Annotated in this window: 53 protein-coding genes and 1 tRNA gene (1 of these 54 cut by a window edge); 25 read left to right on the top strand and 29 right to left on the bottom strand. The window is 64.3% G+C overall.

Features of this window, described 5'->3' with window-relative positions:
• The 4 genes from AC3WOS_RS18760 to AC3WOS_RS18745 form a co-directional block, all read left to right on the top strand.
• A protein-coding gene (locus AC3WOS_RS18760) for an RsmB/NOP family class I SAM-dependent RNA methyltransferase (protein WP_492717538.1) crosses the window boundary here: on the top strand, nt 1-950 show its 3' portion. It extends 367 nt beyond the left edge of the window; 950 of the gene's 1,317 nt are visible here — the last part of the coding sequence; the start codon falls outside the window, past its left edge; its stop codon occupies nt 948-950.
• Nucleotides 951-1,236: 286 nt separating this feature from the next.
• Nucleotides 1,237-2,553, top strand: a complete 1,317-nt coding sequence (locus tag AC3WOS_RS18755; RefSeq protein ID WP_492717537.1) for a mechanosensitive ion channel family protein — start codon at nt 1,237-1,239, stop codon at nt 2,551-2,553.
• A gap of 124 nt (nt 2,554-2,677) precedes the next feature.
• On the top strand, nt 2,678-3,880 hold the full coding sequence (locus AC3WOS_RS18750) for a DesA family fatty acid desaturase (RefSeq protein ID WP_492717536.1): 1,203 nt from the start codon (nt 2,678-2,680) through the stop codon (nt 3,878-3,880).
• Nucleotides 3,881-3,948: 68 nt separating this feature from the next.
• On the top strand, nt 3,949-4,479 hold the full coding sequence (locus AC3WOS_RS18745) for a hypothetical protein (RefSeq protein ID WP_492717535.1): 531 nt from the start codon (nt 3,949-3,951) through the stop codon (nt 4,477-4,479).
• Nucleotides 4,480-4,543: 64 nt separating this feature from the next.
• On the opposite strand, the gene rpmG is transcribed toward AC3WOS_RS18745, so the two are convergent.
• The 3 genes from rpmG to radC form a co-directional block, all read right to left on the bottom strand.
• Nucleotides 4,544-4,714 (bottom strand): 50S ribosomal protein L33, encoded by a 171-nt coding sequence (rpmG, locus tag AC3WOS_RS18740; protein ID WP_182152555.1) that lies wholly within the window; start codon nt 4,712-4,714, stop codon nt 4,544-4,546.
• Nucleotides 4,715-4,724: 10 nt separating this feature from the next.
• Nucleotides 4,725-4,961, bottom strand: a complete 237-nt coding sequence (gene rpmB, locus AC3WOS_RS18735; RefSeq protein ID WP_008451488.1) for a 50S ribosomal protein L28 — start codon at nt 4,959-4,961, stop codon at nt 4,725-4,727.
• Between the two features lie 191 nt (nt 4,962-5,152).
• Nucleotides 5,153-5,827, bottom strand: coding sequence for a RadC family protein (radC, locus tag AC3WOS_RS18730; protein ID WP_492717534.1), 675 nt, complete (start codon nt 5,825-5,827; stop codon nt 5,153-5,155).
• 111 nt (nt 5,828-5,938) lie between these two features.
• On the opposite strand from radC, the gene AC3WOS_RS18725 reads away from it, so the two are divergent.
• The 6 genes from AC3WOS_RS18725 (at nt 5,939) to AC3WOS_RS18700 (ending at nt 11,398) form a co-directional block, all read left to right on the top strand.
• Nucleotides 5,939-6,394 (top strand): FKBP-type peptidyl-prolyl cis-trans isomerase, encoded by a 456-nt coding sequence (locus AC3WOS_RS18725; protein WP_492717533.1) that lies wholly within the window; start codon nt 5,939-5,941, stop codon nt 6,392-6,394.
• A gap of 25 nt (nt 6,395-6,419) precedes the next feature.
• On the top strand, nt 6,420-7,367 hold the full coding sequence (ispH, locus tag AC3WOS_RS18720) for a 4-hydroxy-3-methylbut-2-enyl diphosphate reductase (RefSeq protein ID WP_492717532.1): 948 nt from the start codon (nt 6,420-6,422) through the stop codon (nt 7,365-7,367).
• A 364-nt stretch (nt 7,368-7,731) separates the two neighbouring features.
• Nucleotides 7,732-8,661 (top strand): branched-chain amino acid ABC transporter permease, encoded by a 930-nt coding sequence (locus AC3WOS_RS18715; protein WP_492717531.1) that lies wholly within the window; start codon nt 7,732-7,734, stop codon nt 8,659-8,661.
• Between the two features lie 18 nt (nt 8,662-8,679).
• Nucleotides 8,680-9,897: an ABC transporter permease subunit gene (locus tag AC3WOS_RS18710; RefSeq protein WP_492717530.1), complete on the top strand. Its 1,218-nt coding sequence runs from the start codon at nt 8,680-8,682 to the stop codon at nt 9,895-9,897.
• A gap of 8 nt (nt 9,898-9,905) precedes the next feature.
• Nucleotides 9,906-10,676 (top strand): ABC transporter ATP-binding protein, encoded by a 771-nt coding sequence (locus AC3WOS_RS18705; RefSeq protein WP_182163458.1) that lies wholly within the window; start codon nt 9,906-9,908, stop codon nt 10,674-10,676.
• Entirely contained in the window at nt 10,676-11,398 is a 723-nt protein-coding gene (locus tag AC3WOS_RS18700) for an ABC transporter ATP-binding protein (RefSeq protein ID WP_492717529.1), read from the top strand. The genes AC3WOS_RS18705 and AC3WOS_RS18700 overlap by 1 nt, the downstream gene beginning before the upstream one ends.
• A 191-nt stretch (nt 11,399-11,589) precedes the next feature.
• Here the strand turns inward: AC3WOS_RS18700 and phaP are convergent, their stop codons facing one another.
• Complete coding sequence (gene phaP, locus AC3WOS_RS18695) at nt 11,590-12,153, bottom strand: TIGR01841 family phasin (protein WP_492717528.1); 564 nt, start codon at nt 12,151-12,153, stop codon at nt 11,590-11,592.
• A gap of 339 nt (nt 12,154-12,492) precedes the next feature.
• Between phaP and AC3WOS_RS18690 the strand changes: the two genes are divergently transcribed.
• Together AC3WOS_RS18690 and pbpG are read left to right on the top strand one after the other, a co-directional pair.
• Nucleotides 12,493-13,188: a nitroreductase gene (locus tag AC3WOS_RS18690; RefSeq protein ID WP_492717527.1), complete on the top strand. Its 696-nt coding sequence runs from the start codon at nt 12,493-12,495 to the stop codon at nt 13,186-13,188.
• 165 nt (nt 13,189-13,353) lie between these two features.
• On the top strand, nt 13,354-14,418 hold the full coding sequence (gene pbpG / locus AC3WOS_RS18685; protein ID WP_492717526.1) for a D-alanyl-D-alanine endopeptidase: 1,065 nt from the start codon (nt 13,354-13,356) through the stop codon (nt 14,416-14,418).
• On the opposite strand, the gene AC3WOS_RS18680 is transcribed toward pbpG, so the two are convergent.
• Entirely contained in the window at nt 14,400-15,179 is a 780-nt protein-coding gene (locus tag AC3WOS_RS18680) for an IclR family transcriptional regulator (RefSeq protein ID WP_492717525.1), read from the bottom strand. The genes pbpG and AC3WOS_RS18680 overlap by 19 nt on opposite strands.
• 150 nt (nt 15,180-15,329) lie before the next feature.
• Here AC3WOS_RS18680 and AC3WOS_RS18675 point away from each other — a divergent pair, with 150 nt between their 5' ends.
• The 8 genes from AC3WOS_RS18675 (at nt 15,330) to AC3WOS_RS18640 (ending at nt 22,652) form a co-directional block, all read left to right on the top strand.
• Nucleotides 15,330-15,713: a diacylglycerol kinase gene (locus AC3WOS_RS18675; protein ID WP_492717542.1), complete on the top strand. Its 384-nt coding sequence runs from the start codon at nt 15,330-15,332 to the stop codon at nt 15,711-15,713.
• A gap of 108 nt (nt 15,714-15,821) precedes the next feature.
• A complete protein-coding gene (locus AC3WOS_RS18670) occupies nt 15,822-16,835 on the top strand; it encodes a sulfate ABC transporter substrate-binding protein (RefSeq protein ID WP_492717524.1) in 1,014 nt (337 codons plus the stop codon).
• Between the two features lie 233 nt (nt 16,836-17,068).
• Entirely contained in the window at nt 17,069-17,707 is a 639-nt protein-coding gene (locus AC3WOS_RS18665) for a peroxiredoxin (RefSeq protein WP_492717523.1), read from the top strand.
• A gap of 126 nt (nt 17,708-17,833) precedes the next feature.
• Nucleotides 17,834-18,607, top strand: coding sequence for a sulfite exporter TauE/SafE family protein (locus AC3WOS_RS18660; protein WP_492717522.1), 774 nt, complete (start codon nt 17,834-17,836; stop codon nt 18,605-18,607).
• A gap of 194 nt (nt 18,608-18,801) precedes the next feature.
• Nucleotides 18,802-19,713 (top strand): sulfate ABC transporter permease subunit CysT, encoded by a 912-nt coding sequence (gene cysT / locus AC3WOS_RS18655; RefSeq protein WP_492717521.1) that lies wholly within the window; start codon nt 18,802-18,804, stop codon nt 19,711-19,713.
• Nucleotides 19,710-20,654, top strand: a complete 945-nt coding sequence (gene cysW / locus AC3WOS_RS18650; protein WP_492717520.1) for a sulfate ABC transporter permease subunit CysW — start codon at nt 19,710-19,712, stop codon at nt 20,652-20,654. Before cysT ends, cysW begins: the two co-directional genes overlap by 4 nt.
• 2 nt (nt 20,655-20,656) lie before the next feature.
• Nucleotides 20,657-21,721 (top strand): sulfate/molybdate ABC transporter ATP-binding protein, encoded by a 1,065-nt coding sequence (locus tag AC3WOS_RS18645; protein WP_492717519.1) that lies wholly within the window; start codon nt 20,657-20,659, stop codon nt 21,719-21,721.
• Between the two features lies 1 nt (nt 21,722).
• On the top strand, nt 21,723-22,652 hold the full coding sequence (locus AC3WOS_RS18640) for a CysB family HTH-type transcriptional regulator (protein WP_492717518.1): 930 nt from the start codon (nt 21,723-21,725) through the stop codon (nt 22,650-22,652).
• A 6-nt stretch (nt 22,653-22,658) separates the two neighbouring features.
• Here AC3WOS_RS18640 and AC3WOS_RS18635 read toward each other — a convergent pair whose 3' ends face one another.
• From AC3WOS_RS18635 to AC3WOS_RS18615, 5 genes are all read right to left on the bottom strand, one after another.
• Nucleotides 22,659-25,088: a TonB-dependent receptor plug domain-containing protein gene (locus AC3WOS_RS18635; protein WP_492717517.1), complete on the bottom strand. Its 2,430-nt coding sequence runs from the start codon at nt 25,086-25,088 to the stop codon at nt 22,659-22,661.
• 255 nt (nt 25,089-25,343) lie between these two features.
• Nucleotides 25,344-26,384 carry a quinone-dependent dihydroorotate dehydrogenase gene (locus tag AC3WOS_RS18630; protein WP_492717516.1) on the bottom strand — a complete coding sequence of 347 codons (1,041 nt, stop codon included), beginning with the start codon at nt 26,382-26,384 and terminating at the stop codon, nt 25,344-25,346.
• Nucleotides 26,385-26,436: 52 nt separating this feature from the next.
• Nucleotides 26,437-27,177 (bottom strand): arginyltransferase, encoded by a 741-nt coding sequence (locus AC3WOS_RS18625; RefSeq protein WP_492717515.1) that lies wholly within the window; start codon nt 27,175-27,177, stop codon nt 26,437-26,439.
• 99 nt (nt 27,178-27,276) lie between these two features.
• The gene (aat, locus tag AC3WOS_RS18620) at nt 27,277-28,005 is read right to left on the bottom strand and encodes a leucyl/phenylalanyl-tRNA--protein transferase (protein ID WP_492717514.1); all 729 of its coding nucleotides are present in this window, start codon (nt 28,003-28,005) and stop codon (nt 27,277-27,279) included.
• A 7-nt stretch (nt 28,006-28,012) separates the two neighbouring features.
• Entirely contained in the window at nt 28,013-28,585 is a 573-nt protein-coding gene (locus AC3WOS_RS18615) for an NUDIX hydrolase (protein ID WP_492717513.1), read from the bottom strand.
• A gap of 201 nt (nt 28,586-28,786) precedes the next feature.
• On the opposite strand from AC3WOS_RS18615, the gene AC3WOS_RS18610 reads away from it, so the two are divergent.
• Together AC3WOS_RS18610 and AC3WOS_RS18605 are read left to right on the top strand one after the other, a co-directional pair.
• Nucleotides 28,787-28,863: transfer RNA gene (locus AC3WOS_RS18610), tRNA-Met, on the top strand.
• Between the two features lie 351 nt (nt 28,864-29,214).
• Complete coding sequence (locus AC3WOS_RS18605; RefSeq protein ID WP_492717512.1) at nt 29,215-31,488, top strand: putative bifunctional diguanylate cyclase/phosphodiesterase; 2,274 nt, start codon at nt 29,215-29,217, stop codon at nt 31,486-31,488.
• Between the two features lie 66 nt (nt 31,489-31,554).
• Here AC3WOS_RS18605 and AC3WOS_RS18600 read toward each other — a convergent pair whose 3' ends face one another.
• From AC3WOS_RS18600 to AC3WOS_RS18585, 4 genes are all read right to left on the bottom strand, one after another.
• Entirely contained in the window at nt 31,555-32,583 is a 1,029-nt protein-coding gene (locus tag AC3WOS_RS18600) for a MerR family transcriptional regulator (RefSeq protein WP_492717511.1), read from the bottom strand.
• Between the two features lie 55 nt (nt 32,584-32,638).
• Nucleotides 32,639-33,664: a DNA-3-methyladenine glycosylase 2 gene (locus tag AC3WOS_RS18595; RefSeq protein ID WP_492717510.1), complete on the bottom strand. Its 1,026-nt coding sequence runs from the start codon at nt 33,662-33,664 to the stop codon at nt 32,639-32,641.
• Nucleotides 33,661-34,560, bottom strand: coding sequence for a DMT family transporter (locus AC3WOS_RS18590; protein WP_492717509.1), 900 nt, complete (start codon nt 34,558-34,560; stop codon nt 33,661-33,663). The genes AC3WOS_RS18595 and AC3WOS_RS18590 overlap by 4 nt, the downstream gene beginning before the upstream one ends.
• 78 nt (nt 34,561-34,638) lie before the next feature.
• Nucleotides 34,639-35,670: an XdhC family protein gene (locus AC3WOS_RS18585; protein ID WP_492717508.1), complete on the bottom strand. Its 1,032-nt coding sequence runs from the start codon at nt 35,668-35,670 to the stop codon at nt 34,639-34,641.
• Nucleotides 35,671-35,740: 70 nt separating this feature from the next.
• Between AC3WOS_RS18585 and AC3WOS_RS18580 the strand changes: the two genes are divergently transcribed.
• The gene (locus AC3WOS_RS18580; RefSeq protein ID WP_492717507.1) at nt 35,741-35,881 is read left to right on the top strand and encodes a hypothetical protein; all 141 of its coding nucleotides are present in this window, start codon (nt 35,741-35,743) and stop codon (nt 35,879-35,881) included.
• On the opposite strand, the gene AC3WOS_RS18575 is transcribed toward AC3WOS_RS18580, so the two are convergent.
• From AC3WOS_RS18575 to AC3WOS_RS18505, 15 genes are all read right to left on the bottom strand, one after another.
• The gene (locus AC3WOS_RS18575) at nt 35,882-36,307 is read right to left on the bottom strand and encodes a surface-adhesin E family protein (RefSeq protein WP_492717506.1); all 426 of its coding nucleotides are present in this window, start codon (nt 36,305-36,307) and stop codon (nt 35,882-35,884) included.
• A gap of 15 nt (nt 36,308-36,322) precedes the next feature.
• Nucleotides 36,323-37,441 carry a M48 family metalloprotease gene (locus tag AC3WOS_RS18570; protein WP_492717505.1) on the bottom strand — a complete coding sequence of 373 codons (1,119 nt, stop codon included), beginning with the start codon at nt 37,439-37,441 and terminating at the stop codon, nt 36,323-36,325.
• Between the two features lie 30 nt (nt 37,442-37,471).
• Nucleotides 37,472-37,921, bottom strand: coding sequence for a dUTP diphosphatase (gene dut / locus AC3WOS_RS18565; RefSeq protein ID WP_492717504.1), 450 nt, complete (start codon nt 37,919-37,921; stop codon nt 37,472-37,474).
• A 43-nt stretch (nt 37,922-37,964) separates the two neighbouring features.
• On the bottom strand, nt 37,965-39,185 hold the full coding sequence (coaBC, locus tag AC3WOS_RS18560) for a bifunctional phosphopantothenoylcysteine decarboxylase/phosphopantothenate--cysteine ligase CoaBC (RefSeq protein ID WP_492717503.1): 1,221 nt from the start codon (nt 39,183-39,185) through the stop codon (nt 37,965-37,967).
• 16 nt (nt 39,186-39,201) lie between these two features.
• The gene (gene lspA, locus AC3WOS_RS18555) at nt 39,202-39,708 is read right to left on the bottom strand and encodes a signal peptidase II (RefSeq protein ID WP_492717502.1); all 507 of its coding nucleotides are present in this window, start codon (nt 39,706-39,708) and stop codon (nt 39,202-39,204) included.
• A gap of 108 nt (nt 39,709-39,816) precedes the next feature.
• Complete coding sequence (gene ileS, locus AC3WOS_RS18550) at nt 39,817-42,708, bottom strand: isoleucine--tRNA ligase (RefSeq protein WP_492717501.1); 2,892 nt, start codon at nt 42,706-42,708, stop codon at nt 39,817-39,819.
• A 70-nt stretch (nt 42,709-42,778) separates the two neighbouring features.
• The gene (locus AC3WOS_RS18545) at nt 42,779-43,756 is read right to left on the bottom strand and encodes a bifunctional riboflavin kinase/FAD synthetase (RefSeq protein WP_492717500.1); all 978 of its coding nucleotides are present in this window, start codon (nt 43,754-43,756) and stop codon (nt 42,779-42,781) included.
• Between the two features lie 168 nt (nt 43,757-43,924).
• A complete protein-coding gene (locus tag AC3WOS_RS18540; RefSeq protein WP_492717499.1) occupies nt 43,925-45,145 on the bottom strand; it encodes a tetratricopeptide repeat protein in 1,221 nt (406 codons plus the stop codon).
• Between the two features lie 177 nt (nt 45,146-45,322).
• Complete coding sequence (locus tag AC3WOS_RS18535; protein WP_182163516.1) at nt 45,323-45,754, bottom strand: ExbD/TolR family protein; 432 nt, start codon at nt 45,752-45,754, stop codon at nt 45,323-45,325.
• Between the two features lie 69 nt (nt 45,755-45,823).
• The gene (locus tag AC3WOS_RS18530) at nt 45,824-46,252 is read right to left on the bottom strand and encodes an ExbD/TolR family protein (protein WP_492717498.1); all 429 of its coding nucleotides are present in this window, start codon (nt 46,250-46,252) and stop codon (nt 45,824-45,826) included.
• Nucleotides 46,253-46,257: 5 nt separating this feature from the next.
• On the bottom strand, nt 46,258-47,166 hold the full coding sequence (locus AC3WOS_RS18525) for a MotA/TolQ/ExbB proton channel family protein (RefSeq protein WP_492717497.1): 909 nt from the start codon (nt 47,164-47,166) through the stop codon (nt 46,258-46,260).
• Nucleotides 47,167-47,246: 80 nt separating this feature from the next.
• On the bottom strand, nt 47,247-47,906 hold the full coding sequence (locus AC3WOS_RS18520) for an energy transducer TonB (RefSeq protein WP_492717496.1): 660 nt from the start codon (nt 47,904-47,906) through the stop codon (nt 47,247-47,249).
• 480 nt (nt 47,907-48,386) lie between these two features.
• Complete coding sequence (locus AC3WOS_RS18515; RefSeq protein ID WP_492717495.1) at nt 48,387-49,925, bottom strand: SpoVR family protein; 1,539 nt, start codon at nt 49,923-49,925, stop codon at nt 48,387-48,389.
• Nucleotides 49,925-51,193 carry a YeaH/YhbH family protein gene (locus tag AC3WOS_RS18510; protein ID WP_492717494.1) on the bottom strand — a complete coding sequence of 423 codons (1,269 nt, stop codon included), beginning with the start codon at nt 51,191-51,193 and terminating at the stop codon, nt 49,925-49,927. Before AC3WOS_RS18510 ends, AC3WOS_RS18515 begins: the two co-directional genes overlap by 1 nt.
• An 80-nt stretch (nt 51,194-51,273) precedes the next feature.
• Complete coding sequence (locus AC3WOS_RS18505) at nt 51,274-53,196, bottom strand: PrkA family serine protein kinase (RefSeq protein WP_492717493.1); 1,923 nt, start codon at nt 53,194-53,196, stop codon at nt 51,274-51,276.
• Between the two features lie 531 nt (nt 53,197-53,727).
• On the opposite strand from AC3WOS_RS18505, the gene AC3WOS_RS18500 reads away from it, so the two are divergent.
• Together AC3WOS_RS18500 and AC3WOS_RS18495 are read left to right on the top strand one after the other, a co-directional pair.
• A complete protein-coding gene (locus AC3WOS_RS18500) occupies nt 53,728-54,735 on the top strand; it encodes an adenosine deaminase (RefSeq protein WP_492717492.1) in 1,008 nt (335 codons plus the stop codon).
• Between the two features lie 15 nt (nt 54,736-54,750).
• The coding region (locus AC3WOS_RS18495) for an ABC transporter permease (RefSeq protein ID WP_492717491.1) at nt 54,751-55,847 on the top strand (1,097 nt) is incomplete at its 3' end.

The raw sequence follows: 55,847 nt of genomic DNA, 5'->3' as shown, positions 1-55,847 counted from the left end.
GGCTGTTCGACAAGCTGGTCGCCCAGTGCGGCGAGGAAGAGACGCTGCTGCTGGCCGACGCCATGAACAGCCCGGCCCCGCTGGACTTGCGCGTCAACTCGCTCAAGGCCACCCGCGAGGACGTGGCGGCCGAACTGGCGCAGGCGCCAATCCGCAGCACGCCCACCCCGTTCGCACCGCTGGGCCTGCGCATCCTGCAAAAGCCGGCCCTGCAGAACCTGCCGCTGTTCAAGAGCGGCGCCATCGAAGTGCAGGACGAGGGTAGCCAGATCCTGTCCCAGATCGTGGGCGCCAAGCGCGGCGAGATGGTGGTGGACTTCTGCGCCGGCGCCGGCGGCAAGACGCTGGCGCTGGGCGCCATCATGCGCAACACGGGCCGTTTGTATGCGTTCGACGTGTCGGAAAAGCGCCTGGCCAAGCTCAAGCCGCGCATGGCCCGCAGCGGCCTGTCGAACGTGCATCCGGTGCAGATCGCGCACGAGCGCGACGCCAAGATCAAGCGCCTGGCCGGCAAGATCGACCGCGTGCTGGTGGACGCGCCATGCTCGGGCCTGGGCACGTTGCGCCGCAATCCGGACGTCAAGTGGCGCCAGCAGCCGGGCGCCATCGCCGAACTGCAGGTCAAGCAAGCGGCCATCCTGGACGGCGCCGCGCGCCTGGTCAAGGGCGGCGGCCGCCTGGTGTACGCCACCTGCAGCTTCCTCAATGAAGAGAACGACTTCATCGCGGAACAATTCCTGGCCGCCCATCCGGACTTCGAACTGGTGCCGATGAGCAAAGTGCTGGCCGAGCAGAAGATTGTCCTGGAAATGGGCGACTACCTGAAGCTGCTGCCGCACAAGCACCAGACGGACGGCTTCTTCGCCGCCGTGTTCGAGCGCAAGCCGATGGCCAAGCCCGTCAAACCGGCCGCCGAGCCGGCCGCCGACGGCGACGCTGCCGACGCGTAAGCGCAACGGGCCGGGATCTTCCCGGCCTTCCTTCTGGTGCGCCCCGGCCTGGGCGCATTCCTGCAGGTGCCGGACCTGGGCCGGGCGTGCAGGCAGCCGGGCCGGTCGCGGGAGCGCGCGTAAAAGGGGTACGCGTAAAAGGGGTACGTCCCCGCGTAAAAGGGGTACGTCCCCATTTTTTTCCCTTTTTTTGCCTCGCGTTGGACTCGGTTCGGCCGGCGGCATGTGGCGGAAAGCTTGCCGTTTACGCTAATCTGTCTCCCATCTTTTTCTATTTCGATCCACGATGAACCAACTACCGCTCGCTAACCTGATTGCCGGCCTGGCCGACGACCTCACCGATCCCGGTCTGCTGTGGCAGTTAAGCGCCATCGTCCTGTCCGTGCTGCTGGGCTGGGGGCTGGCCACGCTGTTGCGGCGCCGCTTCGGCCGCGCGGGCCAGGCCGGGGTGATGCAGTTCGGGGTGGAAAGCTTTGGCCGCGTGGTGGGGCCGCTGCTGATCGTCTGCCTGCTGGGCCTGTCGCGCGCCGTGCTGGCCAGGTCGCATCACGTCAACCTGCTCAAGGTGGCCATGCCCATCTTCGGCGCGCTGGTGGTGATACGGTTCACCTTCTTCGTGCTGCGGCGTGTGTTCGCCCGCCGCGGCGAGGTGGGCGCGGCCATGCTGATGTTCGAAAAAGTGTTCCAGCTGCTTGTGTGGCTGGCTTTCGTGGTCTACATCACGGGCCTGTGGGTCGACATCTTCGATTTCCTCGACGATACAGTGCTGCCGCTGGGAAAGCACAAGGTGTCCATCCTGGCCATCCTGCAGGGCGCCGTGTCCGTGCTGTTGCTGCAGATGCTGGCGTTGTGGGCCGGTACCGCGCTGGAAGAGCGCCTGATGCTGGTGCCCGGCCTGCATACCAATTTGCGCGTGGTGCTGTCGCGCACGGGGCGCGCCCTCCTGATCGTGATGGCCATCCTGGTCAGCCTGTCGCTGGTGGGCATCGACCTGACGGTGCTGTCCGTGTTCAGCGGCGCGCTGGGCGTGGGCCTGGGCCTGGGCTTGCAGAAGATCGCCAGCAACTACGTGTCCGGCTTCGTCATCCTGCTCGACCGCAGCCTGACCATCGGCGACATGATCACGGTCGACAAGTACAGCGGCAAGGTGACCCAGATTAACACCCGCTACACGGTGCTGCAGGGGCTGGACGGGGTGGAATCCATCGTGCCGAACGAGATGCTGGTGTCGGGCGCCGTGCAGAATTCTTCGCTGACCAACAACATGCTGTGGCTGTCGACCAAGGTGTCGGTCGCCTACGACACGGAGCTCGATCCCGTGCTGCTGTTGCTGGAGCAGGCCGCCGCCACCGTGGCCCGGGTGTCGAAAGAGAAACTGCCATCGGCCCAGTTGCTCAGCTTCGGCGCCGATGGCCTCGACCTGCAACTGGGATTCTGGATCCACGATCCGGAAAACGGCCGCGGCGGCGTGATCTCGGATGTCAATCGGGCAATCTGGAAAGCCTTGAAAGAGAACAATATCTCCGTTCCCTTCCCGCAACGGGAAATGCGCATTCTGGGCAATACGCCGCTGCCGGAAGCCTTCGATCTGCCTAAAAAATAATCACTTAGGGTGGGTAATCGTTCCGCAAATCACCATCGTTTCAGCGTACAATGACCAAAATCAAGAATATCGGACCTCCCCTGCGCGGGAGCGACCGGATAGTGATACCCACTTTGGAGCAGTAATGACTTTGACTTTACCCGCAATACTGGACTTTTTGTCGAACGGCGTCACCCGACTCACCGCATGGCAAGTATTTTTCTACACCCTGGCCGTGACCCATATCACCATCGCCAGCGTCACCATCTACCTGCATCGCCACCAGGCGCACCGCGCGCTGGAACTGCACGCCATTCCCAGCCATTTCTTCCGTTTCTGGCTGTGGCTGACGACGGGCCAGGTGACCAAGGAATGGGCCGCCATCCACCGCAAGCACCACGCCAAATGCGACACCGAGGAAGATCCGCACAGCCCCGTGACGCGCGGCATCAAGAAAGTGTTCTGGCAAGGCGCCGAGCTGTACCGCGCTGAATCGAAGAACCTGGAAACCATGGAAAAATACGGCCATGGCACCCCGACCGACTGGATCGAGCGTAATCTGTACACCAAGTACAGCTGGCAAGGCGTGGCCGCGCTGCTGGTGCTGAACGTGCTGCTGTTCGGCGTGATCGGCGTTACCGTGTGGGCCGTGCAGATGATGTGGATACCGGTGATGGCCGCCGGCATCATCAACGGCATCGGCCACTACTGGGGCTACCGCAACTACGATTGCTCGGACGCGGCCACCAACATCATTCCGTTCGGCATCCTGATCGGCGGTGAAGAGCTGCACAACAACCACCACACCTTCGCCACGTCGGCCAAGCTGTCGTCCAAGTGGTACGAGCTCGACATCGGCTGGCTGTACATCCGCACGCTGGAAAAAATGGGCCTGGCCAAGGTCAAGAAGCTGGCGCCGGAGCCGAAGTTTGCGCCGGGCAAGCTGGAAGCGGACTTCGACACGCTGCAATCGGTGATCGCCAACCGCTACGACGTCATGGCCAAGTACGCCAAGTCCGTCAAGCACGCGTGGAAGGAAGAGCTGGAGCACCTGAAGGACAAGGCCCAGCTGGAATCGCGCTTCCTGAAATCGTCGCGCAAGCTGTTGCAGCGCGAGCCGGGCAAGCTGGCCGAGACGCAACAGCAGCAGCTGAGCGAACTGTTCCAGCATAGCAAGGCGCTGGAAACCATGCACAATATGCGGGTGGAACTGGGCATGATCTGGGAGCGTTCCCACTTCACCCGCGACCAGCTGCTGCACAAGCTGCAGGACTGGTGCGCGCGGGCCGAGAGCTCCGGCATCAAGTCGCTGCAAGACTTCTCGCTGCGCCTGCGCAGCTACGCATGACGGTCTTTAGCTGATCGTACCGAACGGCTCCGGAAACGGGGCCGTTTTTCATTTGGGAGGACAGATTGATGAAACGGCATGGCAATTGGCATCGCGCCAAGTCCTGGTGGGCGGCGCTGGCCCTGTGTGCGCTGCTGCCGGCGGCGCAGGCGTACGACTGGACCTTGCGGGTGGACGGCGCCGGACCGCTCAAGGTGGGCATGCGTTTCGATACCGTCAACAAGATCCTGGGCGAGCACATGGAGCGCGTGCCGCCGTGGCAGCGCAGCGTGCCATCCTGCTTCCAGGTGGCGCCTGCCGGGCAGGAGGGCATCGTGCTGATGTTTGTCAACGACGTGCTCAAGCGGGTCGATGTCACCCAGCCCGGCATCGAATCGGAGCGCGGCATCGCGCTGGACGATCCGGAGGGCAAGGTGGCGCGTCACTACGGTGAAGCAGTGCGGACGGCAGCCCATCCGCGCCGTCCCGGCGAACATTATTTAACGATCAGGGCAGGAGAGGGCCAGTACGCCATCCGCTTCGAGACGGAGCAGGGCCGCGTTGCCGCCATGCATGCAGGCGCGTGGGCGGAGGTGCAGCTGGAGGAGGGTTGCCGGTAGCAAAACCAGGCACATAAAAAAAGCCGCTCTGATGAGCGGCTTTTCTTCGAGAAACGAGATCCAATTACTTGATCTTGGTTTCTTTGTACGTAACGTGCTTGCGTGCCTTAGGATCGAACTTGATGATTTCCATCTTAGCAGGCATGGTGCGCTTGTTCTTGGTAGTGGTGTAGAAGTGACCCGTACCTGCGGTCGATTCCAGCTTGATTTTGTCGCGGCCAGTTTTTGCCATGATAGCTCCCTATTTAGACTTTTTCGCCACGCGCGCGCATGTCGGCCAGAACGGCGTCGATGCCGACTTTATCGATCACGCGCAGACCGGCGTTGGACAGACGCAGGGAGACCCAGCGATTTTCAGATTCAACAAAAATACGACGATTCTGCAGGTTAGGCAGGAAACGACGTTTGGTTTTGTTGTTTGCATGGGAAACATTGTTGCCGACCATCGGCTTCTTCCCAGTGACTTGGCAAACACGTGCCATGGCGCACTCCTTAAAGACATTCCACAATTGGAAAAACGAGAGTATATCCAAAAAACCCAGCTTTTTCAATGACTTGTGAAAAACAATTGTGTCATCAATTTTCAAAAAAATTTAACAATTGTAAAATCCTTCGCGAAATGGCAATTTTCCCTTGGTAAACAAGGGTAAACGGACGATGGGCCGCTTGCCGTTTACAGCTGGCCGTGCTCGGCAAACGAGTGCACCTGATGCCCGGCCACCACAAAATGGTCGAGGATGCGCACGTCCACCAGGGCCAGCGCCTGCATCAGGGCGCGCGTGAGCAGCAGGTCCGATTCGCTCGGCTCCGGCGTGCCGGACGGGTGATTGTGGGCCAGCATCACGCTGGCGGCGTTGCGGGCCAGCGCTTCCTTGACCACTTCGCGCGGGTAGACGCTGGTATGGGTGAGGGTGCCGCGAAACAATTCCTTGGCGTCGATCAAACGGTTCTTCACATCCAGGAACAGCACATGGAACGATTCGTGGGTCTTGCCGCCCAGGATAACGCGCAGGTATTCCTTGACGGCCTTGGGCGAGCTCAAGGTCAGGCCCGTCTTCAGTTCTTCCTCGATGGCGCGGCGGGCCAGCTCCATCACGGCCTGCAGCTGGGCGAACTTGGCCGCGCCCATGCCGTGGATGGCGCAGAATTCGTCCAGGCTGGCGCTGAACAGGGCGTGCAGCGAGCCGAAACGGTGCACCAGCTCCCGCCCCAGCGTCACGGCATCCTTGCCGGCCACGCCCACGCGCAGGAACACGGCCAGCAATTCCTCGTCCGACAGGGCCGGCGCCCCTTCCAGTATCAAGCGTTCGCGTGGACGGCGGTGGGCCGGCCAGTCGCTGATTGCCATAATTCCTCCCGAAAACAGCGCAAACGGCGCGCGATTTCTTCCCGAACGGCGGGCGCGGCGGGCAAGGTGGCTTACAATATCGGTTCCTGCAAGCTTACCGAATTCCAAGTCATGTCTAACGCGCAACCTAACGTCGTCACCAAGTCGGCTTATCTCACCCTGCATTATCGTCTGGCCACCCTGGACGGTACTGATATAGTCACAACCTTCAACGGAAACCCGGCCACGCTGATGCTGGGCCAGGGCCAGCTGGCCCCGTTCCTGGAAGATTGCCTGCTGGGCCTGCCGGAAGGCACCCACAAGACGTTCGAGCTGTCGCCGGCCCAGGGCTTCGGCGAGCGCAATCCGGAACTGATACGCTCCGTCTCGCGCGCCACCCTGGACGAGAACTCCGACCCCGAAGCTGAATACAAGATTGGCGACCTGATCGACTTCGCCGCTCCCGGCGGCGGCCGGTTCGCCGGCATCCTGCGCGAAATCGGCGACGAGTCGGCCCTGTTCGACTTCAACCACCCGCTGGCCGGCCAGCCGCTGCGCTTTGAAGTGAACCTGATTTCGGTGCTGTAAGCGTCCCCCGCATTACGAGGAACTGATGGATAAAGAAATTCTGTTGGCCCAGCCGCGCGGTTTTTGCGCCGGCGTGGACCGTGCGATCGAGATCGTGGAGCGCGCCCTGCAGCAGTTTGGTGCGCCCATCTACGTGCGCCACGAAATCGTGCACAACGCCTACGTGGTGGAAGACTTGCGCAACAAGGGCGCCATCTTCATCGAGGAACTGGACGATGTGCCGGCCGGCAACACGCTGGTGTTCTCGGCCCACGGCGTCTCGAAGGCGGTGCGGGCCGAGGCGGAAGCGCGCGGCCTGACCATCTACGACGCCACTTGCCCATTGGTGACCAAGGTCCACGTGGAAGTGGCCAAGATGCGCCGCCAGGGCTGCGAGATCGTCATGATCGGCCACGACGGCCACCCGGAAGTGGAAGGCACCATGGGCCAGACCGAAGAGGGCATGTACCTGGTCGAGACGGTGGCCGATGTGGATAAACTGGTGGTCGCCAAGCCCGACATGCTGGCCTATGTGTCGCAGACAACGTTGTCGGTAGACGACACTGCCGACATCATCGCCGCCCTCAAGGCCAAGTTCCCCAGCATTATCGAACCAAAGAAGGGCGACATCTGCTACGCCACCACCAACCGCCAGGAAGCCGTGAAATTCATGGCGCCCCAGGTCGATGTGGTGATCGTGGTGGGCAGCCCCAACAGCTCCAATTCCAACCGCCTGCGCGAAGTGGCCGAAAAGAAGGGCACGCCGGCCTACATGGTCGACAATGCCTCGCAAATCGACCCGCAATGGCTGGAAGGCAAGCTGCGCGTGGGTGTCACGGCCGGCGCGTCGGCGCCGGAAGTGCTGGTGCAAGCCGTCATCGACCGCCTGAAAGCGTGCGGCGCGCGCAGCGTGCGCACCCTGGACGGGGTGCAGGAAGCGGTCACCTTCCCCTTGCCCAAGGGACTGGACGGCGCCAGGACGGCGCAAGCCTGACGGCCACGCGCCGGCGCCACGAGCGTGGCGCGTCGAATTTTATTTGGCCCATTCTCGCATTTTTCGCCATTAGTTTTCCCTGATAGCCGCTATCATTGCCTCGCCCGAAAAAAGTTGTCGAATGTACTTGGTTCGGGCCGATGCGGACCCGGCGGCAGGCCAGGGTTCTGGCATAAGGTTTGCTTAATTGAATGCGCAGTAGAGCGATGCGTGGTTGCGCGGTGTTATCCCATCGGCGGCCTACATTGGACGGCGGCCTCACCTCAACGGCGGCACTGCGGGGACTTCCCCGGGTGCCGTTTTTGTTAGGCGGACCCGGCCACGCGCATCCCGGTAACACACAGAAAAAGAGGCAATCGAACCCATGGATACCTTTATCCAACAAATTATCAATGGCCTGGTGCTGGGCAGCATGTATGCGCTGGTCGCCCTCGGCTACACGATGGTGTATGGCGTGTTGAATCTGATTAACTTCGCCCACGGCGATGTGCTGATGATAGGCGCCATGGCCGGTTTGACCATCCTCAAGCTGCTGCAGACGGTGGCGCCGGGCTTGCCCGGCTTTGTGCAGCTGGGCATCGCCATCGTCGGCGCCATCCCCGTCTGCGTGCTGGTCAACATCATCATCGAGCGCGTGGCCTACCGCCGCCTGCGCAACGCGCCCCGGCTGGCGCCACTGATCACGGCCATCGGTGTGTCCATCCTGCTGCAAACCTTCGCCATGATGATCTGGGGCCGCAATCCGCTGGCCTTCCCGCAGTTGCTGTCGTCCGATCCCATCCTGGTGGGCGGCGCCGTCATTTCGCAAACCCAGGTGCTGCTGCTGGTGCTGGCGGCCGCGTCCATGTTCGGCCTCGTGATGCTGGTGGAAAAGACCCGCATGGGCCGCGCCATGCGCGCCACGGCGGAAAACCCCCGGGTGGCCGGCCTGATGGGCGTGGACTCGAACAAGGTCATCGTGGCCACCTTCGCCATCGGCGCCGCGCTGGCCGCCGTGGCCGGCGTCATGTGGGGCGCCAACTACGCCTCCATCCAGTTTGCGATGGGCTTCGTGCCCGGCCTCAAGGCGTTCTCGGCCGCCGTGCTGGGCGGCATCGGCAACATCTACGGCGCCATGATAGGCGGCATCCTGCTGGGCATTATCGAAAGCCTGGGCGCCGGTTACATCGGCGACTTCACGGGCGGCTTCCTGGGCAGTAACTACCAGGACATCTTCGCCTTCGTCGTCCTCATCCTCGTGCTGACGGTGCGTCCGTCCGGCATCATGGGCGAGCGCGTGGCCGACCGCGCCTGATAACGAGAAAGGAATACCATGGCTCTCCTCAATTTCGACACGGTCCGCAATCCCGCCAAGGCCTACGCCAGCATGGCGGCGGTGCTGATCGGCCTGCTGATCTTCCCGTTCGTGGCCGCCCAGTTCGGCAACTCGTGGGTGCGCATCATCGACATGGCGCTGCTCTACATCATGCTGGCCCTGGGCCTGAATATCGTGGTCGGCTTCGCCGGCTTGCTGGACCTCGGCTACATCGCGTTCTACGCCGTGGGCGCCTACATGACGGGCCTGCTGGCCTCGCCCCAGTTCGCCACGCTGCTCGAATCGATCATCAACCAGTATCCGGCCCTGGGCGACACGCTGGTGGCCCTGCTGGGAGCGGACATCCGCGAACACGGCATCCACCTGTCCGTGTGGCTGATCGTGCCCATGGCGGCCGCGCTGGCCGGCCTGTTCGGCGCCATCCTGGGCGCGCCCACGCTCAAGCTGCGGGGCGACTACCTGGCCATCGTCACGCTGGGCTTCGGCGAGATCATCCGCATCTTCATGAACAACCTCAACGAGCCGATCAACTTCACCAACGGGCCGCAGGGCATCAACCTGATCGACCCGATCCGGGTGTTCGGCGTCAACCTGTCGGGCGAGGCCGGCTCGCGCGCCAATGTGGTGATCGGCGGCTTCTCCATGCCGTCCGTGAACGCCTATTACTTCCTGTTCCTGTTCCTGTGCATCGCCGTCGTGTTCGTCACCACGCGGCTGCAGCACTCGCGCCTGGGCCGGGCCTGGGTCGCCATCCGCGAGGATGAAATCGCGGCCAAGGCCATGGGCATCAACACCCGCAACGTCAAGCTGCTGGCGTTCTCGATGGGCGCCTCGTTCGGCGGCGTGGCCGGCGCCATGTTCGCCTCGTTCCAGGGCTTTGTGTCGCCCGAATCGTTCTCGCTGACGGAATCGATCGCCGTGCTGGCCATGGTGGTGCTGGGCGGCATAGGCCACGTGCCCGGTGTGATCATGGGCGGCGCCCTGCTGGCCGCGCTGCCGGAAGTGCTGCGCCACGTGGTCGAGCCGCTGCAGGAAAAGCTGTTCGGCCACGTCATCATCGAAGCGGAAGTGCTGCGCCAGCTGCTGTACGGCCTGGCCATGGTGCTCATCATGCTGAACCGCCCGGCCGGCCTGTGGCCCGCGCCCAAGCATGAAGACCGGCCCGACAACGACACCGACAAACCAGAGCCGGCGTCCGGCGTGCTGCCAGCCTGAGGGAATCCATGAGCGAACAAGTCATACTCAATATCGCCGGCGTCAACAAGCGCTTTGGCGGCTTGCAGGCGCTGACGGACGTCAGCATCAAGATCCTGAAGGGCCAGATCTACGGCCTGATCGGCCCCAACGGCGCCGGCAAGACCACCTTCTTCAACGTCATCACGGGGCTGTACCAGCCCGACACGGGCACCTTCGAGCTGGCCGGCAAGCCTTATTCGCCGTCCGCCCCGCATGAGGTGGCCAAGGCCGGCATCGCCCGCACGTTCCAGAACATCCGCCTGTTCGGCGACATGACGGCACTGGAAAACGTCATGGTGGGGCGCCACGTGCGCACCCATCAGGGCGTGTTCGGCGCCGTGTTCCGCCACAAGGCGGCGCGCGAGGAAGAGGCGGCCATCCGCCGCCGCGCGCAAGAGCTGCTGGACTTCGTCGGCATCGGCCAGTTCGCCAGCCGCACCTCGCGCTTCCTGTCCTACGGCGACCAGCGCCGGCTCGAGATCGCCCGCGCCCTGGCCACCGACCCGCAGCTGCTGGCGCTGGACGAACCGGCCGCCGGCATGAACGCGACGGAAAAACTGGCCCTGCGCGAACTGCTGGTCAAGATCAAGAACGAAGGCAAGACCGTGCTGCTGATCGAGCACGACGTCAAGATGATGATGGGCATGTGCGACCGCCTGATGGTGCTGGAATACGGCAAACCGATCGCCGAAGGCTTGCCGGCCGAAATACAGAGCAACCAGGCCGTCATCGACGCCTATCTGGGAGGATCGCACTGATGAGTGAGAATGTGCTGAAAGTAGCAGGATTGACGGTAGCTTACGGCGGCATCAAGGCCGTCAAGGGCATCGACCTGGAAGTGAACAAGGGCGAGCTGGTGGCCCTGATCGGCGCCAACGGGGCCGGCAAGACCACCACGCTGAAAGCCATCACGGGCACGCTGCCGCCGTGCAAGGTGGACGGCACCGTGTCGTACATGGGGGCCTCGCTCAAGGGCAGCCAGTCCTTCCACCTGGTGGAAAAGAAGCTGGCCATGGTGCCGGAAGGGCGGGGCGTGTTCACCCGCATGTCGATCCAGGAAAACCTGATGATGGGCGCCTACACCCGCAACGACAAGGCCGGTGTCGAAGCCGACATCGCCAAATGGTACGACGTGTTCCCGCGCCTGAAAGAGCGGGCGCAGCAGATGGCCGGCACGCTGTCGGGCGGCGAGCAGCAGATGCTGGCCATGGCGCGCGCGTTGATGTCGCACCCGCAACTGCTGTTGCTGGACGAGCCGTCGATGGGCCTGTCGCCCATCATGGTGGAAAAGATTTTCGAAGTGATACGCAACGTCTCGGCCGAAGGCATCACCATCTTGCTGGTGGAACAGAACGCCAAGCTGGCATTGCAGGCAGCGCACCGCGGCTACGTGATGGATTCCGGCCTGATCACCATGACGGGCAATGCCCAGGACATGCTGGTCGACCCGCGCGTCAAGGCCGCCTACCTGGGCGAATAAGCGTACCAAAAAATGGGGACGTACCCCATTTTCCAGAAACGGAAAATGGGGTACGTCCCCATTTTTTTTGGGACGAAAAAAAGCCCCGGCGGGGCCGGGGCTGAGAAGGACACCCGTTTGTAACGACACCACGGATGCCGAGGAGTCTGTGCAACGGGGCTGGCGCCATGCAGGCGCCAGCATGACCTGCTTTATTTCTTTGCAGCTGGGGTCGCCTTGGCGGCAGCTTGCGAGAACTGGTTCACGGCGCTGGCCATGTTCGTTTCGATCGATTCCACGGCTTGCTTGGCGGTCTTGGTGAACTGCTCGTAACCGGCGCTGGCGTTGCCGATGGCGGTCTTCAGCAGGGCCACGGCGTTTTCGGTGCCGGCTGGGGCGTTCTTGCTCACTTCTTCCACCAGCGAGATCACCTTGCGGTTGGTTTCGGCGATCTGGGTCTCGGCGGCCTTGCTGAATTCAGCCTGGGTGCCGGAAGCGATCGATGCCAGGTGACGGCCATAAGCCACCACTTTTTCAGCCGTCGGCTGGGCCTGGGCAGCGGTCAGCGAGAAGAACTCTTGCGGATCTTTGGCCGCCAGCAGTTGCTTGGTGGTGACCGACGACTCTTCCAGCGAGGCCTTGGCAGCCGTCAGGTTCAGGTCGACGAACTTTTCCACGCCTTCGAAGGCCTTGTTGGTCAGGGCGGAGAAAATGGCGAACTGGGCTTCAAAATTGGCCTTGGTCGCATTGGAAAATTGCTCAGGGATTGAAAACATATAACTCTCCAGTAATTAGTAAATAGTCATCGATAAATGCTGCTGTTTCTACCAGTGGTACGAAGCAGATGGATCCAGCTTTCAGACCGAACAACAAATTGTGCAACGCAACAAACCCGATTTTACGGCCTTCCGGGATTAAGTCAAGCGATTTTTTGTGCGTTGCACCAAAGAAGTCTCTTTGGCCTTGGGGCACAATTTCTTGCAGGAATTGAATGTTGTTGGACAGGGGGCGGCAGCAACGGCCGGCGCCCTCATGCTAGACTGCGCATCGGCCCTGCCGCCCGTGCAGAGTCCGCCTTTGACACGCCTTCGACATCCAACCACCAGTGAGGACGCATGCCCAGCCCTTCCGACCAGTCCGCCGTGGACGCCGCCATCACGTCGCGCCGCTCGATCCGCGCCTATCTGCCCACGCCCGTGCCGCGGGCCGACATCGAACAATTGCTGCAGGTGGCCGCGCGCGCCCCGTCCGGCACCAACACCCAGCCGTGGAAAGTGTATGTGCTCACGGGCGAGCGCAAGCGTGCCCTGTCGGCCGCCATCCTGGCCGCCCACAACGACCCCGAGCTGGCGCGCCAGCATACGGAGGAATACGCCTATTATCCGCGCGAGTGGGTGTCGCCGTTCATCGAGCGGCGCCGCAAGGTGGGCTGGGACCTGTATGCGCTGCTGGGCCTGACGCGCGAGAACAAGGCCGGCATGGCGGCCCAGCATGGCCGCAACTACGAGTTCTTCGGCGCGCCCGTCGGCCTGATCTTCACCATCGACCGCGTCATGGAGCAGGGTTCCTGGCTGGACTATGGCATGTTCCTGCAGAACATCATGGTGGCCGCCAGAGGGCGTGGGCTCGATACTTGCCCCCAGGCCGCTTTCACCCAGTATCACAAGATCATTATGTCAACGTTGTCAATTCCCGACAATGAAACGGTTGTGTGTGGGATGTCCTTGGGCTACGCTGATATGGACAAGGTTGAAAACAGCCTGGTCACGGAGCGCATGCCGGTTGCTGAATTTGTTAAATTTATCGATTGACGACGTGCCGTCCGCAGTGGCCCGGCGGGCCATTTCAACAAGCTTATCGCGAGAGCATTGCGCAGGGGAAAACTATGATGCCGCCAATGTTAAATGAGCTTGCGCTTGCGCACGGTTTTGCTACACTGCAACAGTCACTCGTCTGTTCGTTTACCGGGGAATTCCATGTTTAAGCTCACGTCTGGAGCGCTGTTTGCGGCGCTGCTGGTGTCGGTTCCTGTCGCCGCCCAGGCGGCCGATAGCCACCACAAGAAACATCATGCTCACAAGAGCAAGGCCGTGGCCCTGCATGAGGCGGCTGCCGCGCCGCGCGAACAGCTGGTCAAACGGGTGGTGATGGTGCATGGCCGCCGCAAGGTGGTCTACCAGCGCCTGCTGGCCGCCGCGCCGGCCGTGCCCACCATGGGCGACCTGGCCGGCCTGAACCAGACCCACGATCCGTTCGACTTGAAATCGAACGTGGCGCTGGTGCTGGACCAGAACAATGCGGAAGTGCTGTTCGAAAAGAATTCCAGCGTGTCCCTGCCGATCGCCTCGATCACCAAGATGATGACGGGCCTGGTCGTGGTGGAAGCGCAACAGGACATGAACGAGGTGCTGACCGTGACGGACGAGGACGTGGACCGCGTCAAGTTCAGCAGCTCGCGCCTGAAGGTGGGCTCGCAGCTGACGCGCGCCAACATGCTGCACATCGCCCTGATGAGTTCGGAGAACCGGGCCGCCTCGGCCCTGGGCCGCAACTATCCGGGCGGCCGGGCCGCCTTCGTCGAGGCCATGAACGCCAAGGCCCGCGAACTGGGCATGCTCGATACCCATTACGTCGATTCCAACGGCCTGTCCAAGATGAACGTGGCCAGCGCCCGCGACCTGGCCAAGCTGGCCATGGCCGCCTACCAGCACCCGCTGCTGCGCCAGTATTCCACCGATCCGAAAGCGATCGTGGAAGCGAACGGCCATCCCATGCAGTTCGGTAACACCAACCACCTGGTGGCCAATCCGAGCTGGGAGATCGGCCTGCAGAAGACCGGTTTTATCAACGAAGCGGGCCGTTGCCTGATGATGCAGGCCGTGATCGAGGGCCGCGCCGTGATCATGGTGTTCCTCGACTCCAAGGGCAAGCAGTCGCGTACGGCCGATGCCGGGCGCATGCGCAAATGGCTGGAGGCCCTCAAGCCGGCCGGCATGAGCACCGGCACGGCCGCCGCGCCTGCTTATTCGGCCGGCATGTAGCCGAGGGTGGCCGAGATCTGGTTGGCCGTCGTCATCAGCTCTTCCAGCCATTCGTCCTGCAGACGGTCGGCCGGCGCCGAGATGGACAGGCCGGCGATCAGCTTGCCGGAATCGTCGCGGATGCCGGCGGCCATGCAGCGCACCCCCAGTTCCAGTTCCTCGTTGTCGCGCGCATAGCCGCGCGCCCGCACCAGGCTCAGCTCGCGCTCCAGCGTGGCCAGGTCCGTGATGGAATTCTTGTTGTGGCCCGCCAGCCCGGTGCGGGTGGCATAGGCGCGGATGGCCTTGGGCTCGTCCACCGACAGGAACAGCTTGCCCGTCGACGTCAGGTGCAGCGGGCCGCGGCCGCCGATGGCGCGCACCACCTGCATGCCGGAACGCTCCGAGAAGGCGCGGTCGATGTAGACGATCTCGTCGCCCTGGCGCACGGACAGGTTGATGGTCTGCTGGGTCTTCTTGTGCAGCGCGCGCATGAAGTCCAGCGCCGCCTCGCGCACGGACAGCCGGCTCTTGACGATGTTACCTAATTCCAACAGCCGCATGCCGAGGCGGTAGGTGCCCGGTTCGATGCGGTCGACAAAGCGCGTCAGCACCATGTCGTTCAAAATGCGGTGGGCCGTGGAAGGGTGCAGTCCCGACACCTTGGACAATTCCTTCAGGCTCACGGGATCAGGATATTTGGCCAGTGCGTCGAGCAGCGCGACCATGCGCTCGATCACCTGGATCGTCGTTTTTTGCTCGGGGACGGTTTCAATTTTCATGATGTGGTTGGTGCGGTGCAGTATGCGATACTGTATTTATACCATAATGTGAAAATATTGGGAATTATCTGGAGGTAGCACTCCAAATTTGTCACCGTTGCGGTATGAAAGGGCATAATCATGCCTTTCGTCAACTTCAGCCCTTCAGACATGGAACCCGTCAGCGAATTCAAGAGCAAGAGCGGCCTCAAGCGCATCCTGTCGGCCTTCTTCTACTCGCTCGACGGCCTCAAGTCCGCCTGGCGCCATGAGCATGCCTTCCGCCAGGAACTGGCCCTGTTCGCCGTCGGCACCGTCGTCGCGCTGGCGCTGCACATCTCCGCCTTTGAAAAACTGATGCTGATCGGCGTGCTGGTGCTGATCCTGATCGTGGAACTGATCAACTCGGCGCTGGAAGCGGTGGTGGACCGGGTCTCGCTGGAACGCCATCCGCTGTCGAAGAACGCCAAGGACTTCGGCAGCGCGGCCGTGCTGCTGGCCTGTCTGCTGGCCGCCGCCGCCTGGGCTGTGGTGCTGGTCGACCGTTTTGCCTGACGGCTCTTAATGTATTTCTGATATATGGAACGTTGAAATGATTCGTTCTGTTTATTAGGCAGGGGTTTTACGCTGGTGTTCCTGATGTTTCAACCATAAGGAATCCAGATGTTGACCAAGAAATTTCTCGTTGCGGCCCTGCTGGCCGTCAGTGCCGTCCTGCCGGCCACCACAGCGGGGGCGGCCGACGTGTCGCTGCTGAACGTTTCCTACGACCCCACCCGCGAGCTGTACCAGGACATCAACGCTGCATTTGCCAAAAGCTGGAAGGCCAGCAGCGGCGACACGGTCAAGATCCGCCAGTCCCACGGCGGCTCGGGCAAGCAGGCGCGGGCCGTGATCGACGGCCTGGAGGCCGATGTGGTGACGCTGGCGCTGGCCTACGATATCGACGCCATCGCCGCGCACCAGCTGCTGCCGGCGGGCTGGCAGCAGCGCCTGCCCCACAACAGCGCCCCGTACACGTCCACCATCGTATTCCTGGTACGCAAGGGCAATCCCAAGGGCATCAAGGACTGGAACGACCTGGTCCGCCCGGGCGTGGCCGTCATCACGCCCAACCCGAAGACGTCCGGCGGCGCCCGCTGGAACCACCTGGCCGCCTATGGTTACGCCCTGCGCCAGCCGGGTGGCAACGAGGCCGGCGCCCGCGCTTTCCTGAAAAAGCTGTACCAGAACGTGCCCGTGCTCGATTCCGGCGCCCGCGGCGCCACCACCACGTTCGTCGAACGGGGCATAGGCGACGTGCTGATCGCATGGGAAAACGAGGCCTTGCTGGCGATCAAGGAACTGGGACCGGACAAGGTGGAACTGGTGGCGCCGTCGTCGTCCATCCTGGCCGAGCCGCCCGTGGCCGTGGTGGACAAGGTGGCCGAGCGGCACGGCACGCGCAAGGTGGCGCAAGCTTATGTGCAGTTTCTCTACACGGACGAGGGGCAGGAGCTGATCGCGAAGCATTACTACCGTCCCGTGCAGGAGCGGGCGGCGAAGAAATTCGGCGGCCAGTTCCCGCCCGTCAAGCTGTTCACCCTGGCGCAGGTGGCCGGCGACTGGGCCACGGCACAGCGGACGCACTTTGCGGACGGCGGCCTGTTCGACCAGATCTACCAGCCCGGCAAGTGAGCGGCACGGGCAGCTGCCGGACAGGCCTGGCCGCATCGCGCTTTTCTTTGCTGTGAATCAACTCAAAGCGGGCCGGAATGGCCGCTTGCGGGATGCAACTTTATTGCAATTTTGAATAGAACAGGCGCAAAATGTGCTGCTGGCGGCCTGGTCCGTCATACCGCGGCGGCACACCATGACCATGCTCTGCCGGAGCGGGCCTTCCACCGATTCGCACCTCACAGGAGACGAACATGACCATACGACTGGGCGATACCGCGCCTGACTTCACGCAGGATTCCACCATCGGTCCCATCCGCTTTCACGAGTGGGCCGGCAACGCCTGGGTGGTGCTGTTTTCCCATCCGGCCGACTTCACCCCCGTGTGCACGACGGAACTGGGCCTGACGGCCAAGCTCAAGCCGGAATTTGACAAGCGCAACGTGAAAGCCATCGCGCTGTCGGTGGACCCGGCCGATGCCCACCGCGAATGGATCAAGGATATCGAGGAAACCCAGCACACGGTGGTGGGCTTCCCCATCATCGCCGACGTGGACCGCAAGGTGGCTGAACTGTACGACATGATCCACCCCAATGCATCGGCCACGGCCACCGTGCGCACCCTGTTCGTGATCGACCCGGCCAAGAAGGTGCGCCTGTCGATCACCTATCCGATGAGCACGGGGCGCAATTTCGACGAAGTGTTGCGCGTGATCGACGCCCTGCAGCTGACCGACAGCCACACCGTGGCCACGCCGGGCAACTGGAAGGATGGCGACGACGTCATCATTCCGCTGACGGTGCAGGACCCCGACCAGATCCGGCAAAAATATCCCAAGGGTTACAAGGCGGAGCGGCCGTACCTGCGCGTCACGCCGCAGCCGAACAAATAGCGTCCAGCCCCGGACGCGGGCCAGCCTAGCTTGCACCTACGTCGATATGGCATAAGCAAATAGGAACTTCGTCCTTTGTATTTTCGGCTGGAGTCATTACCCTGACGCTTACTCTAGGGGGATGGTATGACCTTGTCGTTTGTAGTTTCGGGATTTGCGGTGGGCCTGCTGGTCGGGATGACGGGCGTGGGCGGCGGTTCGTTGATGACGCCGCTGTTGACGCTGATGTTCGGCGTCTCGCCGTCGATCGCGGTGGGCACCGATCTGGCGTTCGCGTCGCTGACCAAGGGCGTGGGCACGCTCACGCACCGCATGCGCGGCACCGTGCGCTGGCCCATCGTGCGCCGCCTGTGCATAGGCGCCTTGCCGGCGGCCCTGCTGGCCAGCCTGGCGCTCAAGCAGTTTGGCGTGCTGGACAAGGAAATCGGCCAGGTCATCCGTTACGTGATCGCCATCTCCGTCCTGCTGACCGTGGTCGCGCTGCTGTTCAAGCGCAAGATGCTGGCCTGGATCAACGCCCGTCCCGAGCGCCAGCTGCAGGGCGGGGCGCTGACGGCGGCCACCATCGCGTCCGGCGCCTTGCTGGGCACGCTGGTCACCATTTCCTCCATCGGCGCCGGCGCCATCGGCGCCACCCTGCTGGTGATGCTGTATCCGCGCCTGACGGCGGCGGAAGTGGCCGGCACCGACATCGCCTACGCCGTGCCGCTGACGGCCATCGCCGCCGTCGGTCACTGGTGGCTGGGGTCGATCAACTGGGAGCTGCTGCTGACCTTGCTGGTCGGTTCCGTGCCCGGCATCACGCTCGGCGCCTACGCGGCGCGCGCCGTGCCGGAACGCGTGTTGCGCGGCTTGCTGGCCTTTACCCTGGTCAGCGTGGCCGCCAAACTGATTTCCTGAACTTGTACACGTCGCCGGCCCACCGGCCCGGCCCGCTGTGCGCGGCGCCGGGCCGGTGTCGTTTTTGCCCTGCGCGCTGGTGCCGGCTTATAGCGGAAACAACTATCGACATGCCAAATGCTTCGTTTGGCATATGTTCTCCAGGTGAGATTATTGTGGCTCTTTAGATGAATTCGTAATTAAGGGGCCTCATCATGTCAGCAACACTCACGGCCACGGCCGGCACACCCGGCCGCCAGGCGTCGACTTCACATGCAAGACCAAGGCCGGGTTTACGTCCGCCATACCGCGTGCTGCCCGGTTTCCGGCTGTCGCTGGGCTTCACGGTTTTCTACCTGGCGCTGATCGTGCTGATCCCCTTGTCGGCCGTGTTCCTCAAAACGTTCACGCTGAGCTGGGCCGGCTTCTGGGACGCCGTCAGTTCGCCGCGGGTGCTGGCGTCCTACCGGCTCACGTTCGGCGCGGCGCTGGCCGCCGGCGGACTCAATGTTGTGTTTGGCGGCATCGTGGCCTGGGTGCTGGTGCGCTACGAATTTCCCGGCAAGCGCCTGGTGGACGCCCTGGTCGATTTGCCGTTCGCCCTGCCCACGGCTGTGGCCGGCATTACCTTGACGGCCCTTTACTCGGCCAACGGCTGGTACGGCCGCGTGCTGGAAGGCATGCTGGGCCTGAAAGTGGCTTTCACGCCCCTGGGCGTGGTGGTGGCGTTGACGTTCATCGGCCTGCCGTTTGTGGTGCGCACCGTGCAACCGGTGCTGGAAGAGGCGGAACGGGAGCTGGAAGAGGCCGCCGCCAGCCTGGGCGCCAGCGCGTTGCAGACGTTTGTCCGCGTGGTGCTGCCCGCCATATTGCCGTCGCTGATGACCGGTTTCGCGCTGGCGTTTGCGCGCGCCACCGGCGAATACGGTTCCGTGATCTTCATTGCCGGCAATATGCCCATGGTGTCGGAGATTACCCCGCTGTTCATCATCACCAAGCTCGAGCAGTACGACTACGCGGGCGCGACCGCCATTGCCGTCGTGATGCTGGTAGCTTCGTTCCTGATGCTGCTGTCGATTAACCTACTGCAAGCCTGGGCCCGCGGCAATGGAGGGAAACCGCGATGAGCGCCATCCTGTCCGGCCTGCCGACCGCCGCACCATCCGCACCATCCGCGCCAGCAGCGCCAGCCGGGCGCCGCGGCGAGCTGCCGTCCGCTGCCGGCTTGCTGGAACCGCGCTGGGTGCGCGGCCTGCTGCTGGCCGTGGCGTTGACCTTCCTGACCTTGTTCCTGTTCGTGCCGCTGGCGGCCGTGTTCGCCGAAGCGTTCAGCAAGGGTTGGCACGCCTACCGCGATGCCATCGTCGAGGACGACGCGCTGGCGGCCATCCGCCTGACCTTGCTGACGGCCGCCATTGCCGTGCCGCTCAACGTGGTGTTCGGCGTGGCCGCGTCGTGGTGCATCGCCAAGTTCGCGTTCCGCGGCAAGAGCATCCTGCTGACGCTGATCGACCTGCCATTTTCTGTCTCGCCCGTCATTTCCGGCCTGATCTATGTGCTGCTGTTCGGCGCCCAGGGCTGGTTGGGGCCGTGGCTGCAGTCGCACGACATCAAGCTGTTGTTCGCCGTGCCGGGCATCGTGCTGGCCACCATCTTCGTCACCTTCCCGTTCGTGGCGCGTGAACTGATCCCGCTGATGCAGGCCCAGGGCAATGAAGAAGAGGAGGCCGCCATCGTGCTTGGCGCGTCGGGCTGGCAAACCTTCCGCCGCGTGACCCTGCCCAACATCAAGTGGGGCCTGCTGTACGGCGTGATCCTGTGCAATGCCCGCGCCATGGGCGAGTTCGGCGCCGTGTCCGTCGTGTCCGGCCATATCCGGGGCGAAACCAACACCATGCCGCTGCAGGTGGAGATTCTGTACAACGAATACAACTTCGCCGCCGCCTTCGCCGTGGCGTCGCTGCTGGCTTTGCTGGCCCTGGTGACGCTGGCCCTGAAATCGCGCATCGCCTGGCGTCGCGATGCCAATGTCGCCGATGCCGCCGCCACCTCTTCCCTGGAGCACTGATCATGACCATCGCAGTCAAGCACATCCACAAGCATTTCGGCGAATTCGCCGCCCTGAACGACGTCACGCTCGATTTTGCCGCCGGCGAACTGACCGCCTTGCTGGGGCCGTCCGGCTGCGGCAAGACCACGCTGCTGCGCATCATCGCCGGCCTGGAGCACCCCGACAGCGGCCAGGTGCTGCTGGACGGTGAAGATGCCTCGGCCCGCCACGTGCGCGAGCGCCAGGTTGGTTTCGTCTTCCAGCATTACGCACTGTTCAAGCACATGACGGTGTTCGAGAACGTGGCCTTCGGCCTGCGCGTCAAGCCGCGCGCCGAGCGGCCGTCCGAGCAGCAGATCCGCGCCAAGGTCAAGGAATTGCTGGAGCTGGTGCAATTGGACTGGCTGGCCGACCGTTATCCGCCCCAGCTGTCGGGCGGGCAGCGCCAGCGCATCGCGCTGGCCCGCGCACTGGCCGTGGAGCCGCGCGTGCTGCTGCTCGATGAACCGTTCGGCGCGCTCGACGCCAAGGTGCGCAAGGAGTTGCGGCGCTGGCTGCGCCGCCTGCACGACGAGCTGCACGTGACCAGCATCTTCGTCACCCACGACCAGGAGGAAGCGCTGGAGGTGGCCGACCAGGTGGTGCTGATGAACCAGGGCCAGGTGGCGCAGACGGGCGCGCCGGAACACGTGTACCACCATCCGGCTTCGCCGTTCGTGTTCAGCTTCCTGGGCCACGTGAACGTGTTCCACGGCCGGGTGCAAGACGGTGTGCTGGCCACGGGCGACGCCAGCCTGGCCGTCGGCCAAGGCGGCGTGGCCGACGGCCACGGCACGGCCTACGTGCGCCCGCATGAGCTCGACATCGAACGCTACACGCCGGGTGCGCAAGGCATCGTCGTCAGGCTGCGCCGGGCGCACGCGATCGGTCCGCTGGCCCAGCTGGACCTGGAACGGGATGACAACGCCGAAATGATTGAAGCCGTGTTGCCGCACGAGCGTTTTCGCCAGCTGCAGTTGCAGCAAGGCGAGACGCTGGTGCTGCGGCCCCGGCGCCTGCAAGTATTTGTGAATCAAGGAGTCTGAGATGAATTTCCAACAACTGCGCTCCGTGCGCGAAGCGGCCCGCCGCGGCTACAACCTGACGGAAGTGGCGAACGCGCTGTTTACGTCGCAACCGGGCGTGAGCCGCCAGATCCGCGAGCTGGAGGACGAGCTGGGCGTGGTCATCTTCGAGCGCAACGGCAAGCGCCTGACGGGCATGACGGAGCCGGGCAAGGGCATCCTGAAGATCATCGAGCGCTTGCTGGTGGAGGCGGAAAACCTGCAGCAGGCCAGCCAGGAATACGCCGGCCAGCGTAGCGGCACGCTCAACGTGGCGGCCACCCACACCCAGGCCCGCTACGCGCTGCCGCGCGTGGTGCAGGCGTTCCGGAGCGCCTATCCGGAGGTGCGCATCGGCCTGCAGCAAAGCGCGCCGGACCATATCGCCGAATGGGTATTGTCGGGCAAGACGGACATCGGCATTGCCACGGAAGGCCTGTCCCAGTATCCGGAACTGGTGTCCTTCCCCTGCTACCGCTGGAGCCACCTGATCGTGGTGCCGGAAGGCCATCCGCTGCTGACGCGCACCCCGATCCGGCTGGAAGACCTGGCCGACGTGCCCTTGATCACTTACGACAAGGGCTTCACGGGCCGCGGCCACATCGACGCCGCCTTCAGCCAGGCCGGCCTGCAACCGGACATCGTGCTGACGGCCATGGATTCCGACGTGATCAAGCAATATGTGTCGCTGGGACTGGGCGTGGGCATCGTCGCCTCGATGGCCTTCGACCATGGACGCGACCACGGCTTGCGGGCGGTGGAAGCGTCCCATTTGTTCGCCACCAACACCACCCGGCTGGCCGTGCGGCGCGGCGCCTATCTGCGCTGCTACGCCTATGACTTCATCCAGCAGTTCGCGCCCGGGCTGACCCGGGCCGAGATCGACGCCGCCCTGGGCGTAGCCGCCACCTGACCGGCCTTACCAGCTGTAGCCGGCCTTGGCGTAGTAGTAGCGGCCGTTGAAGCCGTTCGGTGAGAAGCCGCTGTAGGGGGTGATGCCGTTGTTGTTGAGGTTGCCCGCCGACGTCACCTGGTCCGGATAGCGGTTGCTGGCGTTGTCGATGCCGGCCGTCAGCTTCCAGTTGTTGCCCAGCTTGACGCTGGCCGCCAGGTCCAGCACCCACTGCGGGTCGAATACCTGGTCCAGCGCCGGATTGTTCTGCGGTACCGTGAAGCTGCCGTAACGGGTCACGGTGGCGCGGCCATTCCACGGGCCGGCCGTGTAGTCGGCGGCCAGGCTGAACTTGTCGCGCGGCGAACCGACCGTCATCCGGTTGACGGTCTGGCGGTCGATCAGGGTCAGGCCGTTGGCCGTCAGCAGGGCAGGGTTGGGGGCCACCCGCTCCAGCGTGCTCCGGTTGTGGTTGTAGGCCAGCGTGAAGTCCACCCGGCGCGCCGGCGCCATGAACCAGCGGTAGGTGCTGACCACATCCACGCCCGTGGTGCGGGTGTCGATGGCGTTGGTGAAATAGCGGCCCGCGCCCACCAGGATGCCTTGCGCGGCCAGCGCCTGCTTGAGCGTGTCCGACAGCGTCATGTTGGCCGACAGGGCGATGCGGTCGTCCACGTCGATGCGGTAGGCGTCGATGGTGGCATTCCAGTTATTGGTCGGCTGCACCTGCAGGCCCAGGCTGTAGTTGCGGGCCTTTTCGGCCTTGAGCGGGGTGGCGCCCAGTGCGCCGGCGGCGGCACTGCCGACGGCGAAGGTGCCCGTCTCAATCGGCGTGTTGACGCCGTTGACCACGGAAAAATTGGTGGTGGTGATGGTGTAGAACTGCTGCGCCAGCGATGGCGCCCGGAAGCCGGACGAGGCCGTGCCGCGCAGCGACAACGCGTCGCTGAAGGCATAACGGGCCGAGCCCTTGGCCGACGTGGTGTTGCCGAAATCGCTGTAGCGTTCATGGCGCAGCGCCGCCGAGCCGGAAAACTGGCGGCTGATTTCCGCCTCCAGGTTCAGGTAGAGCGACGTGTTGTGGCGGCTGTTGCTGCCCGCGTTGACGGGGCGGAAGCCGGAAAAGCCCTGCGAACCCGAGCCCAGGTAGGAGGCGGCATCGCCGGCGCTGATCGTGTATTTTTCATGACGCGCCTCCGCGCCCAGCGCCACCGTCAGGGGGCCGCTGAAGGCGGCCATGGGAAAGTCGCGCGCCACGTCCACGTTGAGCAGTGTCTGTGTGTTCTCCAGCTTGCCTGCATGGAAGTGGGTGGGGCTGTCGGCACCCAGGTCCTGGTTGACCGTGTGGTCCAGGTCGAGCTGGAAGGCATTGTTGCCGTAGTTGACGCTGGCGTCCCAACGCCAGCCGCCCGCTTCACCCCGCAGGCCCGTCACCAGCGCCTGGTCGGTGGAGCTGCTGTTTTCCAGCGGCAGGAAGCCGTCCGGATACACCGGGGTGCGTTGCACAAAGACGGTTTGGGCGGGCTCGGTCGGCGTGGGCGGCTTGTTGACGGCGACCAGGGCCGTGCGCCAGGTGGCGGCGGCCGATGTATCGCGCTGGCCGTAGTTGGCGAAGGCATACCATTCCAGGTCGTCGTTGATGGCGTACTGGCTGTTGACGAACACGGTGCGGGGCCGCGTCTCCGGGTCGCCGAAGCGCTGGTTGACCTGGCCGTAGCGCGGTTCCCTGGCGTTGCGCAGGTCGGGGCCGGCGCGGTTGGTGGGGTCGCGGTCGCCCGCCTCGACGGCGACCCGTATCCAACCGTTGTCGCCCAGCGGCAAGCCGCCCGAGCCCCTCAGCGACACTTGCTTGCCGTCGCGCTGCTGGTATTGGCCCACGCCCAGTTCCGCGTCGCCGCCGTTGGGGCCTTTTTTCAGGATGATGTTGATGACGCCGGCGATGGCGTCCGAACCGTACTGGGCGGCGGCGCCGTCGCGCAGCACTTCGATGTGGTCGATGGCGGCCAGCGGGATGGCGTTCAAGTCCACGGGCGCCGAGCCGCGGCCCTGGGTGCCGTTGACGTTGACGACGGCCGACGTGTGGCGCCGCTTGCCGTTCACCAGCACCAGGGTCTGGTCGGGCGACAGGCCGCGCAGCTGGGCGGGCCGGACGGCGTCGCTGGCGTCGGCCCCGGATGGCCGGGGGAAGTTGACCGAGGGCAGCAGCCGGCCCAGCACGGTGGCCAGTTCGGTCGCGCCCGTCGCCTGCAGTTCGCGCGCGCCGATGATGTCGATCGGCGATTCGGAGTCGACCGTGCGGCGGTTCTTGGCGTAGGTGCCCGTCACCACCACCACGGACGGCAATTCGCCTTCCAGCGGCGCAGTCTCCTGGGCGGCGGCGGGCAAGCCCAGGGTGGCGATGAGGGTGGTGGCCAGGACGGCCGGCGGCGTTGGGCTGTGTCGGGAACGGAAACGCATGCAATTCTCTCCAGTGAGGTCAGTGGAAGCAAGAGGAACAGCGAGCTTAACTCTGGGCAAAATTGTCGCCCAAGAATCGTTTCAAGTAATGATATACAGTAATAAAATAAGCTGCAGGCAGGGGCGGCGCGCACGGCAGTTGTGCGGCGGACAGGCGGGATTTTGTGGTGGAAACGAAACAGTGGAGAGTCGCCGCGGCAGGGCGGCAGCCCATCCGCCCGGGCCAGGGCGGGCGGATGGGCGGGCGGCGAACGTTCAGCGGCCCCGCAGCGCGTCGGCGCAGTCGCGCACCAGGGACGGGCCAGCGTAGATCAGGCCGCTGTACAGCTGGACCAGCTGGGCGCCCGCCTCGAACTTGGCGCGCGCGTCCGTGCCGCGCATGATGCCGCCCACGCCGATGATGGGCAGGGCCTCGCCCAGTTCCGCCTTGAGCAGGCGGATCACCTGGTTGGACAGCTCGAACACGGGCGCGCCCGACAGGCCGCCCGCTTCCTCGCCGTGCTGCATCCCTTGCACGGCCGTGCGGCTGAGCGTGGTGTTGGTGGCGATCACGCCGTCGATCTTGTGGCGCAGCAGGGCGTCGGCGATGTTCTTGACCTGTTCGCCATCCATGTCGGGCGCGATCTTCAGGGCCAGCGGCACGTAGCGCTTGTGCTGGTCGGCCAGGCGCGACTGGGCTTCCTTGAGCTGGGCCAGCAGGCCGTCGAGCTCGGAGCCGCCCTGCAGCTGGCGCAAGTTCTTGGTGTTGGGTGAGGAAATGTTGACCGTCACATAACTGGCATACGGATAGACTTTCTGCAGGCACAGCAGGTAGTCGTCCACGGCCCGCTCGATCGGGGTGTCGGCGTTCTTGCCGATGTTCAGGCCCAGCACGCCGGCCTTGTCCTGGTAGAAGCGCGACGCCTGCACATTGGCCACGAAGGCGTCCACGCCGCCGTTGTTAAAGCCCATGCGGTTGATGATGGCGTGCGCGGCCGGCAGGCGGAACATGCGCGGCTTGGGGTTGCCGGGCTGGGCGCGCGGAGTCACGGTGCCCACTTCGATCGAACCGAAGCCCAGGTCGGCCAGCGCGTCGATGTAGGCGCCGTCCTTGTCCAGGCCGGCGGCCAGGCCGACCGGGTTCTTGAACGTCAGCCCCATCACGGTACGGGGATCGGGCAGCGGCTGCTTGACGCACTTGGTCAGGCCCAGCGCGGCGGCCCGCTTCAGGGCCGGCAGGGTGAAATGGTGGGCCGCTTCGGCGTCCATGGAGAACAGCAGGGGACGGGCCAGGGAATACAGGAAATTGTCGGACATGGAGGGCACTCAGAATGGGATGCCGCATTTTACCGTGTCCGACCGGCAAGCCCTAATGCTGGCGCGGCGGCTGCAACACGCCCCACTGGCCCTTGATGCGCGCTTCCAGCGGCCGGAAGTTGATCTTGTAGCTCATCTTGGGGCTCTCGGCAATCCAGTAGCCCAGGTAGACGTAGGGCAGGCCCAGCTCGCGCGCCTGCTCGATCTGCCACAGCACGTTGAAGGTGCCGTAGGACGCCCCTTCCACGTCCGGGTCGAAGAAGGTGTAGACGGACGACAGGCCGTCCGACAGCATGTCGATGATGCTGATCATGCGCAGCGTGCCGTCCGGGTCGCGGAATTCGACCAGCCGCGTGTTGACCCGGCTTTGCAGCAGGAACTGGGCGTACTGGTCGCGGCTGTCCTGGTCCATGCCGCCGCCCGCGTGGCGCGCGCTCTGGTAGCGCAGGTAGAGCGCGTAGTGCTCGTCGGAGAACGACAGCGTGGCCACGGCCGCCCGCAGCTGGCCGTGGCGCACCCAGGCGCGGCGCTGGGTGCGGCTGGGCGTGAACAGGTCGGCCACCACCCGCACCGGGATGCAGGCCTGGCAGCCGTCGCAATAGGGGCGGTAGGTGAAGATGCCGCTGCGCCGGAAGCCGTTCTTGACCAGCTCGGAATAGACGTCGGCGTTGATCAGGTGTGATGGGGTGGCTACCTGCGAGCGGGCCTGGCGGCCATCGAGGTAGCTGCAGGGGTAGGGCGCCGTCGTGTAAAACTGCAGCGTCGCGAAGGGCAGGTCGTTCAGGTGCGTCATGGACGTCCTATCGATACGGTGGCAAAACAGGTGCGATGTTCAGGCATATCTTAGCGCGTTGCGGGCGCCGTGGCGTGCGCGCGCGCATGCAGGATCAGCTTAACCGGGCGCCGGCAAGGGCGCAATTGGTTCCCATGTGGAAATCTGCGGCAAAGCAATATTGTTGCGTAGATGCGCCAGGAAGCGGGCGCGGGGAATGGGCGCCGCGCCCAGCGAGGCCAGGTGGGCCGTCTCCTGCTGGCAGTCGATCATGGCCACGCCGTGGCTGCGCAGGAATTGCACCAGGTAGGCCAGCGCCACCTTGGAGCCGTCGCTGACGCGGGCGAACATGGATTCGCCATAGAACATGCGGCCGATGCACACGCCATAGGCGCCACCCACCAGCTTGCCATCGAGCCACAGCTCGGACGAATGGGCGTAACCCAGCTTGTGCAAGCCCGTGTAGCCGTCGATGATGTCCTGCGAAATCCAGGTGCCGGGGCCGTCCTTGCGGGGCGCGGCGCAGGCCCGCATCACGGCCTCGAAGGCGCTGTCGAAGCGCACCTGCCAGCGGCCGTCCGTGTGGCGGCTGCGTTCGACCTTGCGCAACGTCTTTTTCAGGCTGTCGCTGATGCGGAACTGGTCCGTCATCAGCACCATGCGCGGGTCGGTGCTCCACCACAGGATGGGCTGGCCTTCGGAAAACCAGGGGAAGATGCCGCGCTGGTAAGCGGCCAACAAGCGCTGGGGCGACAGGTCGGCGCCGGCCGCCAGCAGGCCGGGGGCATCCGTCGTGAGCGCGCTGGCCACGTCCGGAAAAGGGCTGTGGGCTTCGAGCCAGGGGATCATGGCCGCCTCAGAGGTCGGTGCGCATGGGGCGATCGATGTCCTGGGTGTAAAAGCCGTGGCAACCGCCCTCGCGCATGCGGGCCCGGTCGGCGAAATACAGCTCCAGCGTGGTGCGGATGGTGGGGAAGGCCAGCTCGTCCCACGGGATCTCCGCTTCCGTGAACATTTTCACTTCCAGGCTTTCCTCGCCCGGCGCGAAATCGAGGTCGCGCAGCGTGGCCAGGTAGAACATGTGGACCTGGTGTACGCGCGCCACGTTGAGCAGGGTAAACAGCTGGCCCAGCTCGATGTTGGCGCCCGCTTCCTCCACCGTCTCGCGTACGGCGGCCTGGGACGTCGTTTCATTGTTCTCCATGAAACCGGCCGGCAGGGTCCAGTAGCCGTAGCGCGGTTCGATGGCGCGCCGGCACAGCAGTACCTGGGTCTGGCCGTCGCGCTCCCATACGGGAATCGAGCCCAGCACCATCTTCGGGTTCTGGTAATGGATGGTGGCGCAGTGGGTGCACACGTAGCGCGGACGGTTGTCGCCAGCCGGCACGGACAGGGACACGGGGTGGGCGCATTCGGAACAGAATTTCATAGGGGGTAGCTCGAGTCGTTATGTGCTTACTTTACACCGATTGCGCCCGTCGCGGCGTGCCCGCGGCCGCTGTGGGGGGCGGAAAATGGCGGAAAACGGGGCGCCGCCGGCCCCCGCTTGGGATTTATACGGCCTATCGCCAGCGATTTCAGGATTAATATTGCCTAAATCAACGAACTGCCCTATAATGATTGCATCAGACGCGGGGTGGAGCAGTCTGGCAGCTCGTCGGGCTCATAACCCGAAGGTCACAGGTTCAAATCCTGTCCCCGCAACCAAATTCCAAAAAAACCGTCATCCGTGCTAAGCTGGTGACGGTTTTTTTATTGCTGCGACCATGCAACAGCGTCCGGCGATGATTTGACCCAGATCATGGAAATGGAACTCCGCAATTGATGTAGCGCAAGAAGCATGGTTGCCGCGGAAGTTCAATGTTACTCTCCAAACATATGCGTTGAGCTGGCATCCCCCCTCCGTCCCGCGGGTTGTCGCTCCCCCAACGCCAGTCTGCGCCCCCAAGCACCGTGCCAGCCGCCTGAACCCATCCGGAACTTTCCGGAGCCGCCGTCCCGCCATCGGCCGGACGTCACCTGGATGCTTTGCACGCCGCTACCTGTTAGGGGGATTGAATGGCACCATCGCGCAGTCGCTTCATCACCCTGGTTACCGTCAGCTACACGGTGCTGGCCCTGGCCTGGATCTTCCTGTCCGACCAGATGCTGCTGGGCCTGGTCACCGTACGGGACGCGGCCTGGCTGTCGACGGCCAAGGGCGTGTTCTTCGTCGTTTGCACGGCGGTCGGCTATTTCCTCGCCTTGCGCTCGCTGGCCGCGGACGAATCGCGCCCGCAATCGCTGCTGTCCATGATGGCCGGCGGCCTGGCGCCCGCGCGCAACAATGGCCCGCTGGCCTATGTGCTGGCGGCCGCCCTGGCCGGCGCCACCCTGTTCGCCCGGCTGCACATGGCGGTGCCCGACCAGCACCATCCCTGGCTGATCCTGTTCATGCTACCCATCATTCTCAGCGCCATGCTGGGCGGACTGGGGCCGGGACTGCTGGCCACGGCCGTGGCATCGGTGGGCGACAAGCTGCTGGCGATCGAACCGCTGTACAGCATGCGATTCGCCCATGGCGCCGATTTGCTGGTCTGGAGCCTGCTTGTGCTCAACGGCATCGTCGTCAGCGTGTTGAGCGAGGTGCTGCGCGGCGCCCTGCACCGGCGCGACGTGGACCGCAACCTACTCACCAGCGTGATCAGCGGCACGTCGGACGCCATCTACGTCAAGGATCTGCACGGCCGCTACCTGATGGCCAACGGCGCCGCCGCCGCCTTCCTGGGCCGCACGCAGGCCGAGGTGGTGGGGCGCGACGACCTGGCCATGCTGCCGGCCGAATCGGCGCTGGCCTTGCTGCAAAAGGACCGCGAGCTCATCGCGTCGGGCCGTACCCAGACCATGGAAGAGCATATCGTCAACCAGGACGGCGAGCGTATCCTGTTCCAGTCCACCAAGGGCCCCGTGTATGACCCGTCCGGCAACGTGATCGGCTTGTTCGGCGTGTCGCGCGACATCACCAAGAGCAAGCTGGCCGAGGAGCGCATCCAGTACCTGGCCCATTACGATGTCCTGACGGGCCTGCCCAACCGGGTGCAGCTGGACGAGCGCATCGAGTTTGCCATCGGCCAGGCCGCGAGCAGCGGCCAGCAGCTGGCCCTGCTGTTCCTGGATCTCGACCATTTCAAGGACATCAACGATAGCCTGGGGCACAGCGTGGGCGACGCGCTGCTGGTGGCGCTGGGGCGCCGGCTGCGTGCCATCATGCGCGCCGGCGACATGGTGGCGCGGCTGGGCGGCGATGAATTCGTGTTCCTGCTGCACGGGGTGGACGTGGCCGGCCTGGCGCAGACCGCCCAGCGCATCCTGGACGTGGTGGAGGAACCATTCTCCATCGAGCAGCACGAACTGACCGTCAGCGGCTCGGTCGGCATCGCCCTGTATCCGGACGACAGCGGCGACCTGGAAGGACTGGTCAAGTGTGCCGACGCGGCCATGTACCGGGCCAAGCAGAACGGGCGCAACCGCTATTGCTTCTTTACGGCCGAGATCGAGGCGATGACCGTGCGCCGCATGCAGGTGGTGGGCGCGCTGCGCCACGCGCTCGAGCAGCACCAGCTGACCATCCACTACCAGCCCCAGTGCAGCGCCCGCGACGGCCGCATCATCGGCGCCGAAGCGCTGCTGCGCTGGCACCATCCCGTGCTGGGGCAGGTGTCGCCGGAAGAGTTCATCCCGGCCGCCGAGGACAGCGGCCTGATCGTCCCGATCGGGGAGTGGGTGCTGCGGCGCGCCGTGCGCCAGATGAAGGCGTGGCTGGACGAGGGCATGGCGCCGTTCGTGATGGCCGTCAATCTGTCGACCATGCAGTTCCGCCATCCCAACCTGCCGGCCATGGTGGCCACCATCCTGGCCGAGGAACAGTTGCCGGCCCAGTACCTGGAGCTGGAACTGACGGAAAGCGGCGCCATGCACGACCCGCCGGCCGCCATCGCCGTGATGGACCAGTTGCATGAGCGGGGCGTGCGGATGGCGATCGACGATTTCGGCATCGCCTATTCCTCGCTCAGCTACCTGAAGAAGTTCAAGGTCTACAAGCTGAAAATCGACCAGTCCTTCGTGCGCGACATCAGCGCCGATCCGGAGGACCGGGCCATCGTCACGGCCATCATCGCCATGGCGCGCGGACTCGGACTGCGCACCATCGCCGAAGGGGTGGAGACGGCGGCCCAGCTGGACTTCCTGCGCGAGCACGGCTGCGAGGAAATCCAGGGCTATTACTTCAGCAAGCCGCTCACGGCCGAACAATTCGGCCGCTTTGCCCGCCAGGTGGAACCATGCGCGGCGTAAGGGCCCACCGCGTGCTGCGGCGCCGCGAACGCCGTCCGGCCCCGTGCGAGCGGGGGCGCAGCCACGCTATTTACCGGCGGCGGGCAGCGTGGCAATGGACTGACGGATGAAGGCCATCATCTGGTCCGTCATCCAGGTGCCCAGCATCAGCTGCGGCTCCTGCGCCAGCGCCAGCCGCATCTTCTCGCGCGTCTCCGGACGGTCGCCCGCGTAGCTGCGGAACAGGACCAGCCACTGCTGCGCCAGCGCCTGCACGGGCCCGTCGCCGGGCGCCGCGCCGGCGTCCATCTGCTGTTGCACGGCCGCGATCAGGACCAGCCAGTCCTGGGTGCGCTGGCCGCTGTGGGCGCGCATGTGTTCCAGCGCATCGGCGTCCAGGTAGCGGGCGTAGATGGCCAGCTTGTGGGCCGAAAATGCCGTCGTCACATAGCGCAGCAGCTCGGGCGTGATGCCTGTGCTGTGCTGGGCCGCCGGCTCCTGCGCCATCACCAGGTTGATGCGGCGGGCCAGGTCGGGATCGGCCCGGGTGTCCCGCTCGAGCATCGTCATCCAGTGGCAGGCCAACTGCTGCACTTGCTCGCTGTCGGCCGGCGTGCCGCCGTCCATCAGGGCGCGCACCCGCGCCACCAGCGTGGCCCATTCCGCGGCCCGTTGCGGCTCGTGGTGGAAGGCCAGCTGTTCCAGTTCTTCCTTGCTAAAGTATTTGTCGTACATGGTCATCAACTCCAACGTGGTTAGCCAATCGGCCAGCGCGGGTGGTTCACCGTGATCGAGTTGGCGCTGCAGCTGCGTCAGTTGCGTGCGCAGCCGCGTGGCCTGGGCGATCTGCCGTTCCAGCGCCGCGATCTGCTGCGCGACGATGGCGGAAAACGGTGTGTCCGGCCGGTCCAGGAAGGCTCCGATGTCGGCCAGCGACATGCCAAAGCGGCGCAGCGCCTGGATCTGGTGCAGGCGGGCGATGTCGTCGCGCTGGTAGAGCCGGTAGCCGCTCTCGGAGCGGGCCGAGGGCCGCAGCAGGCCGATGCCGTCGTAGTGATGCAGGGTGCGCACGGTCAGGCCCGTGCGCTTGGCCAGTTCTCCCACTTTCAGCAACATGCTTGCTCCTTTCCTCAGGCGTGCAGCCAGACTAAGACCTGACGTTGGGTGAGGGTCAAGCGGTTTTGATGTCGCCGCCGGCGGGCGCGGGCGGATGCAGGCTGGCCCACAGGTGGGCGGCGGCCATGGTGCGGTGTGGGCGGTAGCGGGCCAGGAAGTGCTCGGTGCGGGCCATGTCGGGCTTGGCCGACTCGCCCAGCAGCTGCTGCAGGGCGGCGCGCACGGCCACGTCGCCGTGCAGCGAGCAGTCGGCGTGGCCGTAGCCGCGCAGCAGGCCGTAGTTGACGGTCCACGGGCCGATGCCCTTGACGGCCAGCAGGGCGGCCGACACTTGTTCGATGCCGTAGTCCGGTCCCAGGGCCAGCCGCAGTTCGCCGCTGGCCACCAGCTGGGCCAGGCGCAGCACCGTTTCCGCCTTGGCGCGCGAGAATTTGCGCTCCGTCAGCTCGCTCAGCTGCACGCGGGCCGCGCTGGCCGCGTCCGGATAGCACCACAATCCGGAGCTGTGCCGGCATCCGGCCTGCAGGATGAAGGTGCGGCGCAGCGCGATGGCGAAGGACAGGTTGATCTGCTGGCCGATGATGGCCCAGGTCAGCGCTTCGAAAATGGTGGCCGACTGCACCACGCGCAATCCGGCATGGGCCCGCGTGAGGGGGCCGAACAGGGGATCGTCGGCCGTGAAGTCGGCGAACGGCTGGGGATCGATGCGCAGGCCCAGCACGGCGTCCACCGCGGCCCTGGCCTGGGCCGCGATGGCCGGCGTGCATGGGCCGTCAGTCAGCACGGTGCAGCTGGCGCTGGATGGCGCGGGCGTGCCGCCCGGCGCGCTGTCGTGCGTGGGGGCGTACGCTTTGTCGTACGCCATGTTGAGCGCGATGTCGAGCACCACCGGCACGCCGTCGAGCAGCATGCCCTTGCGCAGGCGCTGCGGCGTGACCTGCTCGGCCACGCTTTCCGCGTCGCGCCGATGGAAGGCCAGCACGTCGTCGAGCCGGTAGCCGGCTGGCAGCGGCAGCGTGAATTGCAGCGCGGCCGGTTGCGTGGTGGCTGGTGTCGCCGCTTGTGTCTTGCGTTTGGTCATGCGGCGCCTGCCTTGCGCATCGTCCCCAGACTGGGGCGGAAGCCCGTCACCAGGGCCGTGCCCAGCAGGACGATGGCAGCGCCGCTCCAGGTGTACCAGCCTGTCGTCTCGCCCAGGAACAGCACACCCCACAGGATGCCGAACACGGGGCTGAGGAAGGTCACCGTCAGGGCCGATGCCGGCCCCACGTCCTCGATCAGGCGGAAATAGAGCAGGTAGGCCACGCCGCTGCACAGGACCCCCAGTGCCAGCACGGCGCCCATGATGCCGATGGTGGGTGTGGCCGGCGCCGGGAACCATGGCGACACGGGCAGTACCAGCAAGGTGGCGGCCCACATGCTGCCATGGGCGTTGGCGAACGGCGGCACCGACTGTGCCGGGCTGGCCGACTTGGCGTAGTTGCTGGCGATGCCGTAGTTGAAGGAGGCGAACAGCACGGCCGCAATGGCCAGGCCGGCGCCGGGACCGGCGCTCACATGGTCGAAGCTGACCAGCAGCGCCACGCCGGCGGCGCCCAGCAGCAGGCCCGCCACCACGGTGGGCGCGACCATGCGGCGCGACCACACGGCGCCGATGAGCGCGCCCCACAGCGGCGTGCTGGCGTTGAGCACGGCCATCAGCGAGGCCGACAGCGTGCGCGCGGCGAAGGCGAACAGCAGGAAGGGCAGGGCGGAATTGAACAGGCCCAGGATCAGGTAGTGTTTCCAGTGCTGGCGCAGCTGTAGCGGCTTGCGCAGCACCAGCGCCACCACGGCCAGGAACAGGGCGGCGAACAGCACCCGGTACTGGATCAGCAGGGCGGCGCCCAGCACGGGCGCGGCGATGCGCATGAACAGGAAGGAGCCGCCCCAGATGGCGGCCAGCAGTATCAGTCTGAACAGGTTGGCAGGGCTCATGGACAGGTTCCCGTTTGAAAAGCGTGATTGTCGGGCATGGGCGGCGTTCGCGCCAGCCGCTTCTTGCTCTTGAATTCGTCAGGCGGGGCCGCCCGGCGCCGGTTCGGCCACGCAGGCGTTGCTGCCGGGCGTATCGGGCGTGGCCGCGTGACCCACTTGCAGGGCGGCCGGCACGCCGTTCTTGATGGCCGTCATCTGGGCCAGGATGGCGATGGCGATTTCGGCCGGGGTCTTGCTGCCGATGTAGAGGCCAATGGGGCCGTGCAGGCGCGCCAGCTGGGCCGGCGTGACGTCGAACTGTAGCAGCCGTTCGCGCCGCTTGCCGTTGTTGAGCCGCGAGCCGATGGCGCCCACGTAGAAGGCGTCGGACTTGAGCGCCTCCATCAGGGCCAGGTCGTCCAGCTTGGGATCGTGGGTCAGGGCCACGACGGCGCTGCGGTGGTCCAGCTTCAGTTCCAGCACCAGGTCGTCGGGCATGGCGTGGACCAGCTGCACGCCGTCCAGGTTCCAGCCGCTGCGGTATTCCTCGCGCGGGTCGCAGACGATGACGTGGTAATCCATGGCCGTGGCCACCTGGGCCAGGAAACGCGACAGCTGGCCGGCGCCAATGATAAGCAGGCGCCAGCGGGGCCCGTGCAGCGTCACCAGTTCGCGCGCGCCGGCGGCCATGGCGGCGCCGGGCGGGGCCGGCGCCAGGGTAACGGCGCCGCTGGCCATGTCGAGCCGGCGTTCGACCAGCTCGTGCCGTTCCAGCCGTTGCAGCAGCTCGTCGATGCGGCTGCGGGCCGACAGCGGTTCGATCGCCAGTTCGATGGTGCCGCCGCAGGGCAGGCCGTAGCGGTGCGCCTCGTCGGCGCTGATGCCGTAGCTGACCCGCTCGGGCACGCTGCGCTGCAGGCCGGCGCCGCGGGCGCGCTCGATCAGGTCGTCCTCGATGCAGCCGCCGGAGACGGAGCCGATCACGCTGCCGTCTTCGCAGATGGCCAGCGTGGCGCCCACGGGGCGGGGGCTGGAGCCCCAGGTCTTGATGACGGTGACCAGTTCGCAGCGGCGGCCGGCGGCGATCCAGCCGGCGCAGGTTTTCAGTACTTCAAGGTCGATGCTGTCCATGACGGTGGCTTCCTCCGGGCTGCAGGCATTCGACTATACTATGGCTCTCCAAAGCCTGCAGGAACACCTGATGACCCAACCCGACAACCATGACGATGACGGCAATCCCAAGTTCGGGCGCCTGCTGATCGTGCTGATCATCGCCGTGCTGTTCTGCGTCGCCCTCACCTGGGTGATGGGCGCGCTGTTCCCCAACTTCCCGAATTTTTAACTAACGGCGCCGGCACACGGCCGCCAGTGCGGCGGCGTAGGGTGTGCCGGGCGCGATGGCTTCCGGGCTGAATTGTTCGAAGCGGTAGTTCTCTACCGGCTCGCCCTTGCCCATCGCTTCCGGATAGTAGATCTGCGCCAGCAGCGTGGCGCTGCGTGCGCCGCACGCATACACATGCTGGGCCTTCATCGAGCGATAGGGTTTGCCGCCCGGCGTGGTTTGCGGGCGGCGGAAGGAGCGCAGCGTCCAGGCCCGCCGGCCCTGTTCCTGGCGCACGATGCCGCGCCGGTCCAGGTACAGCGTGGCGCCTTCGGCCCGTCCCACGCGGCTCCAGTGGGTGCCGTGGCGCGTTCCCTTGCCCGCCGCCTGCGCCGTACCGCAGCCGATCAGCAGCAGTAGCGGCAGCAGCAGCAGCCAGGCGCGCATGGCATCGGCCCGGGATCAGGGCAGCAGCGGCTGGCGGGCCCGCTGCTTGGCCTTGATTTCGGCCACCGTCTTGTCGATCACGCCCAGCCGGTAGTTGGTGGCGGGGTGGATGGCCGTGTAGCCGTTCAGCACCGAGGGCGGGTACTGGGCGGCCAGGCGCTGCCAGAAGGCGTGCGCGTGTTCGATGTTGTAGCCGGCGCGGGCCAGCAGGTACAGGGCCAGGTAGTCGGCCGCCGCGTCCAGTTCCTGCGGCACGGGCTTGATGCCGGCGCTGCCGATCAGCAGCGAGGTGTCGGGCCGCACGGCCACCAGGTTGTCGATCATGCCGCCCACGGTGTAAGCCTGGCGCGTGCTGGCCGCGTGGCCCAGCACATTGTGGGCGATGTCCTTGGCCAGCACGAAGGCGATGGCTTCGTCGCTCTGGGCGAAGTTGACCATGCCGCGCGTGATCAGCACGCGCTGGCCGTCGGCATAGGAATTGATGTTGTCCGCGTTGCCCAGGTCGACCTTGAAGGCGCAGGCGCGCGTGACGGGCACGGTGATGGGCTGGACGGCGCTGCCGCGCCGCACCGTGATGCTGAGCGCCGAATGGCGCCCGACCAGCGGGCCCAGGATGCGGGCGGCCTGGGTTTCCGCATTGGGGCCGGTGGGCAGGGCGCGCGCCTCCACCGACACCAGGGTATCGCCCTTGCGCAGGCCGGCGCGGGCGGCGCCAGAGCCGGGCAGCACGCCCGACACCTGCAGCTGCTCGCCGTAGCCCAGCGCGGCCTGGGCCGCGTCGGCATATTCGCCCGGGTAGGAATACTTGTTCTTGGCCGTGAAGCCCAGCAGCTCATGGGCGTGGGTGCGGCACAGGTCCGCGTTGTTGATCAGCAGCGGCGCCACCACCTGGTACAGCCGCTCCTGGGTGGCCACCATGCGGCTGACCGTATCCTGCGCCTCAAGCATGCGGGCCGTCACCACCGCCGGCTCGGGCGCGGGCGCGCTGCTCGGGCGCGGCATGGCGGGCCCCGGCGCCGACGGCGTCGTCTTGAAGGCGGAGCAGGCCGACAGCAGCAGCGCTGCCGTCATGGCTAGCCATGGCGTGGCGATGTGGCGGCGTGCTGCGCCCTGCTGCTGGTCGGTGTGTGGCATGGCCTTTCCTCTATCTCTGCTTAGTTCTGTTTAGTGTTTGCCGGTGCTGCCGAAACCGCCGGCGCCGCGTTCGCTGGCGTCGAATTCCTCGACGATGTTAAAGCCGACCTGCAGCACCGGCACGATGATCAGCTGCGCCAGGCGCTCCATGGGCTGCAGCGTGAAGGCGCTGTGGCCGCGGTTCCAGGTCGATACCATCAGCTGGCCCTGGTAGTCGGAATCGATCAAGCCTACCAGATTCCCCAGCACGATGCCGTTCTTGTGGCCCATGCCGCTGCGCGGCAGGATCATGGCCGCGTAGCCCGGATCGGCCACGTGGATCGCCAGGCCGGTCGGTATGAGCACGGTCTGGCCGGCCTCGATGACGATGGGGGCATCGATGCAGGCGCGCAGGTCCAGGCCGGCGCTGCCGGGGGTTGCATAGGCCGGCAGCAGTTCTTTCATGCGCGGGTCGAGGATCTTGACGTCGATATTTTTCATTGTTGCGGTTCCAGGTGATACGGGTGGTGATGGAGCGCAAGCGTCACTGGAACAGCGAGTACTTGTCGATCCGCTTGGAGATTTCGCACACCAGCTGGCGCGCCAGCGTCAGCTTGTCGGCGCGCGGCAGGATGGTGTGGCCGTTTTCGTCGAACAGGATGATGGTGTTGTCGTCCTGGCCGAAGGTGTGGTGGCCGATATTGCCCACCAGCAGAGGGATGCCCTTCTTCTCGCGCTTGACGGCGCCGTATTCGAGCAGGTTTTCCGATTCGGCCGCAAAGCCCACGCAGTACGGGTGGCCGGCCAGCGAGGTGCGGGCGGCCACCGTGGCCAGGATGTCGGGGTTCTGTTCGAATTTGAGCTCGGGCACGGAGCCGTCGCCCTTCTTCTTCATTTTCTGGGCGCTGCTGTTGGCCACGCGCCAGTCGGCCACGGCCGCCACGGCCACGAACACGTGCTGGCCTTCGACGGCCGCCATCACGGCGTCGTGCATCTGCTGCGCGCTTTGCACGTTAATGCGCTGCACGCCGTAGGGCGTGGGCAGGGCGGTGGGACCGGAGATCAGCAGCACCTCGGCGCCGGCCTCGCGCGCCGCGCGCGCCACCGCGTAGCCCATCTTGCCGGAGGACAGATTGGTGATGCCGCGCACCGGGTCGATGGCCTCGAAGGTGGGGCCGGCCGTGACCAGGATACGCTTGCCGGCCATGGTCTTGGGCTGGAAGGCGGCGATCACTTCCTCCAGCAGCTGCTGCGGTTCGAGCATGCGGCCCAGGCCCACTTCGCCGCAGGCCTGTTCGCCGGCGCCGGGGCCGAAGATGACGATGCCGTCCTCGCGCAGCTGGGCCGCGTTGCGCTGGGTGGCGGGGTTCTGCCACATTTCCACATTCATGGCCGGCGCGATCAGGAGTGGCAGCTGGCGCGGGCGGGCCAGGCACATGGTCGAGAGCAGGTCGTCGCACACGCCGTGGGCCAGCTTGACCATGAAGTCGGCCGAGCAGGGCGCGATCAGGATGGCGTCGGCACCGCGCGTGACGTCGATGTGGGCCATGTTGTTGTCCACCCGCGGGTCCCACTGGCTGGAGAACACGGGCCGGCCCGACAGGGCCTGCATCGTCACGGGGGTGATGAAGTGGGCGGCGGCCTCCGTCATCACCACCTGCACGCTGGCGCCCTGGCCGGTGAGCAGGCGGCACAGTTCGGCCGCCTTGTAGCAGGCCACGCCGCCGGACAGGCCGAGGACGATTTTCTTACCGGTGAGGTCCATGCTGGTGCTCCCGTACTTAGCGGTTCACGCGGCGCAGTTCATCGAGGATGAACAGGCCGGCGCCCAGGCAGATGGCCGAATCGGCGAGGTTAAACGCCGGGAAGTGGCCGAATGCCGGGTGGTGGAAATCGAGGAAATCGATCACGTGGCCGTACAGCAGGCGGTCGATCACGTTGCCGATGGCGCCGCCCAGGATCAGGGCCAGGGCCCAGCAGAACAGGCGCTGGCCGCCATGCTTCTTGAGCAGCACGATGATGTAGGCGGCCGCGCCCAGGCCGATGGCGGTGAAGAAGTAGCGCTGCCAGCCGCCGGCGTGCTGCAGGAAGCTGAAGGCAGCGCCCTGGTTGTAGGCCAGCACCAGGTTGAAGAAGGAGGTGACGACTTTCTCTTCACCGAGCGAAAACAGCTTGGTGATGGTGATCTTGGAGAGCTGGTCGAGCAGGATCACGATGGCGGCGATGCCGAGCCATGGCGTGAGGCTGGCTTGCGGTTTGGCGGAAAAGCGGGATTTGTTGGTGGCCATGGAGTGTTCGATAGTTTCGTGGCCGCCGCCGCGCCTTGCCCGGCACGGCAAGCGTGTGCTGGGTGGCGCGGCGTCGGAGGCAGGCATATTACAGGCTTACTGCGAGGCTTAGGCGAACTTGCGGCGCTCGCCTGCGCCGAACAGGTTGCTGTGGCAGCGGCCGCACAGGGTCGGGTGGTCGGCGTGGCTGCCCACGTCGGCGCGGTAGTGCCAGCAGCGCTCGCACTTGCCGGCGGCCGATGCGGCCACTTCCACCGTTTCCTGGGCCGCGTCGGCCACCTGGGCCACCGTGGCCTGCGAGGTGATGAAGACGAACTTGAGGTCATCTTCCAGGCTGGCCAGCAGCGCGTACTTGTCGCCGGCAGCCTTGATGCTCAGTTCTGCCTGCAGCGACGAGCCGATGGCGCCCGAGGTGCGCAGGTCTTCGAGCTGCTTGGTGACGTCGGCGCGCACGGCGCGCAGGGCTTCGTACTTGGCCAGCAGGGCGGCGCCATCGGCCAGTTCCGGCAGCTGCCACCAGGTCTGGGTGAAGATGGTCTCGTCGCTGGCCTGGAAGCTCTCGGGGCCGGCGAAGATGGCCCATGCTTCCTCGGCCGTGAACGACAGGGCCGGCGCCATCAGCCGCAGCAGGCTTTGCGTGATGTGCCACAGGGCCGTCTGCGCCGAGCGCCGGCCGTGGGACGTCAGGCCCGAGGTGTACAGGCGGTCCTTGAGGATGTCGAGGTAGAAGCCGCCCAGGTCTTCCGAGCAGAAGTTCTGCAGCTTCGACACCACCGGGTGGAATTCATACTGTTCGTAGTGCTGCGTGATCTGTGCCTGCAGCGCGCCCATGTTGGCGATGGCGTAGCGGTCGATCTCCAGCAGTTCGGCCACCGGCACGGCGTGCTGCGCCGGGTCGAAGTCCGAGGTGTTGGCCAGCAGGAAGCGCAGCGTGTTGCGGATGCGGCGGTACGATTCGGTCACGCGCTTGAGGATCTCGTCGGAGATCGACAGCTCGCCCGTGTAATCGGTGGCGGCCACCCACAGGCGCAGGATGTCGGCGCCCAGCTTGTTGGACACGTCCTGCGGCGAGACGGTGTTGCCGACCGACTTGGACATCTTCTTGCCTTCGCCATCGACCACGAAGCCGTGCGTGAGCAGCGCCTTGTAGGGTGGCGCGCCGTTCAGCATGGACGACGTCAGCAGCGAGGAGTGGAACCAGCCGCGGTGCTGGTCCGAGCCTTCCAGGTACAGGTCGGCCGGGAAGTGCGATTGTTCCTTGTGCGAGCCGCGCAGCACCGTCTGGTGCGTGGTGCCGGAGTCGAACCACACGTCCAGCGTGTCCTTGTTCTTGTCGTAGTGGGCCGCCTCGTCGCCGATCAGGTCCTTCAGGTCCAGCTTGAGCCAGGCGTCGATGCCGCTCTTTTCGATCAGCTGGGCCACCTGTTCCAGCAGCTCGGGGGTGCGCGGGTGCAGCTCGCCCGTCTCCTTGTGCACCACGAAGGCCATCGGCACGCCCCACTGGCGCTGGCGCGACAGAGTCCAGTCGGGACGGTTGGCGATCATGCCGTGCAATCGCGCCTGGCCCCAGTCCGGGAAGAACTGGGTGGCGTCGATGCCCTTGAGGGCGCTCTGGCGCAGGGTCGGGCCGCCATCCTTGGGATGGATGTCCATGCCGGCGAACCACTGCGAGGTGGCGCGGTAGATGATGGGGGTCTTGTGACGCCAGCAGTGCATGTAGCTGTGGTCGAACATCTTCACTTCGAACAGGGCGCCGGCTTCTTTCAAAGCGGCGCAGATCGGCTTGGACGCTTCCCAGATCGTCATGCCGCCGAACAGGGGCAGCGATTCGGCGTACTTGCCGTCGCCCAGCACCGGGGTCAGGATGGCGTCGTCCTTCATGCCGTGCGCCTTGCAGGAGATGAAGTCGTCCAGGCCGTAGGCGGGCGCCGAGTGCACCACGCCGGTACCGCTCTCGGTGGTGACGTAGTCGGCGATGTACATCGGCGACAGGCGGTCGTAGAAGGCGTCGCTGGCATGCAGCGGGTGGCGGAAGCCGATGCCGGCCAGCGCCTGGCCGTCGCAGGTGGCGATGGTGGTGCCATCGAGCTTGTAGCGGGCCAGGCACGATACGGCCAGGTCCTGGGCCAGGATCAGCAGCAGCGGCTGGCCGTCGCGCACGGTTTCCACCAGCGCGTACTTCACTTCGGCGTGCACGTTCAGGGCCTGGTTGGACGGGATGGTCCACGGGGTGGTGGTCCAGATCACGATGTAGCCGTTCCCGGTCGGCAGCTTGTCGAGGCCGAAGGCGGCGGCCAGCTTGTCGCATTCGGCGAACTTGAAGCCGACGTCGATGGCCGGGTCGCGCTTGTCGGCGTATTCCACTTCCGCCTCGGCCAGGGCCGAGCCGCAGTCGAAGCACCAGTTGACCGGTTTCAGGCCGCGGTAGACGAAGCCCTTGTCGAGCAGCTGGCCCAGGGCGCGCAGCTCGTCCGCTTCGTTCGAGTAGTTCATGGTCAGGTAGGGGTTTTCCCACTCGCCCAGCACGCCCAGGCGGATGAAGTCACGGCGCTGGCGCTCGACCTGCTCATGGGCGTAGGCGCGGGCCTTGGTCAGCACGTCGGCCGTGGGCAGGTTCTTGCCGTACTGTTTTTCGATCTGGATCTCGATCGGCATGCCGTGGCAATCCCAGCCCGGCACGTAGGGCGCGTCGAAGCCGGCCAGGGTGCGCGACTTGACCACCATGTCCTTGAGGATCTTGTTGACGGCGTGGCCGATGTGGATGTCGCCGTTGGCGTAGGGCGGACCGTCGTGCAGCACGAATTTCGGGCGGCCGGCGGCGGCCTTGCGGATGCGCTGGTAGATCTTCTTGTCCTGCCATTCCTTGACCCATTGCGGCTCGCGCTTGGCCATGTCGCCGCGCATGGGGAACGGGGTCTCCGTCATGTTGACGGGGTATTTGCTCTCGGGTTTCTTGCCCTGCTTGTCTTGTTTCGGATTGGCTGGTTTGTTATCGGACATGTTTATCTTCTAGGTGACGTCTATCGTATCGGTTGGGGAGTGCCGGCGCGTTTGGCTTCGCGTTGCGCACTCAAATTCGGTCGGTGGCGGTGATCGCACCGGCGCCGGCGCGGTCGCGGAACCAGGCGCGCGCCAGGTTCGAGTCGCGCTCGATGGCGGCCGTCAGGGTGGGCAGGTCCACGTATTTTTCCTCGTCGCGCAGCTTGTGCAGGAATTCCACCCGCACCTGGCGGCCGTAGCAGCCCTGGTTGAAGTCGAACACGTGCACTTCCAGCAGTACGCGGCCGCTGTCGTCCACCGTAGGGCGCACGCCCAGGCTGGCCACGGCCGGCAGCGGGGCGTCGGCCAGGCCGTGCACCTGGACGATGAAGATGCCGGCCAGGGCGGGGCGGTGCGGCACCCGCAGGTTCAGGGTGGGGAAGCCCAGCGTGCGGCCCAGTTTCTGGCCGTGGATCACATGGCCGGAGATGGCGTACGGGTGGCCCAGCAGCTGCTCTGCGTGCACGAAGTCGCCGGCGGCCAGCGCGGCCCGCACGGCCGAGGAGGAAATGCGGGTCTGGCCGTTCATCACGGTGGGCAGGGTCTCGACCTGGAAGCCGTAGTGGCGGCCCGCTTCGTGCAGCATGGCGACGTTGCCGGCGCGCCGGGCGCCGTAGCAGAAGTCGTCGCCCACCATCAGCCATTTCACGTGCAGGCCCTCGACCAGCACTTTTTCCGTGAATTCCTGGGGCGCGAGGGCCGCGAAGTGTTCCGAGAAGTGCTCGACGATGACGCGGTCGATGCCGTTGTTGTCCAGCGACTGCAACTTGTCGCGCAGGTTGGCGATGCGCGGCGGGGCCTTGGACAGGTCGCCGGCGCGCTGGGCGAAGAATTCGCGCGGGTGGGGCTCGAACGTCATCACGGCCGCTTCCAGGCCGAGCCGGTCCGCCGCCGTCCGCACGTGCGCCAGCAGGGCCTGGTGGCCCAGGTGGACGCCGTCAAAGTTGCCGATGGTCAACGCGCACGGCGCGCGCGCCGCTGCATTGGGGAGACCGCGAAATACCTTCATGGGATGTGGGCAAAAACTGTCGCTAAATGGAGGATTATACGGACTGTTTGGACTATGCACAGCCGGAAGGGGCGCGGCGGCCCGATTTCGGCCCCGTAAACGTAAAAAAGCGCGGGGAAACCGCGCTTTTTAGAGGTCGGGGTCGAAAACCGGCCCCGCCCGGCCACCTTACATCGGGTGGTTGATCTGCAGCGTCCAGTAGCGGGCCAGGTCGGCGGCACCGTCCGTGCCCTTGACCGTCTTGAGCGTGGCCAGGGCAGCCGCCTTCTTGCCGGCCTGGGCCTGGGCGATGCCCAGGTGCAGTTTCAGCTCTTCAGGGTGCTTGGCTTCGTCCATCTTGGCTGCCTTGGTCATCAGTTCCAGGCCCTTGTCGGCCTTGCCGGCCGTGACCATGCCAAAGCCCAGGTTGCTCAAGCCATCGGCATCCTTGTTCTTGGTCAGTTCCGCTTCCTGGGCGGCGGCCGTCTTTTCGCTGTCGGCAGCCGTCTTGACGGCCAGGTCCTTCAGGCGCTGGTGGCGCGGCGCGTCGGAACCGACACCCAACGCACCCTTCTTGTAACCCTGGTCGATCACTTTCAGGGCTTCGGCCGGGTTGCCGGCCTGCAGGGCCAGCTGGCTCATTTCCATGTATTCGCCGGGCTTGGCCAGCAGGCCGTTGGCCAGGCGCAGGCGCTGCACGTCCAGCGACAGGGTGCCCGAGAAGCCAGGCTTGCCCGACACGCGGTTCAGCAGGTCGGCCCAGTAGCTGGTCTTGGGATAGGAGCCGGCCAGTTTTTCCAGGGTCTGCACGTAGCCGGCCTTGTCGTTCTGTTTCAGCTGGATGTTGGCCAGCATCTGCAGCGAGCCTTCGCTGTTGGCGTGCGACGATTGCAGTTCCTTGGCCGCTTCGGCGTACTTGCCGCTGATGTAGTAGGTCTGCACCAGCAGTTCGCGCATCTGTGGATTGTCGCCGTCTTTGAGCGAGCGCTGGATCCAGATGATGGCTTTCGGGTAGTCCTTGGCGCGGTAGTAGATACCGGCCAGGGCCTGGGTGAATTTGGGGGCTTCGGCAGGCGACAGCTTGCCGGAATTGATGACAGCTTCGAAGGCCTTGGCGGCGGCGTCGTTGTCGCCGGCGGCAGCCGCGGCCGAGGCGCGGGTGCGCTCGATCATGTAGATTTCGTTGGGGCTCTTGCCGCCCACGGCGTCGGCTTCCTTCAGCTTGGCCAGCGCTTCCTTGTTCTTACCTGCCTGTGCCAGTTTCTGCGCTTCCTGCAGAGGCTTGCCGATTTCAGCACGCACCGCGTCGGCAGCGTAGGCGACCGGGCTCAGACCCACCAGGGGAGCGGCGGCGTTAAAACCGATGGCGGCCATTACCAGGCCGAGATGAGCGAGACGAAACTTGGTCATGGGGAAGATATCTTTCATCAAAATGCGAAATAGGCAGGACTATCCTGCCTATCGTTCGTTAGGGGAACGTACTGCAGAAGTCATTTCAAAAAGCCCATGGCGTCGTTGTGGCGCCTTGCCGTGCAGGCGCACTGTCTTCGGCACCACGCCTCGCCATGTTCATTTTGAAACAACTTCTTATTGGAACTGTTCGTTGCCGACCAGGCCAATCTTGGTCACGCCCAGACGCTGGGCCGAAGCCATCACGCCTGCCACAACCTTGTACGACACCAGCTTGTTGGGACGCAGGTGCACTTCCGGCTGGTCGGCTTGCGCCGCCACATCCATCAGTTTCGCTTCCAGGGAGTGACGGTCCGGAATGACCGCATTGTCCCACAGAATCGTCCCGTCGAAGTCCACGTCGATGGTGACCACGACCGGTTCCTTGGTCGGTGGCGGCGGAGTGCCGACCGGCATGTTCAAGTTCACCGAGTGGTTAGCCTTAGGAATCGTGATGATCATCATGATAATCAGCACCAGCATCACGTCGATGAGGGGCGTCATATTCATTTCCATCATTGGTTCCGGATCCGCGCCCTTGGCGCCGCCCGAACCGACATTCATACTCATGGTGTTTCCTTTTAAGAAGGGGGCTGGATCCGCCCCGGCGCGATGCGGCCGTCCGGGGCGGGCAGGGCGTTAACCCTTATCAGGCGGTTCGGTGATGAAGCCGACCTTCTGGATACCAGCACGCTGGGTCGTGTAAATTACCTTGCCGATCGATTCGTAGCGCGTTTCCTGGTCGCCACGTACGTGTACTTCCGGCTGCGGCAGCTTGACTGCTTCCAGCTTCAGAAAATCGAACAACTCATTCGTGTCCTTCATTTTCTTCTGATTCCAGTAGATGTCGCCATCCTTGCTCACTACGATGTTGACATCTTCCGGCTTGGTCTGAATAACCTGGTTGGCTTCTTCTGGCAGCTTGATCTTGATCAGCTTCAGCACAACCGGGCTCGTGATCAGGAAGATAATCAGCAGAACCAACATGATGTCCACCAGGGGCGTCGTGTTGATTTCCGACATGACTTGATCTTCATCTCCGCTATCGGAGCCTACGGACATCGACATGATTTTTATCCGATCTTTTTAGCGCCGGCAGCACGGCCAGCTTCGCTGGTGGACATGGCGCCCGAGATCAGGACCGAGTGCACGTCGGCGCTGAAGGAACGCACGTCTTCCATGGCGGACTTGTTACGACGCACCAGCCAGTTGTAACCCAGCACGGCAGGAACGGCGACGAACAGACCGAAGGCGGTCATGATCAGCGCTTCACCGACGGGACCGGCCACTTTGTCGATCGAGGCGTTACCGGACATGCCGATGGCGATCAGTGCATTGTAAATACCCCACACGGTACCGAACAGACCGATGAACGGTGCGGTCGAACCGACGGTTGCCAGGAACGACAGGCCATCTTGCAGACGCGACTGGACTTTGTCCACGGCGCGCTGGATCGACATGGTGACCCAGGTCGACAGGTCGATCTGTTCCAGCAGGGCGCCGTCGTGGTGGGCGGTGGCCTTGGTGCCGGTTTCAGCGATGAAACGGAACGGCGAGCCGTCAACCAGGGCAGCGGAACCGGCAGCGATCGACGATGCTTTCCAGAACTTGGCCGAGGTTTCCTTCGACTGCTTGAAGATCTTCATCTGGTCGATCAGCTTGGTGATGATGATGTACCACGAACCCATGGACATCAGCGACAGGATGATCAGGGTGCCGCGCGACACGAAGCCGCCGTTCCACACCGCTTCGAAACCGTAGGGGTTTTCCACTTCTTCTTTGGTGACCTTGGCTGGAGCCGATGCTTCCGGAGCTGCTGCTGCCGCATCCGCTGCTGGTGCCGGCGCTGCTGCTGGAGCCGAAGCGGCTGCCGAAGCAGGCGCGTCTTCAGCCAGGGCTGGTGCGCTTACCAGGGCGGTAGCTGCGGTCACCGAAAACAGCACAGCGGCCAGTACAGCGGACAAACGGGTATTCTTAAACATGCTTCCTCCAAATTGATAAAATAATCAGATCGCTGAATGTGGGTTAACAACGAACTTCGGTGAGACTAGATTGCCTCGGTTTACTCCAGCGTCCAAACGTATTGCACTTGCGTCCACGACTGTTCTGGCTTGCCGTCGGTCATGCCTGGCTTGAATTTGCATTTGCTAATCCCCGCCACTGCCGCCTTGTCCAGCTCTCTGAAACCACTCGATTTCAGGACCTTGGATTCGAGTACATGACCATCAGTGCCAACCAGGAACTGTAAGGTCACGGTACCGGTTTCTTCGTTGCGCAGTGATGACTTAGGCCATTCTGGTTTTGCGCAAGCGTTGAAATCGTATACTGCTGGAATGTGCACCGACTTGGCCGGACCCGGAGGGGCTGCCGGCGGGGCCGGAGGCGCCTTCTGCAGATCATTCGTCGCCGGCTTCACATTGGTCGCGTTCGCGATCGTGTTCTGCACCGGTGGCGGTTGCTGCACGTTCACCTCAACTGGCGGGATGAAAGGCGGCGGTGGCGCTTTCATTTCCGGCGGTGGGGGCGGTGGTGGGAGCTCTTTCGGTGGAGGAGGTTTCACTTCCTCGATAATCTTGGTTTCAACCGGCTCGATCATCTTGCTGACCATCCGCTTGCCCAAGCCTGACACGATCCCGTAAGCGACCAGGATGTGCAGAAGAACAACAATGGTGATGCCTGTAAAGTTCTTCCCGGCGCTTTTCTCGTTGTGCGTGAAATTCATGCCTGCTTTCTCCAATACCAACTCTTTTTGTTGCTACTAAACCCCAAAATGGCGACACAAAACAACAGCCGCATCCGGGACGTCGGCGAATTATACATACGAATTCTTGATTTTACATAGAATTTTCAAGCCTAAAACCGGTTAAATTTCATGCGCTTAGCCCCTGTGGGCGGGGTTCTGTTGCGGTGCATCTGCACCGTTCTGGCACAAAAAGCAAGTAAATTCGGCACGTTTTTGATGCAAGATAATCGATAGCGTTACTATGTTTTCCGATATTGCATAACGCGGAATTTTATATTCCGATTTTGCTTTGTTTAGGTGGAAAATTTGGTGCTTTCTGTTGCTTCGATGAAACTTGTTCAGGGAGCTCTATACAGATTTCGCCAAAATAAATTTGACTTCCGCACCGCAGCATGCATTGCCGATTCAAACCGGGTTGAGGACGGCGCCCCCTGTTTAGAGAGCAGGCCGTCCGCCGGCTCAGCTGTTGCGGGCCCGCTTTTCCCGCTTGACTTCCAGCGAACTGACGATCTCGCCGCTGGGCGAGACCGTTTCCAGGTGGACGTCGAAGCCCCACAGCCGCGCCACATGCTTGAGCACTTCGTTCGCTTGCTGGTTCAGGGGCCGGCGCTGGAACTGGGTGTGGCGCAGGGTGAGGGCGCGGTCGTCGCGCGTGTTGACGGACCAGACCTGGATGTTGGGCTCGCGGTTGCCCAGGTTGTACTGCTCGGCCAGCTGCTGGCGCACATAGCGGTAGCCCAGGTCGTCATGGATGGCCGACACGGCCAGCTTTTCATTGTTGTCGTCGTCGAGCACGGCGAAGAAGTGGAACTCCCGTATCAGCTTGGGCGACAGGTACTGGGCGATGAAGCTTTCGTCCTTGAAATTGCGCATGGCGAAGTCCAGCGTCTTGCGCCAGTCGCTGCCGGCGATGTCGGGGAACCATTCCTTGTCCTCGGGCGTGGGATGCTCGCAGATGCGGCGGATGTCCGTCATCATGGCGAAGCCCAGGGCGTAGGGATTGATGCCGCTGTAATAAGGGCTGTTGACGGGCGGCTGGTAGACCACGTTGGTATGGCTCTTGAGAAACTCCATCATGAAACCGTCGCCCACCACGCCCTCGTCGTACAGCTGGTTGAGGATGGTGTAGTGCCAGAACGTGGCCCAGCCCTCGTTCATGACCTGGGTCTGGCGCTGCGGGTAGAAATACTGCGAGATCTTGCGCACGATGCGCACCATCTCGCGCTGCCACGGTTCCAGCAGGGGCGCGTACTTCTCGATGAAGTACAGCAGGTTCTCCTCCGGCTCGGGCGGGAAGCGGTGGCTGGTCTTGTCCACTTCCTCTTCCTCGCGGCGGGGCACGGTGCGCCACAGCTCGTTGATCTGGGACTGGACGTAGGCTTCCCGTTCCTTCTGGCGCGCGTATTCCTGGGCCATGGACAGCTTGGCCGGGCGCTTGTAGCGGTCCACTCCGTAGTTCTGGATGGCGTGGCAGGAATCGAGCAGCAATTCCACGGCGTCGATGCCGTGCCGCTGCTCGCACTCGGCGATGTAGTTCTTGGCGAACACCATATAGTCGACGATGGCGTCGGCGTCGGTCCAGGTGCGGAACAGATAGTTGCCTTTAAAGAAGGAGTTGTGGCCATAGGCCGCGTGCGCGATCACCAGCGCCTGCATGGTCAGGCTGTTTTCCTCCATTAAATAGGCGATGCAGGGGTTGGAATTGATGACGATCTCGTAGGCCAGGCCCATCTGGCCCCGCTTGTAGCCCTTTTCCGTGGCCAGGAAGTGCTTGCCGAACGACCAGTGGTTATAGGACACGGGCATGCCGACGGACGTGTAGGCGTCCATCATCTGCTCGGCCGTGATGATTTCCAGCTGGTTGGGGTAGGTGTCGAGCCCGAAATTTTCGGCCACGCGGCGGATTTCCTCGTGCGCCTGCTCGATCAGGTCGAACGTCCATTCCGATTGTTCCGGCAGGGCGTTCGGGTGGCGCGGCTTTTTCAGCATCTGGTTCATTATTTCGGCTGCTTCTTGAAGAGTTCACGGAACACCGGATAGATGTCGGCCGGCGTGACAATTTTCTGCATGGCGAAATTGGGATGGTGGTCGGGCACCTGGGCGTATTGTTCCCACAGGTTCTGCGGCGGCCCGTCCGTGATCTCGACATAGGTGTAGTACTGCACCTTGGGCATGATGGTGTTGATCAGCAGCTGGCGGCACAGCACGGAATCGTTGTCCCAGTTGTCGCCGTCCGAGGCCTGGGCCACGTAGCTGTTCCACTGGCCGCCGCCGTAGCGCTCGTCCATGATCTTGTTGAGCAGGTGCAGGGCCGACGACACCACCGTGCCGCCCGACTCGCGCGAGTGGAAGAATTCCTCTTCGTCCACCTCGGCCGCGGCCGTGTGGTGGCGGATGAAGACCACGTCGATCTTGTCATAGGCCCGCTTGAGGAACAGGTAGAGCAGGATGAAGAAGCGCTTGGCCGTATCCTTGCGCGTCTCGTCCATGGAGCCCGACACGTCCATGATGCAGAACATGACGGCCTGGGTCATGGGCTTGGGCACCTTGATGCGGTTGCTGTAGCGCAGGTCGAACGGGTCGATGTAGGGGATGGCCAGCAGGCGCGTGTGCAGGTGGTGGATCAGCTTTTTCAGTTCCACCACGCGCGGGTCTTCCAGCGGCGCCCCGGCCAGCAGCAATTCCTCGAGCTCCCGTTCGGCCTCGATCACCCGCTTGCGCGACGCGCCGCCCACGGCGATGCGCCGCCCCAGGGCGCCGCGCAGCGAGCGCAGCACGTGGATGTTGGACGGCGTGCCCGACACCGTGTAGCCGGCCCGCTGGTTCTTGAATTCCGTGGTGGCCGTCAACTGGGTCTTGATCATGTGCGGCAATTCCAGGTCTTCGAAGAAGTAGTTCATGAATTCTTCGCGCGACAGTTCGAAGATGAAGTCATCTTCGGTCAGCTGGTCGCTGTTGCCGGCCTTGCCCCGTCCGGCCCCGCCGCCGCCCTTGGGCCGGTTGATCAGGTCGCCCTTCTGGTATTCCTCGTTGCCGGGATTGATGGTTTCCCACACGCCGCCATGGGCGTGGCCGAACGACGGCTCGCCCACGTCCTTGACGGGGATCGAAACTTTTTCACCGTTCTCGATATCGGTGATGGAGCGGCCCTTGATGGCCCGTCCCACGGCATCCTTGATCTGGGCCTTGTAACGGCGCAAGAAACGCTCGCGGTTGACGGCAGACTTGTTCTTGCCTTGCAAACGACGGTCGATGAGGTAAGTCAAAAGATGCCTCCTGCTGCTAGTGGTGCGACGGTCGGGGCGGGGCGGGCACATGGCCCGTCCCGGCTAAGCCCACAACCGTCTTAAGACGACTTCCTCACGCGCAAGTACCATTCGCACAGCAGGCGCACCTGCTTGGCCGTGTAACCTTTTTCCACCATGCGCGCCACGAAGTCGGCATGCTTGTTGGCATCCTCGGCGCTGGCCTTGGCGTTGAAGGAAATCACGGGTAGCAGTTCCTCCGTGTTGGAGAACATTTTCTTCTCGATCACGGTGCGGAACTTCTCGTAACTGGTCCAGGCCGGATTCTTGCCGCCATTGTTGGCCCGGGCCCGCAAGCCGAAGTTGACGATTTCGTTGCGGAAATCCTTCGGATTGGAAATGCCGGCCGGCTTCTCGATCTTCTCGAGCTCGTTGTTGAGCGATTCGCGGTCGAAGCTTTCGCCCGTGTCCGGATCGCGGTATTCCTGGTCCTGGATCCAGAAGTCGGCGAACGTCACGTAACGGTCGAAGATGTTCTGGCCATACTCGGAATAGCTCTCCAGGTAGGCGGTCTGGATTTCCTTGCCGATGAATTCCACGTACTTCTGCGCCAGGTACTCCTTGATGTAGGAGAAGTATTTCTGCTCCGTTTCGGGCGGGAACTGTTCCCGCTCGACCTGCTGCTCGAGCACGTAGAGCAGGTGCACCGGGTTGGCCGCCACTTCCGTCGTGTCGAAGTTGAACACCTTGGACAGGATCTTGAACGCGAAGCGGGTCGACAGGCCGCTCATGCCTTCGTCCACCCCCGCGTAGTCCATGTATTCGTGGATGGACTTGGCCTTGGGATCGGTGTCCTTCAGGTTCTCGCCGTCGTATACCAGCATCTTGCTGAAGATGCTGGAGTTTTCCGGCTCCTTCAGACGCGACAGGATGGCGAACTGGGCCATCATCTTCATGGTGCCGGGCGCGCATGGCGCCTGGTACAGCGAGGAATTGGCCACCAGCTTGTCGTAGATCTTGATCTCGTCCGTCACGCGCAGGCAGTACGGCACCTTGACGATGTAGATACGGTCGAGGAAAGCTTCGTTGTTGCGGTTGTTCTTGAACGACTTCCACTCCGACTCGTTGGAGTGGGCCAGGATGATGCCGTCGAAGGGGATGGCGCCGAAGCCTTCCGTGCCCTTGTAGTTGCCTTCCTGGGTGGCCGTCAGCAAGGGGTGCAGCACCTTGATGGGGGCCTTGAACATTTCCACGAATTCCATCATGCCCTGGTTGGCCAGGCACAGGCCGCCCGAATAGCTGTAGGCGTCCGGATCGTCCTGGGCATAGTCTTCCAGCTTGCGGATGTCGACCTTGCCCACCAGCGAGGAAATGTCCTGGTTGTTCTCGTCGCCCGGCTCGGTCTTGGAGATGGCCACCTGTTTCAGCACCGACGGGTAGCGCTTGACGACGCGGAACTGGTTGATGTCGCCGTTGAACTCATGCAGGCGCTTGACGGCCCACGGGCTGGGGATGCTGCGCAGGTAGCGGCGCGGTATGCCGTAATCCTCTTCCAGGATGGTGCCGTCCTCTTCCTCGTTGAACAGGCCCAGCGGCGACTCGTTGACGGGCGACCCTTTCAGGCAATAGAAGGGCACATGTTCCATCAGGTACTTGAGCTTTTCCGCGATCGACGACTTGCCGCCGCCCACCGGACCGAGCAGGTACAGGATCTGCTTGCGCTCTTCCAGTCCCTGGGCCGCGTGGCGGAAGTAGGACACCACTTGCTCGATCACTTCCTCGGTGCCGTAGAACTCGCGGAACGCGGGGTAAATCTTGATGACCTTGTTGGCGAAGATGCGTGACAGCCGGGTATCGTTGCGGGTGTCGACCAGGGTCGGCTCGCCGATCGCGGCAAGCATGCGCTCGGGGGCGCTGGCGTAGGTCAGGCGGTCCTTCTTGCACAGGGCAAGATATTCCGACATCGACATTTCCTCTTCGCGAGTCCGTTCGTACCGTGCGGCGTAGTTGTCAAAAATGGTCATTTGAATGTCCTTTAATGTAAGCCTACAAGTCACTGTGTCGTCGGCAGTCGGTGTCGTGGTCTCTGCCTGGTCTTTAGTCTGTACTTACTCCTGATGGTTTTTGTTGTTGTTCTCGTCCGCTTCCCTGTGGCAGCCCGGATTGCCCGGACTTTGGAGCCGACGTTTATGGCCGCGCGCTCGATGGTGGGCGGCTTTTATGTTAGTCCTTCGTAACGCATCTTACGTCTATGAAATTTATCATTGCTCTATTGGTTCAGGAAGTCAAGAACTATGTCGTCGAATTCTTAACAATTCTTTATAGGCCTTTGATTTAAAAGAGAAAATCAGAACAATTTATTGTATTTTCAATGGATTTTCCGGCATTTTCCCGGCGCATGGATGCCACCTTATCACGCCTGCCGAGAGCGCGCATCAGGCACTGCAAAATGCGAAATCGAGGCGCAACAGCGGCGCTGGCCCACGTGCCTTGCACGCATGCGATAAGATGGCTGTACGACCACCGCGTCAGCCCTATCAGACCAAGGAAAAAACATGATGAACGACCAATTGCGCGCCGCACTGCAACAGATGCCCAAGGCCGAACTGCACATCCACATCGAAGGCTCGCTGGAGCCGGAACTGATCTTCGCGCTGGCCGCGCGCAACGGCGTGGCGCTGGCCTATCCGTCGGTGGAGGCGCTGCGCGCCGCCTATGCCTTCACCGATCTGCAATCGTTCCTCGACATCTACTACGCGGGCGCCAGCGTGCTGCTGCAGGAGCAGGATTTCTACGACATGACGGCCGCCTACCTGCAACGGGCCGCGGCCGACAACGTGCGCCACACGGAAATCTTCTTCGATCCGCAAACCCACACGGCGCGCGGCGTGCCCATGCAGAGCGTGATCGACGGCATCTACCGCGCCTGCCAGGACAGCCCCGTCAGCGCCACCCTGATCCTGTCGTTCCTGCGCCACCTGTCGGAGGAAGACGCCTTCGCCACGCTGGAGGCGGCGCTGCCGTTCCGCGACAAGTTCATCGGCATCGGCCTCGACTCGTCGGAAGTGGGCAACCCGCCCGAGAAGTTCGCCCGCGTGTTCGCCCGCTGCCGCGAGCTGGGCTTCCACCTGGTGGCCCATGCCGGCGAGGAAGGCCCGCCGGCCTACATCACGACGGCGCTCGACGTGCTGCACGTGGAACGCATCGACCACGGCGTGCGCTGCCTGGAGGACGCGGCCCTGACGGCGCGCCTGGCGCGCGAGCAGGTGGCGCTGACGGTATGCCCGCTGTCGAACGTCAAGCTGTGCGTGTTCGACCGCATGGAGCAGCACAACATGGTGCAGCTGCTGGACGCCGGCCTGATGGCCACCATCAACTCGGACGACCCGGCCTACTTCGGCGGCTACCTGAACGCCAACTTCCTGGCCACCTTCGAGGCGCTGCCGCTGGGCCTGTCGCACGCGCAGCGCCTGGCCCGCAACAGCTTCGCGGCCGCCTTCCTGCCGGCCGGGCGCAAGCAGCAGTACCTCGATGAGGTCGACGCCTTCTTCGCCGCGCTGTAACGGAGCCACCGCCCCATGCTGAGCCTGGCCCTGAAGATGACGGCGCGCGACTGGCGCGCCGGCCAGCTGCGTTTCCTGCTGGTGGCGCTGACGGTGGCCGTGGCGGCGCTGGCCGCCTCCGGCTTTTTCATCGACCGCCTGCGTACCGGCATGGAGCGCGACGCCCACCAGCTGCTGGGCGCGGACGTGGTCATCAACGCCGACTTGCCGGTGGACCCGGCCTGGCGCGCGGAAGCGCGGCGGCGCGGCCTGGTGCTGGCCGATACGGTCGGTTTCGCCAGCATGGCGCAAGCGGGCCAAGGCGAGCAGTCGCTGGCCCAGCTGGCCGCCCTGAAAGCGGTCGGCCCCGGCTATCCGCTACGGGGCCGGCTCAAGCTCAGCACGGACCCGGCCCAGGCCGAGCAGGCGCAGGGCCAGCCGGCCACGGGCACGCCGGCCAGCGGCATGGTGTGGATAGACCCCGGCCTGCTGGGCAGCTTGAACCTGCGCCTGGGCGGCACCTTGCACTTGGGCGAGCGCGATTTCACGGTGACCGCCCTCATCGCCGCCGAGCCCGACCGTGGCGCCGGTTTCGCCAGTTTCGCGCCGCGCGTGATGCTGGCCCTGTCCGACCTGGACGCCACCCATTTGATCCAGCCCGGCTCGCGCGTGACCTACCGCCTGCTGGTGGCCGCGCCCACGCCGGACCAGGCCGAGCTGGCCGCCGCCTACGGCCAGTGGCTGCAGGCGCAGATCCAGGCCGGCAACGTGAAAGGGGTGCGCATCGAGTCGCTCGAGACGGGGCGACCGGAAATGCGGGCCACGCTGGACCGGGCCGAACGTTTCCTGGCGCTGGTGGGCCTGCTGTCGGCCCTGCTGGCGGCCGTGGCCGTGGCGATGGCGGCGCGCCGCTTCATGCTGCGCCACCTGGACGCCTGCGCCATGCTGCGCTGCCTGGGCTTGACCCAGAACCAGGTGACGCTGTTGTACCTGACCGAATTCCTGCTGGTGGGCCTGGCCGGCAGCGCGCTGGGCGTGCTGGTGGGGTTCGCGGCCCATTACGCGCTGCTGCAGGCGCTGGGCAACCTGGTGGCCGTGGCGCTACCCGCGCCCACGGCCGCGCCCGCCCAGCA

Source organism: Rugamonas sp. FW305-51, assembly GCF_058786935.1.
Note: the sequence above shows the minus strand (reverse complement) of the source record. Positions and strands in the feature narration are given on the sequence as shown.

Coding starts and splice junctions, on each gene's coding strand:
- AC3WOS_RS18755 (WP_492717537.1), top strand. CDS start 1,237: ATGAACCAACTACCGCTCGCTAACCTGATTGCCGGCCTGGCCGACGAC.
- AC3WOS_RS18750 (WP_492717536.1), top strand. CDS start 2,678: ATGACTTTGACTTTACCCGCAATACTGGACTTTTTGTCGAACGGCGTC.
- AC3WOS_RS18745 (WP_492717535.1), top strand. CDS start 3,949: ATGAAACGGCATGGCAATTGGCATCGCGCCAAGTCCTGGTGGGCGGCG.
- rpmB (WP_008451488.1), bottom strand. CDS start 4,961: ATGGCACGTGTTTGCCAAGTCACTGGGAAGAAGCCGATGGTCGGCAAC.
- radC (WP_492717534.1), bottom strand. CDS start 5,827: ATGGCAATCAGCGACTGGCCGGCCCACCGCCGTCCACGCGAACGCTTG.
- AC3WOS_RS18725 (WP_492717533.1), top strand. CDS start 5,939: ATGTCTAACGCGCAACCTAACGTCGTCACCAAGTCGGCTTATCTCACC.
- ispH (WP_492717532.1), top strand. CDS start 6,420: ATGGATAAAGAAATTCTGTTGGCCCAGCCGCGCGGTTTTTGCGCCGGC.
- AC3WOS_RS18715 (WP_492717531.1), top strand. CDS start 7,732: ATGGATACCTTTATCCAACAAATTATCAATGGCCTGGTGCTGGGCAGC.
- AC3WOS_RS18710 (WP_492717530.1), top strand. CDS start 8,680: ATGGCTCTCCTCAATTTCGACACGGTCCGCAATCCCGCCAAGGCCTAC.
- AC3WOS_RS18705 (WP_182163458.1), top strand. CDS start 9,906: ATGAGCGAACAAGTCATACTCAATATCGCCGGCGTCAACAAGCGCTTT.
- AC3WOS_RS18700 (WP_492717529.1), top strand. CDS start 10,676: ATGAGTGAGAATGTGCTGAAAGTAGCAGGATTGACGGTAGCTTACGGC.
- phaP (WP_492717528.1), bottom strand. CDS start 12,153: ATGTTTTCAATCCCTGAGCAATTTTCCAATGCGACCAAGGCCAATTTT.
- AC3WOS_RS18690 (WP_492717527.1), top strand. CDS start 12,493: ATGCCCAGCCCTTCCGACCAGTCCGCCGTGGACGCCGCCATCACGTCG.
- pbpG (WP_492717526.1), top strand. CDS start 13,354: ATGTTTAAGCTCACGTCTGGAGCGCTGTTTGCGGCGCTGCTGGTGTCG.
- AC3WOS_RS18680 (WP_492717525.1), bottom strand. CDS start 15,179: ATGAAAATTGAAACCGTCCCCGAGCAAAAAACGACGATCCAGGTGATC.
- AC3WOS_RS18675 (WP_492717542.1), top strand. CDS start 15,330: ATGGAACCCGTCAGCGAATTCAAGAGCAAGAGCGGCCTCAAGCGCATC.
- AC3WOS_RS18670 (WP_492717524.1), top strand. CDS start 15,822: ATGTTGACCAAGAAATTTCTCGTTGCGGCCCTGCTGGCCGTCAGTGCC.
- AC3WOS_RS18665 (WP_492717523.1), top strand. CDS start 17,069: ATGACCATACGACTGGGCGATACCGCGCCTGACTTCACGCAGGATTCC.
- AC3WOS_RS18660 (WP_492717522.1), top strand. CDS start 17,834: ATGACCTTGTCGTTTGTAGTTTCGGGATTTGCGGTGGGCCTGCTGGTC.
- cysT (WP_492717521.1), top strand. CDS start 18,802: ATGTCAGCAACACTCACGGCCACGGCCGGCACACCCGGCCGCCAGGCG.
- cysW (WP_492717520.1), top strand. CDS start 19,710: ATGAGCGCCATCCTGTCCGGCCTGCCGACCGCCGCACCATCCGCACCA.
- AC3WOS_RS18645 (WP_492717519.1), top strand. CDS start 20,657: ATGACCATCGCAGTCAAGCACATCCACAAGCATTTCGGCGAATTCGCC.
- AC3WOS_RS18640 (WP_492717518.1), top strand. CDS start 21,723: ATGAATTTCCAACAACTGCGCTCCGTGCGCGAAGCGGCCCGCCGCGGC.
- AC3WOS_RS18635 (WP_492717517.1), bottom strand. CDS start 25,088: ATGCGTTTCCGTTCCCGACACAGCCCAACGCCGCCGGCCGTCCTGGCC.
- AC3WOS_RS18630 (WP_492717516.1), bottom strand. CDS start 26,384: ATGTCCGACAATTTCCTGTATTCCCTGGCCCGTCCCCTGCTGTTCTCC.
- AC3WOS_RS18625 (WP_492717515.1), bottom strand. CDS start 27,177: ATGACGCACCTGAACGACCTGCCCTTCGCGACGCTGCAGTTTTACACG.
- aat (WP_492717514.1), bottom strand. CDS start 28,005: ATGATCCCCTGGCTCGAAGCCCACAGCCCTTTTCCGGACGTGGCCAGC.
- AC3WOS_RS18615 (WP_492717513.1), bottom strand. CDS start 28,585: ATGAAATTCTGTTCCGAATGCGCCCACCCCGTGTCCCTGTCCGTGCCG.
- AC3WOS_RS18605 (WP_492717512.1), top strand. CDS start 29,215: ATGGCACCATCGCGCAGTCGCTTCATCACCCTGGTTACCGTCAGCTAC.
- AC3WOS_RS18600 (WP_492717511.1), bottom strand. CDS start 32,583: ATGTTGCTGAAAGTGGGAGAACTGGCCAAGCGCACGGGCCTGACCGTG.
- AC3WOS_RS18595 (WP_492717510.1), bottom strand. CDS start 33,664: ATGACCAAACGCAAGACACAAGCGGCGACACCAGCCACCACGCAACCG.
- AC3WOS_RS18590 (WP_492717509.1), bottom strand. CDS start 34,560: ATGAGCCCTGCCAACCTGTTCAGACTGATACTGCTGGCCGCCATCTGG.
- AC3WOS_RS18585 (WP_492717508.1), bottom strand. CDS start 35,670: ATGGACAGCATCGACCTTGAAGTACTGAAAACCTGCGCCGGCTGGATC.
- AC3WOS_RS18580 (WP_492717507.1), top strand. CDS start 35,741: ATGACCCAACCCGACAACCATGACGATGACGGCAATCCCAAGTTCGGG.
- AC3WOS_RS18575 (WP_492717506.1), bottom strand. CDS start 36,307: ATGCGCGCCTGGCTGCTGCTGCTGCCGCTACTGCTGCTGATCGGCTGC.
- AC3WOS_RS18570 (WP_492717505.1), bottom strand. CDS start 37,441: ATGCCACACACCGACCAGCAGCAGGGCGCAGCACGCCGCCACATCGCC.
- dut (WP_492717504.1), bottom strand. CDS start 37,921: ATGAAAAATATCGACGTCAAGATCCTCGACCCGCGCATGAAAGAACTG.
- coaBC (WP_492717503.1), bottom strand. CDS start 39,185: ATGGACCTCACCGGTAAGAAAATCGTCCTCGGCCTGTCCGGCGGCGTG.
- lspA (WP_492717502.1), bottom strand. CDS start 39,708: ATGGCCACCAACAAATCCCGCTTTTCCGCCAAACCGCAAGCCAGCCTC.
- ileS (WP_492717501.1), bottom strand. CDS start 42,708: ATGTCCGATAACAAACCAGCCAATCCGAAACAAGACAAGCAGGGCAAG.
- AC3WOS_RS18545 (WP_492717500.1), bottom strand. CDS start 43,756: ATGAAGGTATTTCGCGGTCTCCCCAATGCAGCGGCGCGCGCGCCGTGC.
- AC3WOS_RS18540 (WP_492717499.1), bottom strand. CDS start 45,145: ATGACCAAGTTTCGTCTCGCTCATCTCGGCCTGGTAATGGCCGCCATC.
- AC3WOS_RS18535 (WP_182163516.1), bottom strand. CDS start 45,754: ATGAGTATGAATGTCGGTTCGGGCGGCGCCAAGGGCGCGGATCCGGAA.
- AC3WOS_RS18530 (WP_492717498.1), bottom strand. CDS start 46,252: ATGTCGATGTCCGTAGGCTCCGATAGCGGAGATGAAGATCAAGTCATG.
- AC3WOS_RS18525 (WP_492717497.1), bottom strand. CDS start 47,166: ATGTTTAAGAATACCCGTTTGTCCGCTGTACTGGCCGCTGTGCTGTTT.
- AC3WOS_RS18520 (WP_492717496.1), bottom strand. CDS start 47,906: ATGAATTTCACGCACAACGAGAAAAGCGCCGGGAAGAACTTTACAGGC.
- AC3WOS_RS18515 (WP_492717495.1), bottom strand. CDS start 49,925: ATGAACCAGATGCTGAAAAAGCCGCGCCACCCGAACGCCCTGCCGGAA.
- AC3WOS_RS18505 (WP_492717493.1), bottom strand. CDS start 53,196: ATGACCATTTTTGACAACTACGCCGCACGGTACGAACGGACTCGCGAA.
- AC3WOS_RS18500 (WP_492717492.1), top strand. CDS start 53,728: ATGATGAACGACCAATTGCGCGCCGCACTGCAACAGATGCCCAAGGCC.